The sequence below is a fragment of the Vibrio sp. 2-1-2a genome (genome assembly GCF_032648565.1).
Lineage (GTDB): Bacteria > Pseudomonadota > Gammaproteobacteria > Enterobacterales > Vibrionaceae > Vibrio > Vibrio diabolicus.
Genome location: NZ_WBOH01000002.1, coordinates 632,772 through 690,442, shown reverse-complemented (window position 1 = coordinate 690,442; position 57,671 = coordinate 632,772). Strand labels below are relative to the sequence as shown.

The window sequence follows — 57,671 nt, the reverse complement described above, 5'->3', positions numbered from 1 at the left end:
GTTTTATTCAACGAGCACACAAGGTTAGCTTTTCCGGAATGGCGGTAATGTATGGCGTTATGTTGCTCACAGTGTTCGTTGACCTTATCGTTGCCGTGGGCTTGGGCGTCTTTATTTCCAACATTATTATCATTGAGCGTCTGAGCCGAGAACAGGCGAGACAAGTGAAAGCGATCAGCGACGCGGATGAAGACGATGTGCCGCTAACTGACAGCGAGCGTGGCTTGCTTGATCGCGCCAATGGCAAAGTACTGTTCTTTTATCTTTCGGGTCCAATGATCTTCAGTGTTTCTAAGGCAATTTCACGCCAGCACTCCAGTATTTCGGATTATGATGTGATGATTCTCGATCTTACCGATGTACCTATGATTGATGTCACCGTCGGTTTAGCGTTAGAAAACGCGATTAAAGATGCGCTTGATGCTAATTGTGCCGTGTATTTGTTGTGTCCAAATGAGCGCACGCGAGAACAGCTAGAAAAGTTCCACGTCATTGATCTTGTCCCAAATGACAATATGTACCAATTCCGTTATGAAGCATTAAATGCGGCGGTAGCACATGTCGAGGCGGACCAGTATCAGCGTATAACGGCGTAATCACTCTGATCGTTAAAAACGCAACAGCGTTCTGTTGCGTTTTTTATTCCCTAACTTTTCCTTACTTGCAGATAACCTTTACGTTGATAGGGACTATATTTCCAACATTATCGAAAGGTTTAATTGTAATCATCGTTATTCAACGATAAACTGATGGACCTCCAGTACAATACCCAAGGCGATTTCGTAGTAAACCGCTGATAAACATCGAGTCGGTATTAGTAATCACAAACAAACGGCAATCAAGACCTTATGTACGCATTAGAAATTGAACAGCTGCGCAAGACGTATGCAGGTGGCTTTGAGGCGTTAAAAGGTATTAGTCTCCAAGTGAAAAAAGGTGACTTCTACGCGCTTCTGGGTCCCAATGGTGCAGGAAAATCGACCACGATCGGCATCATCTCCTCCTTAGTGAACAAAACTTCTGGAACGACGAAAGTTTTCGGTTATGACATTGATACCGACCTTGAGTTGGCCAAACAGAATTTAGGCTTGGTGCCACAAGAGTTCAACTTCAATCAGTTTGAAACCGTTGAGCAAATTGTGATGCAGCAAGCGGGCTATTACGGTGTGTCTAAAGTATTAGCCAAAGAACGAGCTGAAAAGTACCTGAAAAAACTCGATTTATGGGAAAAACGTAAAGAGCGTGCCCGTAATTTATCTGGCGGAATGAAGCGTCGTTTGATGATCGCCCGAGCTTTGATGCACGAGCCGCAGTTGCTCATTTTGGATGAACCAACGGCTGGGGTGGACATTGAACTACGCCGCTCAATGTGGGAATTTCTGAGAGAGATCAACCAAGAGCAAGGGATTACGATTATTTTGACGACGCACTACCTAGAAGAAGCGGAGATGCTGTGTCGAAATATCGGCATTATCAACCGGGGTGAGTTGATTGAAAACACCACCATGAAGGCGTTGCTAGGTAAGTTAAGCGTCGAGACATTTATCCTAGACATTGAATCTGAAGGCGAGGTGCCTGAGCTTGAAGGCGTCAATCGACAAAGTATTGTTGATGGCTCTTTAGAGATAGAGCTAGATAAAAGCCAAGGATTGAACTCAGTGTTCAGTCAGTTAACAGAGCATGGTATTAGAGTTCTTTCAATGCGTAACAAAGCCAACCGACTGGAAGAGTTGTTTGTCAGCATTGTAAGAGAAGGGAGTAAGTAAATGTACGGTTTATATTGGACGGCATTTCGTAGCTTGCTGAGCAAAGAGATCACCCGTTTTACGCGTATTTGGGTGCAAACTTTAGTACCGCCAGCTATCACAATGACACTGTATTTCATCATTTTCGGTAATCTTATTGGCTCTCGAATCGGTGAGATGAGCGGCTTTAGCTACATGGAGTACATAGTTCCAGGTTTGATCATGATGTCGGTGATCACCAATTCATACTCGAATGTGGCGTCTTCGTTCTTTAGTGCAAAACTACAGAAGAACATTGAAGAGCTGCTGGTGGCACCGGTGCCAAATTACGTGATTATTGCTGGATACGTAATGGGCGGTGTGACTCGAGGTTTGTTAGTAGGCGCTATTGTTACCTGTGTGTCTCTATTGTTTGTGGATCTGCAAGTTGAACACTGGGGCATTATTGTTGCGACCGTCTTCATGACATCCGTTGTATTTGCTCTAGGCGGACTGATCAATGCGGTCTATGCAAAAACGTTTGATGATATTTCGATCATTCCTACATTTGTGTTGACCCCGTTAACCTACTTGGGTGGTGTTTTTTATTCCATCAGCTTACTGCCTGAATTTTGGCAAGGTGTCTCTAAGATTAACCCAATCGTCTACATGGTGAATGCGTTCCGTTATGGTTTTTTAGGCGTATCGGATGTAGGTATTGTCACCTCATTCAGTGTGCTTGCGGTGTTTGTGATAGCGCTGTATGCCGTTGCTCATTACTTAGTAACGAAAGGTATTGGGCTAAGAAGCTAAGACTCTCCCACACAACAAAGAGCAGCGAATCATGCTGCTCTTTGTTGTGCATAACAATACATACCCATACAATCATTCAGTTTTTATCATGATAGGTTTCAATCATTTGTAATAAATGAGTGATCCTATGAATATTGTCCCGCCGCCGCCTTTCTCCTATCAGTTACTTAAGCCCAAATATTGGTCTGTTTGGCTGGCATTTGGATCTTTAGCGATTCTTGTTAATGTACTGCCATACATAGTATTGCGAATCTTAGGTAGAAGTATCGGCTGTGTTGCGATGCATGTAATGAAGCGCCGACACAAGATCGCTCTGCGTAATCTCCAGCTGTGTTTCCCTGATTTTACGGATTGGCAATATAAGGACGTAGTACGAAAAAACTTTCAATATACGGGAATGGCGATCATCGAAACGGGGATCGCCTGGTTTTGGCCAGATTGGCGGATACGTCGGATAACCTCTACTGTTGGGAAAGGTCGTTTACTCGCTGAGGAAAAGAATGGGCGTGGTGTGTTGGTGGTGTGCAGTCACCATTTAAACTTGGAGATAACCGCTCGTATTTTTAGCCAGTTTGCCAAAGGTTACGGTGTGTATCGCCCAAATTCGAATCCGGCTTATGAGTTTATTCAACATCGAGGTCGAACTCGTTTTGGGCATCAAATGATTGATCGAAAAGACGTGAAATCAATGCTCAAAGTTCTGAAAAATGGTCATCGACTTTGGTATTTGCCCGACCATGATTATGGCGTTAGCCATTCTGTTTTTGCGCCGTTCTTTGCTGTTGAACAAGCCGCGAGTACCGTGGGCTCTAGTGTGCTTATAGACGCAACAAAGTGTGCGGTCATATCTGGCGTCACAGTGAGCAAGAATCACCATTACACGTTGTATATTGGAAAAGATATCAGTGAGCGTTTCGAGAGGCGTAATGCGATTAAAGCGGCAAGTATCTTGAATCAAGAACTCGAGAAAATGATAAAACGTGATATTCCAGCGTGGATGTGGCTGCACAAGCGGTTTAAAACACGCCCTGAAGGGTTAGATTGCGTCTATACGTAGAACATAAAAAAAGGTCGACTAAGAGTCGACCTTTTTACGTCTTGATGGCTCAGAGCTTACTCTGAGCTCTCTGAGTTTGTATTACTAGACTCTGCTTCTTCCTTCGCTTCGACAACCATATCTACCGTTTGGTTATCGATAAGACGAGCTTTGCCTAAGAACGCAGACATCAGAATGACGGCTTGTGTCGTTTCTGGCGTGATCACTTGTAAAGTACGAGCATCACGAATGAAGATCTCATCAGGGTGCAAACCTGCAGCTCGAAGTTGGTCGCTCGCATCTTCGATGATCGATGCGTAGTCATCTCGGCCACCGCGAATGGCACTGCTGATCCAACGCATTGTACGAGCAAGCACTGGCGCACGCTGGCGCTCATCTAGCGTGAGTAAGCCATTGCGAGAGCTCATAGCTAAACCGTCCATTTCACGTACGGTTGGTACACCAATGATTTCAATGTCCATCGCAAGATCGACAACCATCTTGCGGATAACCGCAAGTTGTTGGAAATCTTTCTCACCAAAACAGGCCACATCTGGCTGAACGATGTTAAATAGCTTGTTTACGATGGTTGTGACGCCACGGAAATGACCAGGGCGTGAAGCCCCTTCTAAAATAGTCGATAGACCCGGAACATCAACAAACGTTTGTTTATCAAGCCCTTCAGGATAGATAACTTCTGGTGTCGGCGTAAATACCACATCGACCCCTTCAGAGGTTAACTTGCTTAAGTCTTCCTCTAGCGTACGCGGGTAATTATTTAAATCGTCTGCACGATCAAACTGCATCGGATTAACAAAGATGCTTACGACAACGATATCAGCGTATTCGCGTGCTTTACGCACTAAAGTTAAGTGACCTTCGTGAAGGTTGCCCATGGTTGGGACAAACGCAATTTTACGACCTTCACGTTTAAAGGTTTTAAGGTGTTCACGAACTGCTGAGATTTCCGCAAAAGTTTGCATGCATTTATCCTCTAGGCAATGGTATGAGCGTCGTCTGGGAATACACCGTTGGCTACATCTTCAATGTATTTAGCAACGGCTTTGCGCATATCACCTGTTTCAGCAAGAAAGTTTTTGGAGAATTTCGGCATGTAGTTGGCAGAGATACCGAACATATCATGCATCACGAGAATTTGACCATCTGTCACGTTACCAACTCCAATACCGATAACAGGCACGTCGAGCACTTGCGTAATACGCTCAGCAAGCTCAGCAGGCACGCACTCTAGTAAGACGATTTGAGCGCCTGCTTCTTGCAGTGCTAACGCATCTTTCACCATGCGGTCCGCTTTTTCTTGATCGCGACCTTGGACTTTGTAACCACCAAAAATATTCACGGCTTGAGGAGTTAAACCAAGGTGAGCACAAACTGGAACCGAGCGTTCAGTGAGCATTTTTACAGTGTCTACTAGCCAGTCACCACCTTCAATTTTCACCATATTGGCACCCGCACGCATCAGTGTAGCCGCATTTTCGCAAGCTTGCTCTGGCGTGGTGTAGCTCATGAATGGCATGTCAGCCATCAACAAACAATTTGGGCTACCTGCGCGTACGCAACGAGTATGGTAAGCGATATCATCGACCGTTACTGGCAGAGTATCGTTGTGACCTTGCAAAACCATACCTAGAGAATCACCAACAAGAAGTACTGGCATTTCTTGGCTTTCAAACAGTTGGGCAAAGCTCGCATCATAAGCGGTTGAAGTAGCAAATTTACGACCTTCTTGCTTCCACTTGATTAGGTCGTTGATGGTCATTTTTTTCATGGTTTTATCCTTACTAGGAGTTGGCTATGACTGCCAGATACTGAGGCCGTTTCTATCTACTTGTTCCAGTAGTTTAGAGACCTCGGTCCCATCGGGGAGTTGTAAACTTGGTGCAATTTCCGCAAGAGGGTAGAGTACGAATTCACGCTCTTTCATTCCATAATGAGGAACGATCAGCCTCTCGGAATTAATCACCTCATTGCCATAAAGAACAATGTCGAGGTCCAAGGTTCTTGGTCCCCAACGTTCGTCTTTACGGACACGCCCTTGTTCTTGCTCAATGGCTTGTGTGCAATCGAGCAACTCAAGAGGCGTCAAACTGGTGTTAATCGACACAACCGCATTGATGTAATCCGGTTGGTTTTGTGGTCCCATTGGCGTGCTGCTGTATAGCGAAGAAGCCTGAACAAATTCTGATTTAGGCAGCGTTTTTAACGCTTCAATCGCTTGCTTCGCTTGGCTGACAGGATCAGCCAAGTTACTGCCTACCGCAATGTACGCTGTGATCATGACTTAGGCTTACTCTTTTTCTTGCGATAGGTTTTACGGCGGCGCTGACCACTCTTCGGTGATTGACCGTCTAGGTCGGCAGCCATTGCTTGACGCATTTCTCGGCCTGCATTTTGGAAAGTTTCCCACCACTTGGCAAGCTTCTGAGTATCACCACCTTCAATTTCACCGCGCATTTCAAGAAAATCAAAGCCAGCTCTAAATTTATTGAGCTCCATCAGGCGGAATGCACGTTTACCGTTGCGTCGAGGAAGGCGCAGCTGCAGCTGCCAAATCTCGCGAATGGTTGCGGTGTGGCGTCTTGGAATGGCAATTGTACGAACTTGTTCATCAAGAATGATGTTACTCGCTTCCATAATAGCGTCGTAATGGCCTAGGTTGCGCTCTTCCATCAGTTCATCGGCTTTCGCACACAGTGGGTACCACAGCATTGCAGCAAACATAAATGCTGGATTGATGCGTTTCCCATCTTCGATGCGCATGTCAGTAGAATCCAACACGAGATCCAACATTTGCTCTGTGTAAGAGGAGTAATCTTCCGTGAAGTGCGCTGCAATCGTCGGGAAGAGCTGTTGGAATAAGTTGTACTCACGCAGTAGGTGGTAGGTTTCTAAGCCATGACCGGATTGCAATAACTTGAGTGACTCTTCAAAAAGACGCGCTGACGGAATGTCACCGAGCAACGGTGCCATGTGTTCGATTGGCGCCGCGGTGTCTTCTTCAATATCAAAGTCCAGTTTTACTGCGAAGCGAACCGCACGCAACATACGTACTGGGTCTTCACGGTAGCGTGTTTCTGGATCGCCAATCAGTCGAATGAGGCGATCTTCTAAATCCTCAATACCACGTGCGTAGTCGTGAATCGAGTAATCCGCGATGTTGTAGTACATCGAGTTAATCGTGAAATCACGGCGCTCAGCATCTTCATCGATGGTGCCGTAGACATTATCACGCAGCAGCATTCCTTCTTTCGATTGCTGAGAGATGCTCTTATTCTTTTGCTCTTGGTGGTGACCGCGGAATGTCGCTACTTCAATGATATCTCGGCCAAACATAATGTGAGCCAAGCGGAAGCGGCGACCAATCAAACGGCAGTTACGAAATAGCTGTTTGATCTGTTCCGGCGTTGCGTTGGTCGCAATGTCAAAATCTTTTGGTTTCTGTCCAAGCAGTAAGTCTCGAACCCCGCCACCCACAAGAAAAGCATCGAAACCAGCACCATTTAGGCGGTACAGTACCTTCAGTGCATTATCACTGATCTGCTTACGCGAAATGTTGTGCTCTTCACGAGTTATTACATTGAGAGCGAGCTCTGGAATAGTGGCAGGTTCGCTTGGTGTATAGTCGTTTGTATTCATGTGCATCTGGCAATAACTGGGTTTAGTCCAATCTTGCTTTGGTTAGTTTTTGCGCCTCTAGGGCCTAATTTGCGGCTAATGATAGCCTACACAATGCCATTTGAGAATCACGGTGTGATCTCGATCTCTGTTGGAAGCTGTTCCAAGCGCCAGTTTTCGCAGCCCCAACGAAGAATCTCTTCTATGTTGGCCGCTTTTATGGCTTCCGGTATCTCGAAGCCCAAAAATGTCATGGCGCGTAATAGAGTAGGCTTTGGTGTCTCTATATCAATAGCCGTCGCGTGATTTTGTTTCGACAGTTTATTGCCGTTGTTGTCCATCGCCAATGGTAAATGCAAGTAGCTGACTTCAGGCTGCCCAAGTATCTGGTACAGACTGATTTGACGCCCTGTTGGCTCGATTAAGTCTGCACCACGCACGACTTCGGTGACGCCTTGGTCGATGTCGTCCAATACTACCGCAAGATTATAAGCAAATAATCCATCTCGACGTTTAATAATGAAATCTTCATTAACGAGTTGCTCTGGAATCTTAATTGTTCCACGCTTCTGATCGAAGAAATGAGCGACAGGCTTGGTCATTTTTAGGCGAATCGCGCCGTCTTTCAAGTTTTTATCGCGGCAAGTGCCAGGATAAAACCCGCCATGCTCTTTAATTTGCTTTCGAGTACATTGGCAATAATAGGCCTCACCATTTTCGAGCCATGTGTTTATTTGGGCTTGGTAAAGGTCATGACGTTCACTCTGGTATACCACCTCTCCATCCCAATACAGCTGGTAGGCTTTGAGCGCATCTAGGATAAGTTGCGCCGCACCTGGCATTTCTCTTGGTGGGTCCAAGTCCTCAATACGTACTAACCAGGTTCCGTTGTGTGCTTTCGCTTGAAAATAGCTGCCAAGAGCGGCAATCAGTGAACCAAAATGTAAAGGACCAGAAGGAGATGGGGCGAATCGACCTACATAGCGTGTCATGCGTGTATCTCGAATTTAGTAAACAAATGGGATGAAAAGGTAGTCAAAACAAAAAGGGAGCCTGAGCTCCCTTCAATAATCATAATGCTTGGTTGATTAACCTTGCATTTGCTTCTCTTTGATTTCTGCAAGTGTTTTACAGTCAATACATAGGTCAGCGGTTGGACGTGCTTCAAGACGGCGAACGCCAATCTCTACGCCACAAGACTCACAGAAGCCAAAATCGTCTTCTTTGATTTTATCCAAAGTCTTTTCAATCTTCTTGATCAAACGGCGTTCGCGGTCGCGGTTACGCAGTTCTAGGCTGAACTCTTCCTCTTGAGAGGCGCGGTCAACTGGATCTGGGAAGTTTGCTGCTTCGTCCTGCATGTGGTGAACGGTACGATCCACTTCAGCTCTCAGCTGGTCGCGCCAAGCTGTTAAGATTTTCGTAAAGTGTTCAACCTGCTCTGGTGACATGTACTCTTCACCAGGTTTTTCCTGATATGGCTCCACGCCGGCAATGGCTAGGATGCCTATCGTTTTCTTCTTTGATTCTGGCATACAGCATCTCCTACTTACACCTAGTCAACTGCTACGCAGTCAATTTAAGGCGGGTATCTATAGCAAAAAGAGGCGGTGCAAGCAAATACTGAATCGCAAAGTTATCGTCAATGTGAAGACGACATCATTTTTTCTCTTAATTGATAAAATCAATAGCGGAAATCAGCTTCATTCCAGTATCGCTCAGTTCAGCTTTGTAGCAGAGAACTTCCACTCCAGCGTCTTGTGCTTGTTTGAGTAATAGTGAATATTTCGCGTCTATATGGTGCGCCGCGGATACTTTTTCAATACCTGAATGTAAAACAGTGAATAAAAGTATGGCTCTACTTCCATTTTGTGCCATTTCTGTGAGCTCTCTCAGGTGCTTTTGTCCCCGAGTCGTGACCGCATCTGGGAAGTATCCTTGTCCAATAGAGTCGGTCTCATCAAGAAGAGTGACGCTTTTCACTTCTATATAGCACTTTGGCTTGTTGTCTGCGCTGAGCAAGATATCAATTCGGCTATTTTCATTACCGTATTTCACCTCAGTTTGAAGTGTGTCATAACCACAAAGCTCTGAAATGACATTATTTTCAATAGCCTCAACGGCTAATTGGTTGGCGCGCGCGGTATTGATACAAATACGGTGTCCTTGTTCGGTTTCACTCAACTCCCAACTATTGGGGTATTTTCGTTTCGGGTTGTCGGAAGTGGAAAACCAAACTTTGTTTCCCGGTGTCGCACAACCTGTCATAGCGCCAGTGTTTGCGCAGTGGATAGTACGAACTTCACCGGTATCGAGTTCGATATCGGCAAGAAAGCGTTTATAGCGTTTGAGTAGAGTGGCGGACTCTAAAGCGGGTGTGAAATGCATTTGCTTATTTAGACAAAAATTTTTTTATGTACAATGTTGCCACCATTACACCACAAGGTATTTCCTTTGTCACAATTGCCGATTGAAGCCGTGATGCCTGAGTTGCTGACGGCGGTCAAAAATCAACATCAAGTGATCTTAAAAGCGGCGCCTGGTGCCGGTAAGTCGACTTACTTCCCTTTGCAGTTACTCTTAAATCATTCGGTTGCTGGAAAAATCATCATGCTTGAGCCAAGACGACTCGCGGCGCGTAACATTGCCCGTTATCTTGCTGAGCAATTGGGAGAGCAAGTAGGGCAACGCGTGGGTTATCGAGTTCGTGGCGAGGCAAAGGTAAGTTCTGCAACGCAGTTGGAGATCGTGACTGAAGGGATCATGACTCGGATGATTCAAACTGACCCTGAACTGGATGGTGTTGATCTGCTGATCTTTGATGAGTTTCATGAACGCAGCATTCATGCCGATACCGCTTTGGCATTCAGTTTAGAAGTTCAAGAGGCATTGCGAGACGATCTCAAGCTGGTGGTGATGTCGGCAACGCTTGATCAACAAGCCTTACAGTCGTTGTTGCCTGAAGCCAGTTACATTGAATCAGAAGGACGCAGTTTCGACGTAGAAATGCGTTACCAACCGTTAGGTGTGAATGATCATTTACCGACGAGTATGGCAAAAACAATAGAAAGTCTTATGAACAAAGAGTCCGGCTCTTTGTTGGCTTTCCTACCGGGCGTTGGGGCCATTAAACAAGTCGAAGAACGTTTATCTCATTTGGCGGATGATATTGAAGTGTGTCCGCTTTATGGGCAACTGAGCTTTACTGAGCAACAAAAAGCCATCACGCCGGCAGAACACGGCAAGCGTAAAGTCGTACTCGCGACCAACATCGCAGAAACTTCACTGACGATTGAAGGCATTCGCCTTGTGGTTGATTCTGGGTTAGAGCGTATTGCCCGGTTTGATTTGAAAAACGGTTTAACACGCTTAGAGCAAACACGTATTGCACAGTCTTCAGCGATTCAGCGTGCAGGACGAGCAGGGCGGATCGAAGAGGGCATTTGTGTTCGTCTTTATTCTGAAAGTCAGTTCAAGCAGCAACCGCTGGTTCCCCAACCTGAAATTTTGCATTCCGATTTGGCGAGTTTAGTTATGGAGCTCGCATTTTGGGGAGCGAGTGATATCCACGATCTCAAGTGGCTTGATGTTCCCGCTAATGCGTCATTGGAACAAGCTAAGCAGCTATTGGTGTCATTGGGACTACTGACGGAAAAAGAGCAATTAACGTCCGAAGGAAAACAGGCGCATGAACTAGGCGTTGAGCCTCGTGCGGCTGCGATGCTAATTAAAGCGCAATCTTACAGTGATAAGATGTTAAATGCTGCTTTGGCGGCGGTCGCACTGATTGAAGAGCCAGAGAGAAACGTTACCAATATCGCTCATAGCTTGCATCGTTGGCTTGTTGGTACTCATCCAAAAAAGTCGCTGTTGTTCAAGCGTGCTCAATCTCTAGCGTACAAATTGGATACGGTATTTGACCTGAAAGGTGTGGATGAAGAAGCATTACCGCTGGTGTTAAGTTTGGCATTTCCAGATCGCATTGCGCAGCAGCGCACAAATCAATTTGGGCGATTTACTTTGGCTAATGGTCATGGTGCAGAATGTCGTCAGGAAGACATGCTAGGTGGCTGTGACTATTTGGTTGCCGTTGACTTAATGCGTTCTCATTCTAACTCCAGTCAAATTCATTCGGCATGTGAATTGGATGTCAATATATTGCGAGCGACCTTTGAAGCGCTATTTTCGTCTGAAGAAGTTGTAGACTGGGATGAAAAAAGAGGGCGTCTAATGGCTGAGCGACAAACAAAACTCGGTCAGTTGGTGGTTGAACGCGAGCCTTTGCCAAGCCCTGGCAAAGAAAAAATGACACAAGCTTTACTCACGTATGTCCGCCGCCAGGGCTTACAGAGTCTAAACTGGACACCGGCAGCGGAGAGCTTGTTGGCTCGGGTTCGTTGTGCGGTGGAATGGTTACCCGAGCAATCATGGCCAATGTTTGATGAAGCCAGTTTGTTGGATTCATTAGAAGAGTGGTTAGAGCCGTACATGACGTCCGTCAGTTCGGTTAACGATTTGAGCAAGATAAACTTGGTCGAGGCGCTGAACGCTCGATTAGGTTGGCCACTCAATCAACAGCTGGATGAATGGTTACCAGAGCATTACCAACTGCCGACAGGTTCAAAGAAGCGTATCCGTTACCAGTATGGCCATGAGCCGAAACTATCGGTGCGTATGCAAGAGGTATTTGGTGAGAGTGGCTCTCCTACGGTAGCACTTGGTCGTAAGCGTTTGGTGCTTGAACTGCTTTCGCCGGCACAACGTCCGCTGCAAGTGACGTCTGACTTGGCGGCTTTCTGGAACGGAAGCTATAAAGACGTTCAAAAAGAGATGAAAGGGCGCTACCCAAAACACGTTTGGCCAGATGACCCTGCCAATCATGTAGCAACTACGAAAACAAAAAGACAATTGAATAATGACTAACAGCAAGAAGCCTAGCGCGAAAAAAGCGCCAGCGAAGAAAAGTACAACCAATAAAGGAACGACAAAACAGACTCGACGCACACCGAGTAAAAAGCCGGCTAACGAGAAACGTTCGTGGCTGAAAGTTTTGTGGTCATTTAGCTGGAAAGCCGGTGTTGCGCTTGCCGCTGTTTTGCTGTTTGTTGGGATTTACTTAGATAGTGTTGTGAAAGAGCGCTTTGAAGGCCAGCTGTTTGAACTGCCAACGGTGGTTTATGCTCGCATCTTGAACTTAAATCCGGGTGAAAATATCACCATTCAAGAACTTCGTAACGAGCTGGATGTACTGAATTACCGTAAGGTAAGTCAGCCTCGCTATCCTGGTGAGTACTCTTCTTCTTCCACTCGTATTGAGCTGATCCGTCGTCCATTTGAATTTGCCGATGGTCCTGAACCGGATCGTCACGTGATGCTCCATTTTTCAGATTCTGGCTTACAGCGTATTCAGTCTTTAGAGTCCCGAGGCGATCTTGGTTACTTACGCTTAGAGCCTAAGATGTTGGGTATGCTGGAGAAAGATCAAGATGAGCAGCGTCTGTTCTTGCGTCGTGATCAGTTCCCAGAAATTTTAGTTGATGCACTGCTTGCGACCGAAGACCGGGATTTTTATCAACACGATGGGGTGTCTCCACTCGCGATTGCACGAGCAATGGTTGCAAACATTAAAGCGGGTCGTACTGTTCAAGGCGGTAGTACGCTAACTCAGCAGTTGGCGAAAAACCTGTTTTTGACCCGTGATAAGACGCTGTGGCGCAAAGTTAGAGAAGCGTATATTGCGTTAATTTTGGATTACCGTTACAGCAAAGATCGTATTTTGGAAGCCTACCTTAACGAAGTGTATCTAGGGCAAAGTGGTGGTGAAGCGATCCACGGGTTTGGCTTGGCATCGCGTTATTACTTTGGACAACCGATCCAAGAGCTGCGAATCGATCAACTGGCGATGTTAGTTGGGATGGTAAAAGGACCGTCTTACTACAATCCAATTCGTTATCCTGAGCGCACTAAAGAGCGCCGCGATCTTGTATTACGTTTGTTGATGCAGCAAAACATGCTGACATCTGAGCAGTATGAGCAAGCCGTCAGTCGTTCGCTTGATACGCAGAGCAAACCACGTATCGCGAGCCGTCAGCCCGCTTATTTCCAACAATTGAGCATTGAATTGAAAGAAAAAGTGGGGGAGCGATTTAAAGCGGAAACCGGACTGCGCGTGTTTACGTCTCTGGATCCGGTATCGCAAAGCAAAATGGAGCAAGCCATCGCGAAAAAGATCCCGGAGCTAGCTAAACGAGGCGGTAAAGAATTAGAAGCTGCCGCAGTTGCGGTTGATCGTCATAGTGGTGAAATCCGAGCCATGGTTGGCGGTAAACGTGTTGGTTATGAAGGTTTTAACCGCGCGCTCAATGCCAGTCGTCCAATTGGCTCTTTAGTTAAACCAGCGATTTACTTGACGGCTCTAGAACAACCGGAAAAATATAACCTAGGCACGACGCTGCACGACACGCCGCTAAGCCTGAAAAGCAGTAAAGGTAATGTATGGACACCGCGCAACTACGACCGAAAATACCGTGGTGATGTGCCACTTTATATTGCTTTAGCGAAGTCGCTCAACGTGCCAACCGTGCGCTTAGGCATGGCGCTTGGTATCCCCGAAGTATCCGATACTTTAGAACGTTTGGGCGTGAACAAAGACGAAATCCGCCCAGTGCCTTCGATGTTTTTGGGCTCGTTTTCTTTGACGCCGTTTGAAGTCGCGCAGATGTATCAGACACTGACGAACTCAGGCAAACGTGCGAAACTGACCGCTCTGCGTTCAGTGATGGATATGGAAGGTAATGTGCTTTATCAATCCTTGCCTCGTTCATCAAGAGCCGTGGATGAGCAAGCAGCATGGCTAACGACCTACGCGATGAAACAGGGGGTTGCTCAAGGTACAGGCCGCTTCTTACAAAGCCAGTTTGGTTGGGCTGCACTGGCAGGAAAAACGGGTACCAGTAACGATAACCGCGATAGCTGGTTTGTCGGTGTTGATGGCCGTGAAGTGACGACAATTTGGCTAGGCCGCGACGATAACAAACCGGTTCATCTAACGGGATCGAGCGGTGCATTACGAGTGTACGCAGAGTATTTGAAGCAACGCATTCCTGAGCGTTTAGAGCTTCCATGGCCAAGAGAGATCACCACGTTAGGATTTAAGCCGACATCAGATGGTGGTTTAGAAATGAACTGTCGTAGTGATTATAAACTGCCAGTTTGGGATAAAACGGGTCAAATAAAGCAGCAGTGTGAGAAGAAATCAAACTGGCTTAACAGCTTATTTGATTGGTAGCATCGCCAAATCAACAACATTAGCTTGTCTCTCTGGTCAATTCTTAGTACATATTAGGGCGTGTTAGTGCGGTGCTGCTAGCACGCCCTACTTGATAAGAAATTCAACAAAGGAAGAAGTGAATGTTCAAAAAGCTGTTATCAAGCCCGTCGACTCGCCATTTCGCGCTTTGGGTTAGTGCCTTTTTGATCACCACTCCTTCAGTTTCCCTCGCCAACTCTCTAGCAAAAATGGATGACGTGGAGCCTCGTCCAAAGGTGGCAGTTGTGCTCGCCGGTGGCGGAGCAAAAGGCGCTGCGCATATCGGCGTCCTCAAAGCGTTAGAAGAGATGCAGATCCCGGTCGATATCGTAACGGGCACCAGTATGGGCGCTTATGTTGGTGGTCTCTATGCAACGGGGATGAGCGCTGATGAAATTGAAAGTTTTATCTACACCGTCGATTGGAGCAGTGGTTATCGAGATCGTGTCGACCGTAGTCAACGCCGAGTTCGTGATAAAGAGTATGAAGACCGCTATCAAATTAACACTGACCTCGGCTTAAGATTTGGTGAGGTTCGTGCCCCAACGGGGGTCGTGCAAGGCCAGAACATGTTGCGCGTATTGCGTGAGACTACTGGGAATTTGGGACGATTCGATTCTTTTGATGATCTTGCCATTCCTTACCGCTCTGTGGCGACAGATATTCTTGCGCTAGAGGAAGTGGTTCTTGGCAATGGCTACCTAGTGGACGCCATGATGGCCAGTATGTCTGTACCAGGAGCGCTTCCTCCCTATAAGCTCAATGGCCATATGCTTGTCGATGGTGGCGTTGTTAATAACATGCCTGTCGATGTGGCTCGCGCCATGGGGGCAGATGTTGTTATTGCTGTTGATATTAGCACCGACTACAAAACCGAAGATGAGTTTACCGGGCTGTTTACTGTAGCGGATCAACTTTCTAATTACCTAGTCCGTCGCAGTACGCAACAGCAAGTGGACGAGCTTGAACCACAAGATATTTATATTCGTCCCAATGTAGGCACCATGGAAACGGTCGAGTTCGACAAAATGCCTTGGGCTTTTCAAGCGGGCTACGATATTACCAAGCAGCTTGAAGATAAGCTGCAAGGTCTAAGTTTATCGAACGCAGAATACCAAAAGTACATTGATCACAAGCAAGAGGTACGTAAGACGCTGGTTTACGGTGATAAACGCATTGTTGATGACATTGTGATAGTGAATAACACCCACTACAGTGATGTATTACTTACTAACCGTATTCAATTGAAAACAGGTCGTCGTATTCCAACGGCTGAAATAGAAAAAGCCGTTGAAAATCTCTATGCGCTGGATCGTTTTGAGTTAATCACTTATCACTTTGAAGATGTTGATGGTAAGACATTGTTGGTTTTTGATGTTAACGAAAAGTCGTGGGGGCCGAATTACGTTAACTTTCGATTTTTCCTTGAAGATGACTTCGATACGGATAGCCAATACGGCATCGGTATGTCGACCAATTTTACTAATTTAAACTCGCATGGTGCAGAGTTGGCGTTCAACGTAGAAATGGGCACGGATAAGCTGATAGAAGCTGAGTTGTATTCGCCTGTTTTATCTCGTCAAACGCTTTTTGTTGCTGGCCGTGTTGGATACAGCAGTGAAGATAGAAACTTACCTTTTAGCGAATTTGAAAATCCGGACCTCAGCTCAGTTAACGACTTCTTACCCGTTTCCTATAATGACTTTGCTTCTGAACTGGCTATTGGCATTCAACCTACGTTATGGCAAGAGTTGCGCCTTGGTGCTCGTTACTCTACAGGAGATATTGAGCTGTCTACCTTGGCCTCGGCAGGGCAGCTAGACTTCGAGCGCAAAGGTATATTTGCGAGCTATCGACTCGATACGCTTGATGATTTTGCATTTCCTACTCGCGGACTGCTGGTCGATCTTGAATATTTCGTATCTCATGACAAGAGTCCGGAAGGCATCACTCTACTCGACACGGAAAAGATGATTGAAGATACCGTGTATGAAATCTCCGCGCGATTCAAAGGTGCGGTCAGTCATCAGCGTCATACTTTAGTCGGACATGCAGAATATAGCTTTGTAGAAAGTAAAAATTCATCGGTTCCGCTTGACCCGAGAGAGTTAGGCGGCTTTTTAAACCTATCTGGTATCCCAAGAAATAGCTTGATTGGACAGAACCTGTTTTTTAGTAGCTTGGTGTACCGATACAAATGGTTCGACAATGACTTTGGACTATTTGAAGCGCCAGTCTACCTAGGTGCATCAGTGGAATACGGTGGAGTGTGGTCAGATAATGATCTGAAGCTGAATGAAGCGCCGCTTTACAATGCTGGCTCTATTTTCTTTGGTGTTGACTCACCAATCGGGCCAATTATGTTGGCTTATGGTCGTACTGAGCAGGATATGGATGCTGTGTATTTGATCGTAGGAACGTCGTTTAATTAACCGGGTATAAGAAAGCAAAAACTTGGCATATTTGGTCGAAATTAGCAGAACTTTAGTCGTAAGTTGCTATGTTGGTCAAAATGATAAGATTTTAATTTAAGGTTAAATTTGCTATTATTTTGCCCACAGTTTGGCCTCTACGGCGCTGTTTCTCAATCATAATTGAATGAAAACAAGGGCAATGGAGAGCCAAGTTTCCAAGGATGTTCACTCCTTTACTTTAACAATAGTAATAATAGAGGAGGAACCGCAATGAGAGGAAAAAGTCGTGCTTGAAGCCTACCGTAAACACGTCGAAGAGCGTGCTGCTGAAGGAGTTGTTCCTAAACCGCTAGACGCAGAACAAGTTGCTGGACTTGTAGAACTTCTGAAAAATCCCCCGCAAGGTGAAGAAGAAGTCATTCTTGACCTACTTGAAAACCGCATCCCACCAGGTGTAGATGAAGCCGCTTATGTTAAAGCGGGTTTCCTAACCGCTGTAGCAACAGGTGAAGTTAAATCACCATTAGTGAGTCGTGAAAAAGCTGCTGAACTGCTAGGCACTATGCAAGGTGGTTACAACATCGCACCGCTAGTTGAGCTATTGGATGACGAAGCACTGGCAGAGATTGCTGTAGAAGCGCTGTCTCATACACTTCTGATGTTTGATGCTTTCTATGATGTAGAAGAGAAAGCAAAAGCAGGCAATGAGCATGCACAGAAAGTACTTCAGTCATGGGCTGATGCTGAGTGGTTCCTTTCTAAGCCTAAGCTTGAAGAAAAAGTCACTCTAACTGTATTTAAAGTAACAGGTGAAACGAACACGGATGACCTTTCACCTGCACCTGATGCTTGGTCTCGTCCTGATATCCCAGTGCACGCACTTGCGATGCTGAAGAACGAGCGTGAAGGCATCAATCCTGATCAACCGGGCAATATTGGTCCGATCAAGCAAATTGAAGAATTGAAAGAAAAAGGTCACCAATTGGTTTACGTTGGTGATGTTGTTGGTACTGGTTCTTCACGTAAATCTGCAACCAACTCAGTACTTTGGTTTATGGGAGATGATATCCCTTACGTTCCAAACAAACGTGCTGGTGGTTATGTGCTTGGTGGTAAAATTGCACCTATCTTCTTCAACACAATGGAAGATGCGGGCGCACTACCAATCGAAGTCGACGTGACTAAGCTCAACATGGGCGATGTTATCGATGTTTACCCATATGAAGGTAAAGTTTGTAATCACGAAACAGGTGAAGTTTTAGCTGAGTTCTCGCTGAAAACGGAAGTACTGATTGATGAAGTTCGTGCTGGCGGTCGTATCCCATTGATCATCGGTCGTGGTTTGACAGACAAAGCGCGTCAATCGCTAGGTCTTGAGCCTTCGGATGTATTCCGTAAACCTGGTGAAATTGCAGATTCTGGCAAGGGTTACACGCTTGCACAGAAAATGGTTGGTAAAGCGTGTGGCGTAGAAGGCATTCGCCCTGGTACCTACTGTGAGCCGAAGATGACGACAGTAGGCTCGCAAGATACTACCGGCCCTATGACTCGTGATGAACTTAAAGACTTGGCGTGTTTGGGCTTCTCTGCTGATCTTGTCATGCAGTCTTTCTGTCACACCTCTGCGTACCCAAAACCAGTAGACGTAAACACGCACCACACACTTCCGGACTTTATCATGAACCGCGGTGGCGTATCTCTTCGCCCGGGTGACGGTATTATCCACTCATGGCTAAACCGTATGCTACTACCGGATACAGTTGGTACTGGTGGTGACTCACATACTCGTTTCCCGCTAGGTATTTCATTCCCAGCAGGTTCGGGTTTGGTTGCCTTTGCTGCTGCGACAGGCGTTATGCCACTAGATATGCCTGAGTCAATCTTGGTTCGCTTTAAAGGTGAAATGCAACCGGGTATCACACTACGTGACCTTGTTCATGCCATCCCTTACTACGCGATTCAGCAAGGTCTACTAACGGTAGAAAAAGCGGGCAAGATCAACGAATTCTCTGGCCGTATCCTTGAGATTGAAGGCCTAGAAACGCTAACAGTTGAGCAAGCATTTGAGCTTTCTGATGCTTCTGCTGAGCGTTCTGCGGCAGGTTGTACTGTGAAACTGTCGCAAGAGTCGATCGAAGAGTACCTAAACTCTAACATTGTAATGCTGAAGTGGATGATCTCTGAAGGTTACGGTGACCGCCGTACTATCGAACGTCGTATTACAGCGATGGAAGAGTGGTTAGCAAATCCTGAGCTGATGCAAGCGGATAAAGACGCTGAATACGCACATGTTATTGAAATCGATATGGCTGAAATCAATGAGCCAGTACTATGTGCACCGAATGATCCGGATGACGCTCGCTTGTTGTCTGAAGTACAAGGCACAGCGATTGACGAAGTGTTCATCGGTTCTTGTATGACTAATATCGGTCACTTCCGCGCTGCTGGTAAGCTGCTAGATAAGTTCAACGGACAGCTTGCAACTCGTCTATGGATCGCTCCGCCAACGAAGATGGACAAGGATCAGCTAACGGAAGAGGGTTATTACGGTATCTTTGGCCGTGCTGGGGTTCGAATCGAAACACCAGGATGTTCACTGTGTATGGGTAACCAAGCGCGTGTTGCAGACAAATCAACAGTGATGTCTACCTCAACGCGTAACTTCCCGAACCGTCTAGGTACTGGTGCGAATGTTTACCTGTCGTCTGCGGAACTAGCTGCCGTAGGTGCAATCCTTGGTAAGATTCCAACTAAAGAAGAGTACTTGGAGTATGCGAAGCAAATTGATGCAACCGCTACAGATACTTACCGCTACTTGAACTTCCATAAAATGGATCAGTACACCAAGAAAGCGGATGAAGTGATCTTCCAAGAGCCTGCATAAGCTTAACTGCACAATTAAAAAGCACCTCAAACGAGGTGCTTTTTTTATGGGTGCAATTCGCTATACTCCGCACCAAATTGATACGAAAAGGCAATCTCGATGGAATTTGAATTCATCCGTAACACGTTAATGGGCGAGTACTACGTAAAATGCAGCATGGGGCATGAGATTGTTGGGCGCTGGCTGCAAGAAGAAATTGGCAAAGATCCTATGAAGATTGCTCAGGTTGAAAAGTTAATTGAGCAGTCATTTTCAGCGCCTTCTCAAGAGCATAACCTAACAGGTACAGAAATTAGCTTGATGATTCTGGGTGATGAAGTCCTAGTGCAAGAAAACGCATTGGCCCATGACCATGATGTTGAGATGGAAAGTGAATTCGATTTCTACAATGCAGAAAGTACAGCAAGCTGTGGAATAGAGGACTTCATGATTCTTATCGAGCGATGGAAAGACTTTTTGAACATTTAGTGCACAGTTTTGGGTAACTTTCCTTCTGTTGCTTTAAATTTGTGAAAAGGGCGCACCGATATGGTGCGCCCTTTTTGTTTATAGATATGTAAATTGACGTTAGTTTTTATTATTCAATGACTTAAAAACTTGGCACGTAGATTGGATTATTAGAAGTGTTTCAGGATGAAAGCTTCGGAGAGAATTGAATGAAAATAATCAATGCCATTATTAAGCCGTTTAAATTAGACGATGTGCGAGAAGCATTGGCTAACGTCGGTATCGAAGGGATGACGGTATCAGAAGTTAAAGGGTTTGGTCGTCAAAAAGGCCACACGGAACTGTATCGCGGCGCTGAGTATCAGGTCGATTTCCTACCAAAAGTGAAAATTGAAATCGCTACTCACGCGGATAATGTTGAGCGAGTGGTTGAAGCGATTACAAAAGCTGCGCAAACAGGAAAGATTGGTGACGGTAAAATTTTTGTCTACGACCTGAACCAAGCGGTGCGTATCCGAACGGGCGAAATGGACGCAGAAGCACTTTAAGAATTCAAGGGATTGGAGAAACTTATTATGGAATTAACAACAACAGTAACCGAGTTACGTTACGCACTTGACACCTTTTTCTTCCTCATTTCCGGTGCGTTGGTAATGTGGATGGCAGCTGGTTTTGCGATGCTAGAAGCGGGTCTTGTGCGATCTAAGAACACAACAGAAATTCTTACGAAGAACATCTGTTTGTACGCAATTGCATGTACGATGTTTCTGATCGTTGGTTACAACATCATGTATGTCGACAACGGGGAAGGAGGCTGGTTACCTTCATTTGGTGCGCTGATTGGTACCCAAGGAGAAGGGGCTGATCACTCTCTAGAGTCTGACTTCTTCTTCCAAGTCGTCTTCGTTGCAACCGCAATGTCCGTCGTTTCTGGTGCGGTGGCTGAACGTATGAAGCTTTGGTCTTTCTTGGTTTTCTCTGCGATTTTGACCGCATTTATCTACCCAATGGAAGGTTATTGGACATGGGGCGGTGGTTTCCTAGCAGAAGCTGGATTTAGCGACTTTGCGGGTTCAGGTATCGTACATATGGCTGGTGCTTCTGCAGCTCTCGCAGGTGTGTTATTGCTTGGTGCTCGTAAAGGTAAATATGGCAAAAACGGTGAAATCTACCCGATTCCAGGTTCAAACATGCCTTTGGCAACATTAGGTACTTTCATCCTTTGGTTTGGTTGGTTTGGGTTTAACGGTGGTTCTCAGTTGATGGTTTCAGACTTTGAGAACGCAACAGCGGTAGGTCAGATCTTCCTAAACACCAACGCAGCAGCTGCTGCAGGTGCTATTGCGGCGCTATTTGTATGTAAAACGACTTGGGGCAAAGCGGATTTAACGATGATTCTCAATGGTGCGCTAGCTGGCTTGGTTGCTATCACCGCAGATCCTCTATCACCATCGCCATTATATGCAGTTGCTATCGGTGCAGTATCTGGCGCGCTAGTCGTATTCAGCATCATTGGCCTAGATAAACTAAAAATTGATGACCCAGTCGGTGCGATTTCAGTGCACGGTGTTTGTGGCTTCTTTGGTTTGATGGTCGTACCACTAAGTAACGGCGATGCTACATTCGGTGCACAGCTTTTAGGTGCTGTCGTTATCTTTGCTTGGGTATTTGGTGCCAGTCTAGTGGTGTGGGCTATCTTGAAAGCAACCGTTGGAATTCGCGTCACGGAAGATGAAGAAATGGAAGGTATGGACATGCATGATTGTGGCGTCGGTGCGTACCCAGAATTTGTCACTGTGAAGTAATCAATAGCCTGTAATAAATAGTTACACTCTCAACATTAAAAAACCTGCTCCGATGAGCAGGTTTTTTAATATTTGTCATTGTCTTCTTATTGAACATACATATAATAACGCAACTGATAAACGTTATCATTAGCATGGTAAAGGATTAAACAATGAAAAAACTGCTAACTCTTTCAGCATTAACTTGCGCAACCTTAGCTCCAACAGCAATGGCTGCTGAAGAAGTGAACGTCTACTCTTACCGTCAACCTTTCCTAGTTGAACCTATGTTCAACGAGTTCACTAAAGAAACTGGCATCAAAGTAAACGTAAAATTTGCTAAAAAAGGCTTAGCAGAAAAGCTAGCTCAAGAAGGCGAGTACAGCCCAGCTGACGTTATCCTTACGACAGACATCAGTCGTCTAGCTGAACTGACAAACAAAGGTTTAGTTCAGAAAGTAGATAGCAAAATCATTGAAGAAAACGTACCAGCTCAATACCAAGATAAAGAGAATGAGTGGTTTGCCCTAACTCTACGCTCACGTAGTGTTTACTCTTCACGTGATCGCGTAGGTAAACTAGGCGCAGATTTCAACTATGCAGATCTAGCTAAGCCAGAGTTCAAAGGTAAAATTTGTACTCGTAGCGGTAAGCACCCGTACAACGTTTCTCTAGTTTCAGCAATGATTGCTCACAATGGCGAAGCAGAAACCAAAGAGTGGTTGGAAGGCGTGAAAGCAAACCTTGCTCGCAAACCACAAGGCAACGATCGTGCACAAGTTAAAGCGATCAAAGAAGGTCTATGTGATGTTTCTCTAGGTAACAGCTACTACCTAGGTAAAATGGTTAATGACAAAGAGCAAAAAGCTTGGGCAGATGCAGTTTACATCAACTTCCCTAACCAAGAGACTACAGGTACTCACGTAAACATCTCTGGTATGGCGATGGCGAAGTACTCTCCAAACAAAGACAATGCTGTGAAGCTAATGGAATTCCTAACGGGTGACAAAGCGCAGCAGATGTACGCAGAAGTTAACTACGAGTACCCTGTTAAAGAAGGCGTGAAGCGTTCTGAACTTGTGGAATCTTGGGGTGACTTTAAAGCAGACAAGCTTTCTCTAGACGATATTGCAGCCAACCACGAAGCGGCAATTAAGCTATTAGACGAAGTGAAATTTGACCTTTAATTCCTTGTGGGGGTATAACAGTACCCCCATTTGATTAAAGGATATGAGATGTATTTGCAACAGCATTTGTATTTCATACAGCCTTGCAGTAATTAGGCGATGAAAGATAAACACTCTTTATGGAAAACCAGTAGTGGGGTAATAACTCTGTTACTGGTTTTGCCGATCTTAGCGATCTTCTACACCGCAATTGGTGAAACGGATGATTTGTTTGCCCATTTAATGGCGACAGTCATGCCGACTTATATTTTTAACACGGTTGCGCTCACTATTGGCGTAATGGTGTTGTCCTTAATTCTTGGTATACCAAGCGCTTGGATAATGGCCATGTGTAAACTGCCGACCGAAAAATGGTTGCAGTGGGCATTGGTGCTACCTCTTGCGATGCCAGGTTATATCATTGGTTATATTTTTACTGATTGGTTTGATTTTGCAGGACCGATTCAGATCTTTTTGCGTGATGTAACCGGATGGGGACCTGGCGAGTATTGGTTCCCTGATATTCGCACCTTGCCTGGCGCGACCTTTGTGTTGGCTTTAGTGCTGTACCCTTATGTGTATTTGCTGTGTCGAGCTGCATTTATGGAGCAAAATGTCTCTTTGTTGCAAAGCGCGCGTTTGCTCAAATGCTCTCCATGGGAAAGCTTTTGGCGCATCTCGATGCCGTTAGTAAGACCTTCTATCGCAGTGGGGTTATCATTGGTCGCAATGGAGACCATCGGTGACTTTGGTACTGTAAGTTACTTCGCTGTGAATACGTTAACCACAGCGGTCTACGATACTTGGTTGGGATACTCTAATCTTAATGCAGCAGCCAAGATTTCAGCCATGATGCTCGTCATTGTAGTACTGCTCCTCAGTGCCGAACGCTACAGTCGTCGTAAACAAAAGCTTTTTCAAAGCCAATTTAACAGTCACGAAGATTTTCGTTATGAGTTGACGGGCTGGAAAAAGTGGACCGCGCTGGTTTGGTGTTGGGGCTTGGTTTCGGTCGCGTTTATTTTGCCATTACTACAGCTGATTGATTATGCGATAACTTACTTTGCGCAGAGTTGGACCCCCGAGTTTCGTGAATACGCATGGAATAGTTTGGTCGTGTCGGTTATTGCCGCCATTATTGGTGTTGCTGTCGCACTGATCGTTAACTTTACCCATCGCGTCAATGGCAAGCGCGAAAGCTTGGCATTTATGCGTCTTTCTTCGATGGGGTATGCAGTGCCAGGAACCGTATTAGCGATTGGTGTGATGGTCGCAGTACTGTTTATGGATCACCGCGTCAACGACCTTGCTAAAGCCATGGAGTGGGGCAGACCGGGACTTATTTTTTCTGGCTCCATGTTCGCCCTGGTTTTTGCCATGGTTGTGCGCTTTTCAGCGGTGGCGATTGGTAGTATCGAAAGTAACTTAAATAAAATTTCGCCTTCGTTAGATATGGCGTCTCGCACCATGGGTTGTAAGCCTAATGCCATGCTGTGGCGTGTGCACTTTCCGCTGGTTAAACGTGGTGCACTGATTGCGGCTCTGTTAGTGTTTATCGAGTCGATGAAAGAGCTCAATGCGGCCCTATTACTTCGTCCGTTTAACTTTGAAACACTAGCCACATACGTTTATAACTTCGCCTCGGATGAGCATTTGGAATTGGCCGCTTTGCCTGCGGTTTTGTTGGTTCTTGTTGGGTTGATCCCGCTTGTTGTTGTTAACCGTTCACTGGAGCAAAATCACTGATGAGCTGCGCATTATCAATTAAAAACCTAACTTGCCAATATGATGATCAAACCGTACTCGAATCATTGTCTCTTGAGGTGGAACAAGGGCAAATTGTCTGTCTACTCGGTGCAAGTGGTTGCGGAAAAACAACACTATTAAAAGCCGTTGCAGGGCTATTGCCATTAACGTCAGGCGAAATGAGCTTAAATTGCGTCACGATTGATGATGGGGAGAACTGGTTGCCACCAGAACAGCGTAATATCGGGATGATTTTCCAAGATTATGCGCTTTTTCCTCACCTGACGGTGGAGCAAAATATTGCCTTTGGCTTAAAGCATTACTCGACAAAAGAGAAAAATGGCAAAGTCCAAGAGATGCTCGAGCTCGTGCATTTGCAAGGCTATGGCGATCGTTATCCTCATCAATTGTCTGGTGGACAGCAGCAGCGCGTTGCGATTGCTCGCTCATTAGCTTACAGCCCAGACTTATTGTTGCTGGATGAGCCGTTCTCTAATATTGATACGCAAGTTCGCCATGAGTTGATAAGTGAGATCCGTAAGATTTTTAAGGCGCAAGGCGTGACTGCCATTTTTGTTACGCATAGCCGTGAAGAGGCTTTTGCCTTCGCTGATAAAATGGCAGTGATGAACAATGGTGTTATCGAGCAATATGGCACGGCATCTGAGCTTTACTACCAGCCTTCAAGTAAGTTTGTTGCGGATTTCTTGGGTGGTGGTAGCTATCTTGCCGCTAAACGAGTTTCGGATTCAGAATATGAAACCCACTTGGGTGTGGTTGAAGCCACAGCCCAACAAGAGATCCCAGTGCAGTCTGAATGCTCTTTGTTGCTAAGGCCGCAACATGTGCAAATTCAATCTGATGAAGAGAGCTCAGTAACGGTGCTGGAGCAGCACTTTATGGGCGACCATTGCCGTTACGTGATTGATGCGAATGGCGACCGTTTGTTGGCTACAGCATCGCAGGCATTAAATATTGGTGAGTCTGTTGCTGTGAAAATTGAAACACAGGGCGTGCTGGCATTCGCTTAATGTCTCTGCATACGGGATTGTGAATCCATTCTCGATTTGTTGATACAAAAAAGCCCGGCAGTGATGCCGGGCAAGTGCTCTTCTCCTGTTGATGAGCGCCTTTTCAGACAGCGTCGACTCTCATCATTGTGCTCGAAGCGGGCACAAGGTCAGTTATAAAGATAAGAAGTCTTTAAACTGTTGAAGAACACGTTCCGCAGTGTCCTTATCTTGCATTTCTGCAAAAATACGTAGTAACGGCTCAGTACCAGAGAAGCGGGCGATGATCCAACCACCATTCTTGAAATACACTTTCGCACCATCTTCATAGCTGACTTTTTCGATCTCAAATTCAAACTCAGGCAACAGCTTTTCAACATAAATTTTGTTGAACAGTACCTCTTTTTGCGCTGGTTTGAATTTGCAATCGCCTTCTGCCATGTAGGCATAGCCGTACTTACCGTAGATTTCATCTAGCAACTCAGACAGCTTCTTGCCGGTTACTGAAATCATTTCAACTAACAAGCTAGACGCGAAGACGCCATCTTTACCTTTGATGTGGCCGCGAATGGTTAGGCCGCCAGAGCTTTCCCCACCAATCAGTGAGTCATCCGCTTCCATTTGAGAACTGATGTGCTTAAAGCCTACTGGTACCTCAAAGCATTTTTCACCGTGGTCTTCAGCAATTTTATCGAGAAGATGAGTCGTCGCGATGTTACGTACCACGGAACCTGTCCAACCTTTGTACTCCAATAAGTAATAATAAAGTAGAATCAGGACTTCATTTGGATGAATGAAGTTACCTTTTTCGTCAATAATACCAAGACGGTCCGCATCGCCATCGGTACCGATGCCAATATCGTAACCTTGCTCTTTTACTAGGTGCATCAAACGGTAGAGTGTTGCAGCACTTGGCGAAGGCATTAACCCACCGAAGTCTGGGTTTTTTCCATCGTTAATCACATCAACGTCACAGCGGCCGTTGATTAATACGGTTTGCAGTGCATTTTTTGCGACACCGAACATCGGGTCAATCAAAACGCGTAGGTTGGCTTTTTTGATCGACTCGATATCAATAAAGTTAATTATCGAATCTACGAATTCGTTCATCGGGTTGATAATTTGAATCAGCTTATCTTCAACCGCTTGTTCAAAATCGACACTTTTTACATCTTGTGCAGTGAGCGTATCGATTTGTGATTCGATTTTTTGGGTGATGATTTCATCTGCATCACGACCGCCTTCAATGAAGACTTTAATGCCGTTGTAATCGGCCGGGTTGTGCGATGCCGTAATACATGCCGAGTAAGCGCAGTCCATTTCCTTCGCTTTAAACATTACGATTGGCGTTGGAACAAACTTATCGATAAAGCTAACGACGATGCCGTTTGCTGCTAAAACTTCGGCAAACCAACGGCCCGCTTTATCAGACAGAAAACGTCGGTCATAGCCAATGACAAAGCCGCGATCAGCAACAGATTCGTTATTCGTAATGTTTGCGACTGCTTGAGCCACCAAACGTACATTATCTTTGGTGAATTCTTCACCGATGAATGCGCGCCAGCCGCCTGTACCAAATTTGATCATGATTCGAACCTCAATAAGGGCAGCAAGGTGCCGCGCCTTAAAATTTTGCTAGCGAACCCAATGCACAAGCTAAAAAGCAAAAGTGCATTGGGACGTATTGAAGCGATTAACCTAGTGTTACGATCACTTCGTTGACGGAACCTTCCGCTTGCACTGGTACTGATGCGCCAGTGATAGCTTCACCATTCAGAGTGATAGATTTCACGCCTTTGCTGACTGAATCAGGGTTAACAACTTTGATGTTGTAAGTCGCGCCTAGCCACTGACGAGTCACTTCAAATCCAGGCCAGTTAGTTGGAATACATGGATCGATAGTTAGGCCATCGAAGCCTGTACGCACACCAAGGATAAAGTTGGTAACAGCGAAGTAAGCCCAGCCAGATGTACCTGTTAACCATGGGTGGTTTGCACGACCGTGGTCTTGGTGGTCACGACCCATAATGAACTGAACGTATGAGTACGGTTCTGCTATACGTTTTTCGATGATGTCGTTTTGGTTGTATGGGTTGAGTGCATCGTAGAACTTCATCGCACGGTCACCACGACCTAATTTCGCTTCAGCTACCCAAGCCCATGGGTTTGGATGCGAGAAGATTGCACCGTTCTCTTTTACGCCTTGGTAAACGCGAGTTACGAAGCCGATGTCATCATTTGGTGTTGCAAAAGATGGTGAGTTTAGGTGAAGGCCGTATTCAGAGAACAGGTTCTCGTCGACCGCGTCCATCGCTTTTTCGCCGCGCTCTTGAGATACCGCACCAGAAAGTACTGCAAGCGTGTTTGACTCTAGGTGCACTCGGCCTTCTGCTTGTTGCGCTGTACCGATCTTGTCGCCATTTTTCGTCAGACCACGGATGTACCAACCGCCTTCATCATCCCAAAGGTGTGTTTCACACGCTTCACGAACGTTTGCTGCCATTTCCGTGTATTTTTCAACGTCGGCTGCTTTACCTAGGTATTTCGCTAGGTCGATGAACTCTTGCAGTGCCCAGAAGTGTAGGAACGACACCATTGAAGATTCACCACCACCTAGGTTTAGACAGTCGTTCCAGTCTGCACGCAGACCTTTACAGATACCGGTTTGACCCACGTACTCCGCAGAGAAGTCTAGCGCTGCTTTCATGTGGTCATACACGGTTGCATCACCGCCATCCGCGTAAGGAATCACTTCGTCGAAGAAGCTGTGCTCACCGGTTTCCATCACGTATTTACAGATGGTTGGTACTAGCCATAGGTGATCATCAGAGCAAGTGTCTTCAATACCGTGGATCTTATCTTCATCGGACGGAGTAGGAACAACTGTTGGAGACTTAGATGGTTTAACATCTGCTTTTTCAGGATCGAACCAATCAGGATCGAATAGGTGTAGGCCGTAACCCGCTTTTACTTGGCCGCGTAGTAGGTCCACAATGCGCTTGCGTGTCATCGCTGGGTTTGCATGTGGTACGGAAATCGCGTCCTGCGCGGTGTCACGGTAACCAAGACCAGTACGCCCGCCGACCTCAATGAACGAAGCAAAGCGAGACCAAACTACACACGTTTCTGCTTGGTATAGCGTCCAAGCATTGATCATGGTGTCTAGGCCTTCGTTTGGCGATTTCACTTGGAACTTGCCACAACGCTCATCCCAGTGTGCTTTGATGCCAGCAAATGCATTGTCGACTTCTGCAAGGTCTTGGTACTTAGCACGCAAACGTTCACCGTTACCTTTACCGATACCCAGAATGTAAGCAAAGCGAACTTCTTCACCTGGTTGGATAGTAAACTGCTTGTGCAGAGAGCCACAGTGGTTGTAACACGTTTGCGCGGTGTTAAAACACTTACCTTGCTCTACTGCTAGTGGGTTTGCTTCGTCGCGGTATAGACCTAGGAAGCTATCACGTTGGCCGTCGTATGAATCTGGATCAAACGTTGACGCTAGGTAGTAGAAACCTTCGAAGTCGTTGGTGTTGTAGTACAGGTCGTATTCAATCACGCCTTCGTTGTATGACGTACCCGCAGAGTAGAGAGACATCTGATGGTTTTGGTTATCAGATTGAATGTGGCTGAATGAGAACTCAACAAATGAGAATGCGCTGATCGTACGCGGTTTGTCAGAGGTGTTCTTGATGACCACATCCCAAATTTCTGCATCTTCGCCTTTTGGTACAAAGAGCGTTTTGGTTGCGCTAATGCCGCTGTATTCACACTTGAATTTAGAGTACGACAAACCATGACGAACTTCGTAGTTCGCTTCGTCTAGGCTTTTGGCAACTGGTTGCCAAGAGATTGACCAGTAATCTCCCGTCTCATCATCACGTAGGTAAACGTAGTGTCCTGGGCGATCGAATGTCGCATTTGGACGGAACTTAGTAACACGGTTGTATTCTGGAGAGTTGTAGAACGAATAGCCACCTGCGTTATGCGAGATAACGGTACAGAATTTTTCTGTACCTAGGTAGTTGGTCCAAGGAGCAGGTACATCAGGGCGAGTAATGACGTATTCACGATTCTCGTTATCGAAATAGCCGTATTTCATTTGTGTCTTTCCTTTTTACAAAGCTGCGTCTGCAGCCAAAATTTAAAAACTCTTCAAGCGTGATGCTTCTACATCAGCTCTGTATTACTTCCACGGTTTACGGTAATTCACTCCCTGCAAATCAAGCAGCGGTAGGTGTCCTTTCAAACGTGATAAATAGTCGGTCCAGTCTCGGTGTTGTTTGTCTGTCCAACATGCTTCTGCCATTGCGGTTAAGCGCGGGAAGACCATGTAGTCCATACGAGACTGGTTGTTGATGATTTCGCACCACAATGCGGTTTGAATGCCCCAAATGCGTTTACGTATTGGATCGTCGGCTGGCACTTCAGCGAGTGGTTCATAGTTGTAAGCTTTTTCTAGCGGCAACGGGTTAGCCCAATCCACGCCCGGTTCTTCTGGTGCGTAATCTTGGGTCATATCTAGGTAGGTTGTTTGTGCAGGTTGTAGCACCACATCGAAACCTTGGCGCGCGCAGTTCAACGCCGCTTCTTCGCTTAACCACGAATAGATCACTGTGTCTTTGCTGACTTTGTCGCCATGCTGTGCTTCTTCCCAACCCAGCATGCGCTTGCCAAGTTTGCGCAGTTTGTCTTCGGCATGACGCAAGAAGTGCCCTTGTAACTCTTTGTAGTCGCTGTAACCCAGTTGTTCCATTAGTGCTTGGCACGCTGGGCTTTTTGACCATACGCCGTTAGGTACTTCATCCGCACCGATATGAACATAAGGGGCAGGGAACAACGCGGAGACTTCTTCCAACACTTTATCGATAAACTCGTAGCTCCCCGGCAGAGCTGGGTTAATGACGTTGTCGTTGTAATGCTGAATGCTGCGGTATTCGGTGGTGTCTTCTGCTTCTACCAATAGGTGTGGTAACGACTTTATGGCAGCTCGGCAGTGGCCTGGTACATCTATTTCAGGGATAACAGTGATGCCTCGTTTCGAAGCAAATGCAACCACGTCTTTGATGTCTTCTTGAGTGTAAAAACCGCCGTAACGCTCAGCAAGGTGCGTGTACTGTGGCTCATTGGTTTCATCCAACCCACGCCATGCGCCAATATCGGTTAGTTGAGGCAATGATTTGATCTCAATTCGCCAACCTTCATCATCGGTAAGGTGCCAATGGAACGTATTGAACTTGTAGTGAGCCAACTGGTTGATCAAACGTTTGACTTGCTCAACGGAGTGAAAATGGCGAGCACAATCTAGCATCATACCGCGGTAACGAAAACGTGGTCGGTCTTTGATTGAACAGCAAACCACTTCCATTGAGGCTGGTTGATCGCCAACTTTGATCAGTTGCAATAACGTTGCACAAGCATGGGTAAAACCAGACGAAGAGCCTGCTTCAATTTTGATCGACTCTTCTGCTACCTTCAGCTTGTAAGCGCCTTCATCCAAGGTTGGGTTGCCTTTGAAGATGATCTGACTGCCATTGTCTGATACGAACTCAAATTGATGAATGCGCTTAAGCTCTTCAAGTAACCACTCTTTAGCTGAATTGGCTAGGTTTGAATAAACCGCAACGCCAGCTTGATGATTAAAGCTAAAGCAGTGATCGCTGACTTCTATATGGTTTGGTTTTGGCAATAAAGGCTGCGCATGCGTCAAGCTGGAAGGGATCTCACTACGTTCACGGTACGGTGAAGCCAATACGATCGGCGTGACATCGACTTGAGCTCGCTGAAGGTTGCCGTTGACTTCAAAGTTGACCAAGGCTTCATTGAATCCATCAGAATAGTAACGGAATGGGTTCGAACCAATACTGAACTCGCAGTAAAAATGATGGTTAGCTGCCAGCACCAACCCTTCTGGTTTGAGGGTGCAGTAGCTGCCAATTTGCTTGAGCTGACCATTCGAAATACTATCCGGCAGAATGTAGCGATCAAAAGCAAAAATCAGGCTCCAATTATGGAGATCTTGATCGCTCAAGTTATGGAAAGTCAGTCCGAAACGGCAGTTTTGCTTTTGTTCTGATAGGACGACGAGATCAACACGATATTCCATACCTACTCCTACGCCGCATTGAGCGAGTAAAGGTTATGTTCAGGTTTACCTGCAAACATAATTGCGCCTTCAATCGCGTCAAACTGTGGTTCAACAACCCATTGCTGAACGGGTGGCGAAAGCCAACGTAAAATACGTTCAGCAATGCTGCCCATTAAACAAATACGCGTTGCGCCGCGCTTGTTTAATGCCACGAGAAACATTTCTATATCAGCTACAGTTTGCTTCAGCATCTCAATTGCCAGTGCATCACCTTGTTCTGCATGTTGGAAAATTGCAGGAGAAAACTGCCCATAATCACGAGGAAGCGCTTGTTTAGACCAAGCCACCACGTTATCAACGTCATTTTCGAAATGTGCCATGACGTGTTGTGCTAGAGGCGTTTTCTCTCTGATGCCATCTTCTGCTAACAAAACTTGTTGAACTAGACGAAGCCCCATGACTGCGCCGCCACCTTGATCCGAAATCGGGAATTCACGACCACCGACAACGTGCTGCTCCAATCCTTTAAGATAGATGCCACAAGAACCCGTTCCTGCGATCATGATTGCGCCATCTTCGCCATTGTGTGCACCAACGCACGCGCCGTAAGCATCAGTATTAAGAGTCATACTGGCAAACGGATGAGGAAGAGACATGAAGGCTTGCCAAGATGCTTTGTGCTCAGCACCTGCAAGGGCTAAGCCGACGTGCATCGATGCGAAATCTTGTTGTGTCAGACCGCCTTGTTCGGCCGCCGAAGTGATGGATTCAAGAATCGAAGCCATTGCAATTTCAGCGCCTAGCATGATGTTGGCGCTGCCGCTTTTGGCCTCGCCAAGAAAATTACCTTGTGAATCTTTAATCCTGGCTCGACATGACGTGCCGCCACCATCGATACCGACAAAATACATCCCCATGATTATTGTTCCTTAATATTTTTAGAGGTTGCCAACTGAGAAATATGCTGAGCTTGACTCATTATCGCGAGTAAGTACCAAGCGCCATGCGGGATCCATTGTTCGCCCCAGCGCCAGTTTTGTAACATGTCGTCTTTTTGTGCTGGTGGGTTAAATGCGATGTCTTCCTCGTCTTCAAAGCCGCCAGTGATTCCGTTACACACACCGCCTTTAGCGTTGAAGAAACCATGTTGAGGAAGGTAATCAGGGTTGTTACGACCATGGCCATCAAGCATGCACATGTCGTATGGGTTTAAGCCTACAATCCAGTTCAATGCATCTTGAGCAAATACGGAAAGTTGTTGCTGTATTTCTTGCGATGCTATATGCGGTTGAGCAAGATACGCCATGGTTGCGAGTGAGCCCAATCGAGCATTCTCGCCTTGCCACCAATAGCCGGATTCATTGTTGTGTGCGACAAAAAATGCATCGCGTTTTGACTCATTTACGCCTTTAACATACTGGCGAGGGTAACCGAATGGGTTGGTCACTTTATTCGATATTTTGATCTCAAACTCACACGCTCGGTTAACGATGTGTTTTACCGATTCTGTCTGTACGGAGTCGTCTTCAATTGCTAGGTATTCGCATAGGGCAATAACGGGTAGACCTGCTTCGGCAGCGTGAAAGTATGGACGACTGCCGTCTTGGTTTGCTGACCAGAAGTGTTGAATCTGTTCGTCGCTCATTTGGCGAGCAACTAAGCGTTGTGCCCACAAACGGCTCTCTTCCAAGTAGCGAGTTTCTTTGGTGGCTGTAAACAGTTCTACACTGGCTAGTAGCGCACAATATTCGTCGATAATGTTTTCTTCACCATCATTGAGGTACTGCGTATTGTGCTCTTTTAAGTGCCAGTAACCATTTTCAGCAGCGTTGCGGTATTTCTGTTGATCGTATTCGCCGTGAACACTTAAACGCGACGCCGCGGCCAGCGCTGCGATGGCGACACCGCCACCTTGTCGAAAGCCTGCTTGGTAGTCGTCAAATTTGTGACCAAGTTGCGTTTCGTAGGCACAGATTTCTCGTTGCGCAGTATCTTTGCTCCACTTATCAAAGACCGTCATGTAGAAGAAGCCTTTTTCGTTTTGCATACGAACAAGGAAGTCTGCACCGAACAGGGCTTCTTCAATAAGACGTGTACGTGTGAAGGCTGCAATGTCTTCGCTTCCTTCAAGCAATGAAAGCCCTTTTAGGATGTTCCAAACCACCATTGGGGTTTGTTGAGGGTTCAAATAATTAGCGTATGAAAGATGACTTAAATACTTACTAACGTCTCCAGATGCGTCGTACCAGCCACCGTGAACATCAACTGTTTGATTGGCGTTGAGCACTGGCACTTGTCGATCTTGTTGATCGAAAACCCCACCGCAACGTTGTGATTTGAGGTAGTGGATCACATCTGACAGGGTTTGATTTAACAGAATATGTTCGCCAACAGTGAAATAAGAAGAACGCGAATCTTCCACTTGCAGGAAATAGTCGCCTGAATCTGTGAAAGATGAAAAGTCGATGAGGTAGAAGTAGCCCTGATGCCAGTTCGCCACTTTACCTTGTTCTTCAACCGCAAAAGTTGCCACGGTTTTCTCGGTAGTGGCACAAATCAATTGAGCAGTGTAAGAAGACAAGTGTGGTTGTTCGGTCTGGACAATGGCTTTCTTTGGGCCCAGATTTTCATAACCAATGTGGTTAGTCAGTAGCAGCATTCAATGTCTCCGGGAAACGATAAAAACAGGAATGGGTCAGGCTGAACCTGACCCTCGTTATAATTAATCTTCAAATAAGTAACAGCGAACAAAGTGGTTCTCAGAAAGCTGAGTGACGCCTGGTAGTCGTTCGCGACATTTATCGGTTGCGTGTACGCAGCGTCCTGCAAATGGGCAGCCGACTGAATCCGGTGTCCAAAGTGGGATTTCCCCTTTGTTGCCTTTCAGCTTCTCGTGGATAGACTTCGATGGATCAGGCACAGCAGATACCAAGAGTTGCGTATATGGGTGCTGAGGATCGTGAATGATTTCCTCAGTATCCCCCCATTCAACCATGTGACCTACGTACATAACCGCGAGATCTTCAGCAATGTAACGCGCCGTTGCGATGTCGTGAGTGATGTAAAGCAGAGACATTTGTTTCTCGAACTTCATCTCTTCCATCAAGTTAAGAACACCAGCACGAATTGACACGTCCAGCATTGATGTTGGCTCATCTGCCAATACCACTTCTGCACCTACAGCGATGTTACGAGCTAGGTTTACACGTTGACGCTGACCGCCAGATAGCTGGTGCGGGAACTTTTGCGCGGTTTCTTTTGGCGGAATCAGACCAACTTGTTCTAGTAGGTCATACACACGCTCTTCCAGTTCCTTTTTGTTGCCTGGTGCAATCTTTTTATGGATCAGCAACGGGCGAGCAATATGGTGAAAGATATTGTGTGTAGGGTTTAGTGAGCCAAATGGGTCCTGCCATACCATTTGTACGCCTTCACGGTATGTCATCAAGTCATGTCGAGAGGTAATATCTTGGATATCACGACCTCTGTATTCGATTACACCCTCGGTAGGGGCGTACATTTTAGCTATCATTTTAGCGGTAGTAGATTTACCAGAGCCTGATTCACCTACTACTGACAAACCGCGGCTCTTGTACATCTTGAATGACACGTCGTTGATCGCGCGCATTTTTGACTGCTTGATTGAGTTACTATTTAAAGGGAAGTCCTTAACGACATGTTTACCCTCAATCAGCAGTTCGCCGAGTTGTTTGCTCATAATTCTCTCCAGTGTAATTTTGTTCTTAGCTAGCGTTATTTTTTGTTGTTAAACCTTAGCTTGAGCAATCGTGTCGCCGTATAAGTGGCAATTTGAAAAACGACCAGGTTCAATTTGACGCAGCTGAGTTGGTACTCGTGTACAAGCTTCGTGGACGCGGTCGCAGCGAGCTTGGAATCGGCAGCCTTGAGGAATCTCTAATAGGTTCAAAGGGTTGCCTGGAATACCAGTTAATTTGGTTTTAGGGCCAGTTAGTGGAGGGAAAGAGCTACCCAAACCTTTGGTGTAAGGGTGGTAAGGACTTTCCAGAATTTGCTTAGAAGGGGCAACTTCAATCAACTCACCGGAGTACATAATGCCGATTCGATCCGAGAACTCGACCATGAGTGACAGGTCGTGAGTGATGAAAAGGATCGAGAAGCCGAACTCTTCTTTCAGAGCATAGATTTTTTGTAAGATTTCACGCTGAACCACAACATCGAGTGCCGTCGTTGGCTCATCCATGATGATCATTTTTGGATTGAGAGCCAGAGCAATCGCAATGACTAAGCGCTGGCGCATACCACCAGAAAATTGGTGTGGGTAGTCATTCAAGCGGCTTGGATGAATATCAACGATTTCCAACAATCCTTCGGCGCGCTTTTTCGCTTGTTCACGTGTCATGTTGGTGTGGCGCATGATGACATCGCAAAACTGCTCTTCCATCGTAAGCACCGGATTTAATGCGTTCATAGCACTTTGGAACACCATCGACATCTCGCTCCAGCGGAATGATTGCATACGTTCATCGCTGTACTTAATGATGTCTTCACCGTTGAAGATGACCTCACCACCAGTGATGAATGCTGGCGGCTTATGAAGACGCATGAGCGAGAAAGCAACTGTGGATTTACCACAGCCAGATTCACCAGCCAGGCCAAAGACTTCTCCAGGCGCAATGTCAAAACTAACGTTGTTACAGGCGCGGACATCACCCGCATCTGTGATGTAATCTACGCATAGGTTACGGATAGAAATTAGTGGTGCAGTCATGATTATTTATCTCCGCTCCATAGTGCATTTTGTGGTGCCATTTCAGGCGCGCGCTCTTTCTTGTCTTTCTCTGCCAGTTTCTTCCAGCGTTTCATGCCTTTGTGAGAACGAAGCTGTGGGTTAGCAATTTCATCAACGGCAAAGTTAAGTAGAGCAAGACCAGTCACCAAAAGAGTTAAGGCGATACAAGGTGCTAATACTTCCCACCATGCGCCAATCAACATTGCTGATGAGGTTTGCACGTTGTAAAGCATGATGCCCCAACTGATGGTGTTGGCATCGCCCAGGCCCAAGAACGAGATTACAGCCTCAGTATTGATAGCGAGCATTACTGAGCCGATGAAGCTTGCACCGACAATCGGGATTAGGTTTGGTAAAATTTCAACGAAGATGATGCGGAATGAAGACTCGCCCAATACTTCAGCGGCTTTCACAAACTCTTTCTCGCGTAGAGCCATGGTTTGAGAACGGACAACACGCGCGCCCCACGCCCAAGAGGTACCAGCGATAATCAAGGCAATGGTGAGTGGACCTGCTTCGCCAATAAAGGCTGCCAGTACAAAGAGTAATGGGTATTGAGGGATTACCAGCATGATGTTCATCGCTGCACTTAATATGTCATCCACTTTGCCGCCGAAGTAACCTGCCGAGATACCAATGACCGTCGCTAGGAAACATACGATGATGCCAGCACCAAAGCCGACACCTAGCGATACGCGTGCACCGTAAGCCACTTGTGACCAAATATCACGACCCATACGTGAAGTTCCCAGAACGTGATCAGCCTTTTTCGACATAATCAGCGTACGACGATCATCTGCTAGATTTTTAGCTACCCAGCCATCAGGATTATTTTGTGCTTGTTTTACGACAAAGCTAGGGTATTCGTGTGGATTACCGGTTCGCTTGTCTGGCGCATGTTTCGTAAGTAAAGGAGCTGCGATCGCAACGAATACGAATACGGTAACAATACCAAGACCGATTCGAGCGAATGAGTTACCTAAAATAAGTTTGAATAGTTCTTTCATGATTATTTGCCTCCCGTACGTAGGCGAGGGTCTAGAATCATGTACAGCATGTCAGCCATTAAGTTGAAGCACAGCATGAACATCGTCATGATAATTAACTGACCTTGAAGTACTTGGTAGTCACGAGCGTGAATTGCGTTCAATAGAACAGTACCTAGGCCTGGGTAGTTGAAAATCATCTCGATGATCAATTGGCCACCAATGGCCATACCCAAAGACATAGATAGCGCGGTTACACTTGGAAGTAGCGCGTTACGTGCGGCGTAATTGAAGACGACACGGTTCTCGCTCAGCCCTTTGCCTTTCGCCATCGTGATGTAGTCTTCGGCGAGAAGGTTGATCATGTTGTTACGCATATTGACGAGGAAGCCACCGATCTGAACGATGGTTGCACAGAATAGAGGCAGTACTGCGTGGTAACCCACGTTTTTGATGAACTCCCAGCTTGACCAATCAGGGATAGTACCTGGCGTGTAAGCATAGCCAGATGGGAACCATTTTAGGCCAATCGCAAAGGTAAACAGCGCTAACATTGCGATAACCATCTGTGGGATAGCTTGAATGATCAATGTACCAGGTGTTACGAATGCATCGTATTTACTACCACGCTTCCATGCGGCAAAAATACCGAGTACAGAAGCGATTGAGAAAGAAAGTACAACCGCAGTACCAGCTAGGAAGAGAGACCAGCCAAATGCACTACCTAGTAAAGAGTTAACTGAAAGAGGGTAGAACTGGATTGATGTACCTAGCTCCCAACTTAGAATGTTTTTAATGTACGAAAAGTACTGAATGTAAATCGGCCCATCAACGAAACCGAGCAGTTCTTTCATTGCTGCGATTCGTTCTGGCGTCACCTGTACAGAAGCGTTAGCAAACATCATGGTAACTGGGTCACCAGGCATTGCTCGCGGAATAATAAAGTTTAACGTCGCTGCAACTAAGAGCGCGACAAGATAGAACGACAAACGTCTTAAAAAATAACCCATAACTCACACCTTACTCACCCAGATTTTTTCCCTGTTTCTGGTTTCAGGTCGCTCCTAGCGAAATTTAGAGCGAAAAATCCCCTGACGACGAGCGCCACATATTGGTTTCGTTAACAAGGGATTTTTATAGGCGGCACACGGGATGTATGCCGCTTGAAATGAACTTCTACTTATTTAACTGGTTTTAGGTCCAGTATGTGAAGTAGACGCTCTGGGATACCAGCCCAAATGTTTGGACGGCCCTTAGGATTTTCTTCGTTCCACCAACCAGTGAAGCGAGTTGTGTTGTATTGATACATGTACGCGCCAGATAGCACAGGAATGGTTACTTGGTCCTGAGCAATGATCTTCTGGATACCATGAGCGATTTCTAGCTGTTCTTGCTTATCAGCGGTTTTGTAGAAGCTGTTAAGAAGACCGTCTAACTTATCGTTCTTGTAGAAGTGCATTGCAAAGCGAGGCATACCGTCACCAGACTGTAGCTTCGAGTTGTAGCCGCTGTCCCAGTACAAGTGTGGATCCGCACCGTGGAAGTAGTTGGTGTAAGCAACGTCGTATGTACCTTCTAGCATTGCTTGGTTGTATACCGAGAAATCTGGAGTACGAGCACGTGCTTTAATGCCTACTTCTGCTAGTTGCTCAACAGCTAGTTGTACAGTGTTATTAAAGTCAGTCCAACCGTTTGGCGATTGAATGAGAAGCTCGAAAGACTTGCCAGATGGTGTATCTACAAAGCCATCTTTGTTTACATCTTTGAAGCCTGCTTTAGCAAGAAGCTTTTTCGCACCTTCGGCGTTGTATGTGTTGTAACCTTTGTACTTGTTGTGCGTCTCTTCGTCAGACCAAGCTTCGAATGCGTAGCCTAGACCTGAAGCGAAGTCATTTACTGTACCGCCACCGTAGAATGCAATGTCGATAATCGTTTGACGGTCTAGCGCCATAGAGAACGCACGACGGAAGTCAACGTTAGTAAGTGCTTCGTTTTTAGCCGCGTCTGGGTTTTTGAAGTTCACTACAAACGCTTGAGTACCCGCTGGTGGGTACCAGTAGTGGTGATTCGGACTTGCTGCAGCGTAAGTGCGGTCGATGTCTGGTACGAATGAAGATGTCCAGTCCATTTCGCCGTTAACGATTTTGCCCAAGAATTGGTCGTTGTTCGCGATTTGTGGCACTCGTAGACAGTCTACATCTAGGTTATCAGCATCCCAGTAATTCGGGTTCTCACACTGAATGTATAGTTGCGGTGTAAAAGTGTCGATTTCGGTAAATGGACCACTACCTACAGGATTTTCGTTTGTGAATGTTGCTGGATCTTTCACTTTGCTCCATACGTGCTTAGGTACAACTGGTACTTTCGCAATTTCGTAAGGAACGTTTGAGTTTGCTTCGCTTAGACGGAATTTAACTTTGTAGTCGTTAACTTTCTCTACGCCAGTTACCCAAGAGTTGATACCAGACTGGTCTAGCTCTGGTTTCTCTTTAACTAGGTTGAAAGAATAAACTACGTCATCAGCGGTAAACGCTTTGCCGTCAGACCATTTTACGCCCTTACGAATATCGAAGGTCACGCTCATTAGGTCATCAGCCATGGTAAAGTTTTCTGCTAGACGAAATACTGGCGTGTTACCGTGCATTTCGTTAAAAACAACGAGCGGCTCGTAAATAAAGTCGGTTGTTGTGTGCAGGTTAGTTGCACCCAAGAAAGGGTTAAAGTTACGAACGAAAGTTGTAAACTCTTTAGGGTGGATAGTCAGTTCACTGCGTTCAGCCGCAGTAGCTACCGATGCAAAACCTGTAGTAGCCGTTGCAATAATTGCTGTTGCTAGTGCTGTTTTTTTAATATTGGCAAGCATAGCTGTTCCTTACTATTTGCTTTCATTTCACTAAATGGAATTGAATGTCATCAATTGATAAACACTCTCTAAGACCTACCTCTTGTTTATGCATTACTCATTACAACATTGAGTTTCGCCAAGAGTGGCCTGTAGGCCTTAGGCAGGAGTAAGAAAACACCTTATCCATAAAATAATCAAACTCGATTCTCGTTAAAAACGTTAAAATATCGTCACTCTCCGTTATAAACGTTATTTTGGCTAATTTTGACTAGAGATAGACCAAAAAATAAACGTTGATATGCGTCGCAGTTTATATCCTTGTTAATAGTGAGTGTTAGTAATTGCTAACCTATAATCTATTTAAAATAAAAGCCTTCTGATTCTTTTCCTGGTTCGGAGATCTCGCTCACATGCAGAAAATGTGTTAATTAATTAGCTAAAAATTAATCTGCCGTTCTGTTGTGATTGAGTTCGCAATCTCTGTCAATTGTTGGTTAAAAACCGTTTGTTATCTGAAAAATAGTCTCTTTTATCGACAGTTTTCTCTCATTTATTGCTCTTTTTTTATTGTGAAAATGAAGTGTTTTATTCGCTCGACTCAACCTAGTTTGGGTAAGTTATATCGATAGAAGCGTATGTTTGGAATGCCTACCATGAACAACTTTGTCCAGAGGCTTATTCGGCATTTTAATGTGGTAACGGTAGAGAGTCGCTGTATTGTTCGTCTTTAGAGAAAGAGAAGGCTTGGATAATAAAAAGCCCAGCGTATGCGCTGGGCTAGTTTTTGATAGGTATTAGCTGGTCAACAGTCGCTGTAGTTTATCTCGTTGAGCTTCGATGTACGCACGCTCAGGACTCTGTTCTTTACAGTGTTCAAGGATGAATTCTATCGAGCTCAATACCGTTCTCCAACGTGGCGTTTTTGGCAGCGTTTCTATACGCATGTATTTATCCAAAGTGCGTGTTTGCAGAGTGCTACGGTCAAGATAAACGCGCCATAAGCCACTTTGTTCGGCAAATGCGAATTTACTTTCACCAGTGACTGACTCCCAATACTCTAAGGCATGTGTCATTGCGTCGACCAGAATTTCTCGCATTAGCTCTTGTTTGTCTTTTTTGTTACCAAGCGCTTTGTCTGCAAGGCGTGTAAACTCTCCACCGAGTTCTTTCAGCTTCTGCAGCTGGTCTTTATCGCCATCAAAAGCATAACTTGAAAGCACCTCTACTGCGGTTTCTAGGTTGTGTATGCGAGCGGCATTGGCTCCTCCGCCAACATTAAAGATATACATGACATCTAAGCCTGAGCCTTCAGGTAGTTTAAGAATGTCTGCTTCGATGTTTTGACGAATATCTTCAATATAGATATCAATCTTGCCACAGTAATGAGGTTGTTTGACGGTCAGATACTTAGGTGCAATCAACTCATCGGCAGATGAACGTTTTAATTGTTCTAAGTTACGCTTGAATAGCTTGCAAGCAGCTTCATTAGCAAACCGGATACGTTTATCTTCACGCAAACAGATAATCGCTTCAGGAGCCGATTCCAGTTGTTCCAACAATCGCCCTTGAGTTTCTAATAAGCTTGCCTCTACAGCCGCTCGTTGGCGAAGTTCAGATTCAAGTATCTTATTCTCCATGTGGCGCATTTCAGCTTGGCTTGCCGTTAAGTGCGCTTGGATGCGCGCAGCTAGCTCTTGTTTATTGAATGGCTTAGATAAATAGTCGTTGGCTCCTGCTTCAAAGCCTCGTACACGATCTTCTGTTTGACTCAGCGCGGTGAGCATAATGATAGGTAGCTCGGCATGGTCATAAGTTTCACGTAATTCACTGCAGACTTGATAGCCGCTCATGCCTGGCATCATGATATCCAATAACAGGAGTTCCGGTTTTTCCTGCTCAACGAGTGCTAATGTTTCTGGTCCATCAGAGACGGTACGTACGCGGTAGCCCTCTAAACGTAAGAAGCTCTCAAGCACACGCAGGTTTACTGGCTCATCGTCAGCGACATACAGTAACGGGCCGTCTGGATTCTCTGGCAGTGATAAGTCTTCATTGTTCTCTACATCGATTTCAGGAATCTGGAAGTGTCCGTGCGCTGCAAGGGTTTGAGTTGTTTGGATCTCTTCTTCACTGGCAAGTGGTAACGTGAAACTGAAGGTGGTGCCGACCATAGGCTGGCTGCTGACGTATAACGAGCCACCCATCAACTCAATCAATTGACGGCTAATCGAAAGCCCGAGCCCCGCACCTTGACGATAGCGACTTGCGTCTTGTCCCGCTTGGATAAGTGGTTCGAAAATATGTTCAAGATGTTCTGCGGGAATACCTTGCCCAGTATCCACAACTTGCACACGAACATGATCATCAACTACATTGGCGGAGATAACGATTTTACCTTCAGAGGTGTACTTAATCGCATTACCGATCAGGTTATATAACACTTGTTCAAGGCGTTGAGGATCGGCAGACACCGCTTTCAAATCCGCTGGTACTTGGTTGATGATACGGATGGTTTTATTTCCGAGTAAATGGCTGGAAAGCTCTAGTACCAGTCGCGTTGCACTGGCTAAACTCACCGCTGACTTCTGGATATCCATGCTTCCGTAACGCATTTTATGATAATCCAATAAGTCATCAACAAGGTTTGCGAGACGTTGCCCACTTTTAATGATGATATCAAGCTGATATTTTTGGCTAGCAGGGATAGCACCGTTAGCGCCGGACGCTAAGGTCTCAGCGATTCCGACCATGCCGTGCAATGGTGTGCGGAGTTCATGAGAAGTGGTGGCTAAGAACTCATCTTTAAGTTTATCGGCCAATTGCAGTTCATCATTTTGTTTTTGAATGATCTGGATGTTGCTCTCGAGCTCTTCATTTTGCTTCTTAATGGTTTGAATTTTCTCTCGAATAGAGCGCTGCATTCGTTCAAAACTCAGCGCAAGACGGCCAATTTCATCTTTGCGAACCGTATTAAAGGTGGTGTCATCAAGATCTCCGGCAGACACTTTTTCGGCAGCCCAAGTTAACTTCAGCAACGGAGAAGTAATAAAGTTTGATAAATAATGGGAAGCGATTACCACTAGAATGATGGCGATCAGCATGGCGATAACAAACAGTTTTTCTAGTTGATGAATACGAGCGAAAGCTTCGTTTTCTGGTAATTGCACGACGAGTGCCCAAATAACACCACGCGTTTCAATCGGTGCATAAGCAGCGATGATCTCTTCACCTAAACCGTTCGTGTAAGTGCCGACGCCAAATGCACCAGAGAGTGCTTTATCGATCACTTCTAAGCTGTTCTTAATGTCATCTTGCTTGGTGTTAATTGTGCGAGGTTGGTGATCATTTCCAACCAGTAAGGTGTTAATGGATGACTCTCGGTTGGCGTCTGCGGCTAACTTCGTGATGCCATTATTTGGTAAGCGGAACATAGCATAGCTGTGTAGGTAGCCTTGCTGAACAATTGGAGCACCTAACCAAGCGACTTGTTTACCACCTTCCAGTTCGAAATCAGACACAATCACAGGGGTGTAGTCTTCATTCACCTTACGGCGTTCAGTGACGTCATCAGCTAGACGCTTGAAGGTTTTGCCAAGTGCTGAGTCTTTGTAGGGGCCTGATAATAAGTTTGTTCCGTAGTTATCGTCTTTGTTGATCGAGTAGGTGACATTACCGTTGATATCGACCAGCAAAATATCATTAAAATCAGAGCGCTTGAGGAGCTCCAAGTAGGCCCAGTGGTAACGTTTATGTAAGAGTCGGTAACGTTCACTTCCGACATAGTTGGAAGACTCGGGTAACGTTGACGTTTTGATTTGATCTCCGCTGCCTTCAATGTAGCGCTGTTGGGCATTTTTACGAGATTCTTCAATGTCATTGCCTAAACGACTAAAAGCATTGACGAGACCGTAGAATCGACCACCACTGGCGTAAGCCAGTTCAGAGCGCACAAAGCCCATGACTTCGGTTTCCCGTGCCTCAAAGTAGTCGATAATTTGCTGTTGTTTTGTATCTCGAACAGACAACAAGTGTGAGGTGCTTTGTTCTTGCAGATCTTTACTGTGGGACTGTAGGAAAAAGATCGCAGTAATGGTAAGAGGTGTGATACTGAGCACCAGAAATGCGGTCATCAGTGTACTCTGAAGGCGCTTAAATTTCTGTTTTTTGTAGAATTTAAACATGGATAAGATTACAACTCATAAAGGGCAGTTCTAAAATGTACTTCGCTGCCGAGGTTCTCGTTAAAAACGGATAAGAAGTTCAACTAGATAGAATTAACAAAATTAACGAGTTTTTTTTCTTTGACAAGAAAGTTAGTTGTAAAGCGTGCAGGGTGACGCAGTTTTTCTTATGAGTGTTGAGTTTTTGAGAAAAAATCGCGCAGGTTTGTACCTGCGCGAGGGAAGATTATGACTTTTTCGCGTAGTAGATAGAAAACTTATTGGTCTTATTTAGCGTCTCGCAATTATTAAACGCTCGCTCAATAATTGGTGGATATTTTAAGAAGCTATTCGCGACAATGATCATTTCACCATGGTTATCGAGATACTTTGGAGCCTGACCCAAGAGTGTTTCTGCTGCGTTGTAGTTCGTATCTAAACCACTGTGGAAAGGTGGGTTACTGATGATAAAACGATAATCGTCGGCAGTGTCTGAGTAAATATCAGAGGCGAATACATGGCCGGTTAATCCATTGGCTTTTAGTGTGGCTTGACTCGATGTGATGGCATACGCGTTAATGTCACACATCTCAATCGCAATTTCTGGATTGGCTTTTGCCATGAAAGCACCTAACACCCCAGCACCACATCCAAAGTCGAGGACTTTACCTGATAGAGTAGGTAAGGTTTCGAGTAATAGGCGGCTACCTAAATCGAATTCGCCATGACTGAATACTCCAGGCAAACTCTTAACAGTCAGTGATTGCTCACCAAGTGTGACCGTATAGGTTTTAAACCAGTCTGCTTGATTGAACGGCTTTGGTTCATTGAGGCAAGTGCCCCAGTAAAATGAACAACGACGAGCGGAATCGTATTTATTGACCGGGCCATACTCTTTGAACATCTTCTCGATGCTTTTAACACCTGAGCGGTTTTCGCCAACCACTACAATTTCAGTGTTCACGCCTAGTTTCGCCATCAACATCGCCAGAAGGTATTCGGCTTCGGCTTTGGCTTTAGGCCAGTACAAAAGCACCATGTCTGCTTGTGTCTCAGTATTAAACTCAGAACCAAAATGGCTTTTAACCTTGTTATGAGTGCGAATTTGACGGTAGAAGCTGTAGTTTGAAGTGAAGACTTCCACAGATTCACAGTGTTTGGTCAGTTCAAGTGGAAAGAGATCTTCGACTTCACCTGCAACTAAAACATGTTTTCCGTTGAAGTACTCGAGCTGACGCTGAGCTATTTGGCTAGGAGCGATATAAGCAGACATAAATTGGGTTCATCAGAAATAATTGGGGCAGATTTTCGCACAATCTGCCCCAAGCTTGAAGTGATTAAGCTGTGACTAGCTGTTGTCTTGCTGGTTGAGGAAGTCTTTGAATTCTTCTTCGTAGATATTAAACAGTACCATTGTCACGGCAAAAATCAGTGGACCGTAAATCAGGCCGATCAATCCAAACAGGTGTAGACCACCCAGTAACGAGAAGAAAATCATTAGGGTGTTCATGCCTGCGCTGCCTTGCATTAGCAGCGGACGCAATAGGTTATCAATAGAACCAACGACGACCACACTCCACACCGTCAAGAAGATAGCCCAAGTCATATCGCCTGTTAAGAACAAGTACGCCGCTGCAGGAATCCAGATTAGTGCGGTTCCGACCACTGGAATGAATGATGCAAAGCCCATCATCGTTCCCCAAAATAACCCAGGGAAGCCAGCGAGCCACATACCGATACCGCCAGCCAGACCCTGAGCAATAGCCGTTAGGAATGAGCCCATCACGGCTGATTTAGAAACCTGCTCTATCTCTGTCAATATACGGTCTTCCTGGCTACGTGAGAGTGGCAGAATATGACGAATCGCAGAGATAATTTTGTCGTGATCACGAAGTAGAAAAAACAGCACAAACAGCATCAGGAAAAAATTCATTAGGAAGTTGGTGGCGTCTCCTAAAATTTTGGCACTGATAGCAACTAGGTTAGAGCCAAACGATGTGGCAAATTGACCAATTTTTTCCGCAATGGCTTTTGGCTCGATTTTATCGAAAGGTAAGTACTCATTAATTATGGCTAAGCCTTTGATAACAAAAGGATGTTGGAATATATCTTGGATTCCACCATTAGTGACCCAGTTGTACGTATTTTGTGAAAAAACAGAGCCTTGTTGAACAATGGCTGCAAACACAAATAGCAGTGGGATAACGATAATAAACGTCAAGACGACACATGACAGCAGTGCGGCCATATTGGGGTGCTTGGGGATTTTTCGCTCAAACCATTCGTGTACCGGAAACATGAGCAAAGAAATGATAAAAGCCATCACAATGGAATTGATGTATGGCTCAACCAATAAGTAGCAAGCAAAAGCAGCGGCGAGTAAAGCGACCATTAGCACTCGGTGACTCGACGTTATTTTTACATTATTTGGCATGAGATTAGTCCAACTTACAGGTGACGTTTACGGTTTGCGCCTTCAAAGATGGCGTTGAACCTTTATTACTTTGCACTCTTAACTCTTTCAAGCTTATGACAATGCCGAATTAGAGCAGAGCAATATACCTTGTTATAATGACCACAAATCAGTCGGTTATCAATCAAGAGATGAAGTATGGGTTGTTGCAACGGTGATAAAAAGTGTCAAACCGAGAAAAAAGCCAAACGAATACCGTGGTTTGGCATTGTTATTGGTGTTTTAGCAGTATTGGTTATATTGAATTGGCAATAAAAAAGGACCGTGATGGTCCTTTTTTAAATTAGTTATCGCAGCTTTTAAGCGATTATTTTGCTTCTTCTGCAAGAGTTGCAAAACAGCGGTCAGCTGCTTCTAGCGTGGCATCGATTTCTTTTGAACCATGAGCAAGGGAAGTAAAGCTCGCTTCGAACGCTGAAGGCGCTAGGTAGACACCGTGTTTGAGCATTAAGTGGAAGAAGCGCTTGAAGCGTTCCACATCGCACTTCGTTACGTCTTCGTAGCAAGTCACTTTTTCTTGGTCAGTGAAGAAGAAGCCGAACATGCCACCGACTTGGTTCACAACCAGAGGAATACCGTGTTTCTCTGCTAGAGACTTAAAGCCATCTGCTAGTTGTTTGGTTTTTGAAGCTAGACGTTTTTCGTTGCCTTCTTCTTTAAGAAGGTTCAAACATGCATAGCCTGCAGCCATTGCGACAGGGTTGCCAGAAAGCGTACCCGCTTGGTAAACCGGACCCGTTGGCGCAACATATTGCATTACTTCTTTACGACCACCGAAAGCACCCACTGGCATACCACCACCGATCACTTTACCCAGTGTCGTTAGGTCGGGTTTGATGTTGTAGTGTGCTTGCGCGCCGCCTAGAGCAACACGGAAGCCTGTCATTACTTCATCAAAAATTAGTAGCGCGCCTTCTTGATCACAGATTTCACGTAGCCCTTCGTGGAAGCCTTCCACTGGTGGAATACAGTTCATGTTGCCTGCTACTGGCTCAACGATGATACAAGCAATTTCGCCTTTGTTAGCAGCAAATAGCTCGCGTACAGAATCTAGGTCGTTGAATGTTGCTGTTAGCGTGTGCTTAGCAAAATCTGCAGGAACGCCAGGAGAGCTTGGTTGACCAAGGGTCAGTGCACCAGAGCCCGCTTTTACTAGTAAGCTGTCTGCGTGACCATGGTAACAACCTTCAAACTTCATGATCTTGTCGCGACCAGTGAAGCCACGTGCAAGGCGAATCGCGCTCATAGTCGCTTCGGTACCAGAACTTACCATGCGGATTTGCTCCATTGATGGAACAAGTTCAGACACTAACTCTGCCATCGCGATTTCAAGTTCAGTTGGTGCGCCGAAGCTAAGGCCACGTTGCGCTGCGTCAATGACGGCTTCGCGGATAACCGCGTGGTTATGGCCAAGAATCATTGGACCCCAAGAGCCAACGTAATCAATGTACGCTTTACCATCGGCATCAAAAATCAGTGGACCGTCTGCTCGTTCGATAAATAGCGGAGAGCCGCCAACGCCGTTGAATGCACGAACTGGTGAATTGACACCGCCAGGGATGGTTTGCTGAGCTTTTTGATACAGCTCTGATGATTTGGTCATGGGGTTATCCTCTTTTGATTGCTCGGACCAAGTGGAGCGCATTGTACCTAGCTATAATCAAGTTAGAAACGTTTTGCTTAATTTATGTGTTGTTTCGCAGTGTAATCTTATATATCCGCATCTGTTATAAAGAATCGGCGGTGAATACTTGAACGAGTTTGTCAGGTATTGGATAATCGTCTCAATTAGCACAAATTTGACGTCTTGCTTCAGGCTTGACGCATTACACGAGTGAGAGAGGTCTTCGTGAGCGAAGTAAACGTACCATTATCTTTTTCTGACGCAGCAGCATCTCGCGTTAAAGCATTGATTGCTGAAGAAGAAAACCCAGCATTGAAACTGCGCGTATACATTACTGGTGGCGGCTGTAGCGGCTTCCAATACGGCTTTACTTTTGATGAAAATGTAAACGAAGGCGATACGACAATCGTAAACAGTGGTGTAACACTGGTTGTAGACCCGATGAGTCTGCAATATCTCGTTGGCGGCATTGTTGACTACACAGAAGGGTTAGAAGGAGCGCGCTTCTTTGTAAACAACCCAAATGCAACGACAACATGTGGTTGTGGTGCATCGTTTAGTGTGTAATTAACACCAATCAGGCAGCCAGTGGCTGCCTGAACTTTACGTAGAAGGATGTCACGTAAAGTCGCTCTCGCAGAATATGCAGAGAAATAATAAAAAGGACTTTATATGTCTGGATCGTCTTTCGGACGTCGCATTGTCGAGCGCCCGTGGCTAGTATCTCTTATCCTCATATTGCTTCTTGTTGCATGGCTGGCAATCGGTCAACTGAAAGCACAAGATGATAATCTCAATTCTTCATCCTCTTCAACGAACACCACGCCACTTGCAAAGGTAATGTTCGACACCTTTATTGCTGAACCCACAAGTAAAACCATCGAACTGTATGGACGGACTGCCCCCAATCGTCAAGCGCGCCTTGGCGCTGAAGTCGCGGGTAAAATAGTCAGCCTCACTATAGAAAAAGGTCAAACAGTCAAGCAGGGGCAAGTGATCGCAAGCATCGACAAGCGCGATCTTGGTATTCAGCTCAAGCGGGCTCAGGCGATGCTGTTGGTTAAAGAGAAAGAGTTTAATGCAGCTAAATCGCTAAAAAGTCGCGGACTACAGGGCGAAGTTGCGTTTGCGACAGCACAAGCGGCATTGGTGGATGCTCGAGCGAATTTGAGCAACGTGCAAACGGCATTAAGAAATACCGAGGTGAAAGCACCATTCGATGGCATTGTTGATCACCACTTTGTTGAGTTAGGCGACTTTGTAGGGATTGGCGATCCTATTGCGACGGTCATTGATTTGGACACTTTGGTGATTGAAGCCGATGTCAGTGAGCGGCATATACAATACCTTAAGGAAGGCCTACAAGCCGATGTAAAAACCATTAACCAACAGCATTATCAAGGTCGGGTACGCTACATTGGGCATGTTTCTTCTGCTTCTACTAACACCTTTCCAATTGAAATCGAAATTGATAACCAAGATGCAAGAATTCCGGCCGGTATGAGCGCTGAAGTACAGCTGCCGTTGAGTGAAGTGTTGGCGGTAAAGATTACGGCTGCAATGCTAGCACTCGATGAAGAAGGTAATTTAGGTGTTAAAACACTGCGTAATGAGCATGTTGAATTTGTTCCGATTCAGCTCGTTAAGGCCGAAGATGATGGTGTTTGGCTCTCTGGGTTAGGAGAGCGAGCCGATATTATCGTGCTGGGGCAAGGGTTTGTACGCGATGGCGATCAAGTACTGGCCAACAAAGTTGATGACGCAGTTGTTGAAGCGGCTAGTGAGCAGTAAGGAGCACTTATGTACACTCTGATTGATGCTGCGTTATCCCGCGCTCGCACCATGCTGACATTACTGGTGATGATCTTAATTGCCGGTGTCATTACTTACGTCACTATCCCCAAGGAATCGAGCCCAGATATTACCATTCCTATTATCTACGTTTCTGTTGGGCATCAAGGCATTTCTCCCGTTGATGCCGAACGTTTATTAGTTCGGCCAATAGAGCAAGAGTTGCGCTCTATTGAAGGCGTAAAAGAGATGACCTCTGTGGCATCAGAAGGTCATGCTTCGGTGACGCTGGAATTTAGTGTTGGAGTGGATCTTGATAAAGCGATGGCAGATGTCCGAGACGCCGTTGATCTTGCGAAGCCAAAATTACCAGAGGACAGTGATGAGCCAACGGTAAATGAAGTCACGTTTGCATCTGAAGAGCCTGTTTTGACTGTTGTTCTATATGGCACCGTACCAGAGCGGACCATTGTACAGATTGCCAGAACGCTACGTGATCGTTTGGAGAGTTTCCGTCAGGTTCTTGAGGTTGAAATCGCTGGGGATCGTGAAGACATCGTGGAGATAGTTGTCGATCCGCTATTGATGGAAAGCTACGGTCTCGATCAAGCGGATATCTATAATTTAATCGCCTTGAATAACCGGGTTGTGGCAGCGGGGTTTGTCGATACTGGGTATGGACGCTTTTCGGTAAAAGTCCCATCGGTTTTTGATTCACTGAAAGATGTGCTTGAACTACCGATCAAGGTGAATGGCAAAGAGGTGATCACTTTTGGCGATGTGGCGACAGTACGACGTGCATTTCGCGACCCTGAAAGTTTTGCTCGTTTAGATGGTGAATCTGCCATCGTTTTGGACGTAAAAAAACGGGCAGGGGAAAACATCATTGAAACGGTTGAGCTGGTCAAAGAAGTACTGGCTCAGGGTCAGAAGCGCGCCGAGTGGCCCGACAATTTGCAAGTCAAATACACTTGGGATCAATCCGACGATGTCAAATTGATGCTCAGTGATCTACAAAACAATATCTTATCCGCAATTATCCTCGTAGTGATCGTGATTATTGCCATATTGGGGGTTAGGACCGCGCTTCTCGTAGGGATTTCTATTCCGGGATCGTTCTTGACTGGGTTGTTGGTGTTATCGGTATTTGGGCTTACGGTCAATATCGTCGTACTGTTTGCTTTAATTATGGCGGTGGGCATGTTGGTGGATGGTGCCATTGTGGTGACAGAGTTTGCGGATAGGCGCATGCAAGAGGGTACACCTCGTAAAGAAGCCTATCGAGATGCAGCAAAGCGAATGGCCTGGCCTATTACCGCATCCACAGCAACCACATTGGCTGCGTTTGCTCCGTTACTTTTCTGGCCAGACATTACTGGTGAGTTCATGAAGTACTTACCACTTACTTTAATTGCTACTTTGGCCGCTTCGCTGATGATGGCTCTACTGTTCGTTCCTGTCATCGGTGGGATCATTGGCAAGCCTCAAATAGTCAATCAGAAAGCTCAGCGAGAAATGGTTGAGCTGCATAACGGCAACTTTGAAAAAGCGACAGGCATTTCCAAGCTTTATTACCAGACTCTGTCGGTAGCGATTCGTCATCCATGGAAAGTCTTACTCAGCGCGATACTGCTAGCGGCAGGTGTCGGCTTCACTTACAACAAAGCTGGCTTGGGTGCAGAGTTTTTCCCTGAAGTGGACCCTGCCTTTTTTACCGTTAAAGTTCGTTCTTATGGTGACCTGTCTATTCACGAAAAAGATGTTGTTATGCGCGAAATCGAGAAGGTGATGCTCGGTCATGACGAGTTTGAAAGTGTCTACACGCGCACGGGGTCGAGCGATAATGGGGACGAGATTGGCCAGATTCAAATAACTCCTGTGGACTGGCAGTATCGACGCAAAGTGAAAACCATTATTGAGGAACTAAAAGAGACCACAGATCGCTTTTATGGTGTTGAACTTGAATATAAATTCCCGGACGCAGGACCGCCTGTCGAGCATGATCTCGTGATTGAAGTGTCATCACGAAACTTGAGTGTTAGTGCGTTAGATGAAGCGGCCAAACAAGTCCGACACTGGGCTGATGGTAATCCTGCACTGACCAATTTGAGTGATACCACTAATAAGGAAGGGATTGATTGGCAAATTGATATCCAGCGAGATGACGCTTCTCGCTTTGCAGCGGATGCTACCTTAGTCGGGAATACCGTCCAGTTTGTTACGAACGGTTTGAAAATAGGCGATTATTTGCCCGATGATGCGGATGAAGAAGTCGATATTTTGGTGCGCTATCCACAAGATAAGCGCGATATTGGTCGATTTGACCAACTGAGAGTGAAAACGGCAGCTGGTTTGGTGCCAATCACGAACTTTGCTCAAATTAAGCCAGATCATAAGCAAGATACCATTCGTCGTGTAGACGGCCATCGAGTTATCAATATCAAAGCAGATATGGTGGAAGGTTACAATTTGGCGCTTGAGCTACCGAAGATTGCCGTTGGAATGGAACAGCTCGACTTACCGGAAGGCATTGAATATAAGATTCGGGGTCAAAATGAAGAGCAGGAAAACTCATCAGCATTCTTACAAAATGCTTTTATTGTCGCGCTTGGTGTGATGGCTCTGATTTTAATTACGCAGTTTAATAGCTTTTATCAAGCTTTCTTAATCCTCAGTGCTGTGTTGTTTTCTACCGTTGGGGTCTTTGCTGGATTGCTTATTTTCCAAAAGCCATTTGGCATCATCATGTCGGGAATAGGGGTGATTGCGCTTGCAGGTATTGTTGTGAATAACAACATCGTATTAATCGATACTTATAATCAGATGCGTAAACGTGGCTTAGATAAATCTGAGGCTATTTTGCGCACAGGTGTGCAGCGTTTAAGACCCGTTTTACTCACGACGGTGACCACCATATTAGGCTTATTGCCAATGGTGTTAGAAATGAACATCGACTTAGTTAACCAGAAAGTGGAGTTTGGCGCACCAAGCACTCAATGGTGGTCTCAGCTTGCGACTGCTGTCGCGGGTGGTTTGGCGTTTGCGACTTTGCTAACGTTAGTTCTGACACCGTGTTTGCTTATGCTCGGGAGAGAGCATCACTCCGAAAAGTAAGCTTCATCGTGATGATATCAAAGAAACAAAAAGGGCAGCTGAGCTGCCCTTTTCAATACCTGGCTTACTTCATTGCTAGCAGTTTGCTGTAGCGCTCAAGTTTGTCCATGCTAATTTTCGCGTTTGCCATGAAAGTTTGTCTCGCTTTTCCTGTTAGGGATTTAGATTGTGGCAAATTCACCGTGCGCGGGTTTTTATGGACACCATTCACAAGGAACTCGTAGTGCAGGTGAGGGCCAGTTACACGGCCAGTTCCGCCAAGCGTACCAATGGTTTGGCCTTGTTTAACGCGTTGACCAGCTCGTACCGTACGTTTGGTTAAGTGCAGGTACTTGGTAATGTAAGTATTGCTGTGTTTAATGAAAACGTAGTTACCATTAAATTTGTTGTAAGACGATTTTTGAACGACACCATCGCCAGCCGCCCAAATCGGGGTGCCCACTGGTGCAGCATAGTCCGTGCCTCTATGAGGACGAACGCGTCCCGTTACAGGGTGTAAGCGGCGTGGGTTGAAGTTAGACGAAACTCGACGGAAATCCAACGGCGCGCGCAAGAACGCTTTTTTCATTGCTCGTCCATTTTCGTCGTAATACTTGCCACTTTTCTGATCCAGTATTGCGGTGAAGGTATCGCCTTGGTTTTTAAAGATCGCAGCAATGATTTTTCCACGACCGATTACTTCACCTTCTACCACTTCCTCTTGGTAAAGCACTCGGAAGCTGTCGTTTTTACGAATATCTAAAGCAAAGTCGATGTCCCAACCAAATATGCCAGCCAGTTCCATGATTTGGTTACCATTTAATCCTGAAGAGATTCCCGCATTCCAAAAGTTTGATTTGATGGTGGCTTCAGCGTAGTTGTACTGGAAGTCGACTTCTTTTTTATCGACTTCTGAGACGTATTTGCCGTCTTTTAACGTGATACGAAAAGTTTCGAATGCGCTTAATGTTCTTCTTAACTGTACTAAGTCGTTGTTTTCATCAAAACCGAATTGCAATCGATCGCCAGGTCGAAGTCGGGTTAATTGCTTTTCCACTTCTTTGTCTGATGAGACAAGCTCATGCAATAGACGGGCAGAAAGCCCCACGCGACTAAACAAGATGGCTGCACTCTCACCATTTTTCACTTTGTACGTTTCCCAACGCAGTACAGCGGGGGACGCTGGAGACGAACTGTTTAGTGCACTGAGTTCTAGGGAAACTGGCACAGGATAATGTTGACCAACTTTTAATCGGCTCTGCTGTGGGTCTAGGTCTTGCGGATCAGGTAAAAAGAAGAGCGCGAAGATAATCAGCGCACTAAAAAAACCGATCAATACTTTGTGCAAGAGTGGAAGTCGGACAAAAATCGAATGCATGAGGTACTTGATTGCTAAATTAAACGGAAAAATTCACAACTACCTAGTCTAACGTGTTTCAAAATGCATCGCTATTCAAGTAATATGTTCAGCTATTATATTTTTGCCAAATCTGTGGGAGTGAACAAGAATGGCGAGCATTGAAGCTGCACTAGCCGAGATTAAGCGCGGTGTTGAAGAGCTGATTCCAGAAGAAGAGCTTATCGCAAAACTAAAAGAAGACCGTCCTCTACGTATTAAATTGGGTGCGGATCCTACGGCTCCAGATATTCACCTAGGTCATACGGTTATTTTCAATAAGCTTCGCTTGTTCCAAGAGCTAGGTCATGAGGTGACGTTCCTAATTGGTGACTTCACTGCAATGGTTGGTGACCCAACAGGTAAAAACACAACACGTCCACCGCTAAGCCGCGAAGATGTATTGCGTAATGCAGAAACTTACAAAGAGCAGGTATTCAAAATTCTAGACCCTGCAAAAACTAAGATTCAGTTCAACTCTGAGTGGTTATCTGAGCTTGGTGCAGAAGGTATGATTCGTCTTGCTGCAAACCAAACCGTTGCTCGTATGCTAGAGCGTGATGACTTTAAAAAGCGTTACGCGGGTGGTCAGCCAATTGCTATTCATGAGTTCATGTACCCACTTCTACAAGGTTGGGACTCAGTAGCAATGGAAACTGACGTTGAGCTTGGTGGTACTGACCAGAAGTTCAACCTGCTAATGGGTCGTGAACTGCAAAAGTCTCACGGTCAAAAACCACAGGTTGTACTGATGATGCCTCTCCTAGTGGGCCTTGATGGCGAGAAGAAGATGTCTAAGTCAGCAAACAACTACATCGGTATCAGCGAAGCGCCAAGCGAAATGTTTGGTAAAATCATGTCTATTTCTGATGACCTAATGTGGAGCTACTATGAGCTGCTATCTTTCCGTCCTCTGGAAGAGATTGCTCAATTCAAAGCTGATGTAGAAGCGGGCAAAAACCCTCGTGACATCAAAGTATTGCTAGCAAAAGAAATTATTGCTCGTTTCCACAGTGAAGCTGATGCAGATGCGGCAGAGCAAGAATTCGTAAACCGTTTTGCGAAGAACCAAATTCCTGATGAAATGCCAGAATTTGATTTTGATGCAGGTCGCCCAGTGAGCAATCTGTTGAAAGAAGCTGGCTTATGCCCATCATCGTCAGATGCGATGCGTATGGTTAAGCAGGGCGCTGTGAAGATAGATGGTGAAAAAATTGCGGACAGCAAATTTGCTCCAGCAGCGGGTACTTACGTGTTCCAAGTAGGCAAACGTAAATTTGCACGTATTACTATTCAGTAATCAATAATCGCTGCAAATGAAAGCGCCTGATGGGCGCTTTTTTTGTATAAAAATTTAGCGAAAAAGACAAAGTAAAACTTCCAAACATGTTTAACTTTGCTACTATACTCTCGCTGCCAATAATGGCAGCGTTATCGGAGATTTACATGAACAATACCGACCATCCTCCCAGTCGTTGGGTGAGTAAGAGCAAGGGAGCGAAATAACCCGCTTCGGTATTGGCGATCTCCACCTTACCTAAGTGGTGAGGCATCTTTTCTAATTTTCTTCTCGTTATTTCCTTCATACATTCTGAATAGACAGTGCGTCCGCATTGGTTTTCTCTGTGCATCTTAATTGTTGTGTGACTTTAAGTATGCAAGAGTGACTTTGCGTGCCTTGTCGATGGTCGTTACCAATGCCAATCGGGAGATTCGCCATGACGGTAATGAACAACACTTTTATTGAAACAACACCAAACTTTTCTGAAGTAGAAATTGGTGCAGCTCGCAATGCATTTTTGCAGTATGAGCAAGAGCAACAAGTCCATTTGCTTACGATCATGCCGATCGATGAGGCGGTAGGTATTTTGCAGCATTGCTCTGTCGGTTATGTTAATAGTCTTATTGCTCAACTTGAGCAAGCAGGCCATGACAAACGCGCACGTCATTATGCTCACCAATTGGGTTTGCATATGTCTGAAGTTGATACACCTGATGGTTATTTATCGACTAGTGTTTTGGGGCACGTGAAGCAGCGTATTGGGTGGATCATTGCACTGGCCCTTTTAGGGATTGTGTCGGGTTTGATCATTGCTCAGTATGAGGACACCCTTAGCCAGCTCGTTTTGCTTGCGGTGTACATGCCTGTGATCGCTGCGGCTGGTGGTAATACAGGAACACAAGCTGCAACTTTGGTGATTCGTGCTCTTGCAACTGGGGAGCTAAAGAAACGCCAATGGCTAGAAGTTTTGTGGAAAGAGAGCCGCGTTGCTCTATTTATTGCGTTAGCTATCGCTATCGTGATGATTGGACGCATTATGTTATTTAGTGCCGGTCAATCAACTGGGGGCTTTGAACTTACCGATATCGCATTGGCAATAGCGGTTGCGTTATTCATCCAAGTAACAATTTCTACAACATTAGGTGGGCTGCTACCAATTATTGCACGAGCTTGCAAGATGGACCCAGCGGTAT

The 57,671-nt window shown here is 45.7% G+C and carries 41 protein-coding genes (2 of these 41 cut by a window edge); 19 read left to right on the top strand and 22 right to left on the bottom strand.

Annotated features, from left to right (window positions below):
- The 4 genes from F7Y48_RS07760 to F7Y48_RS07745 all read left to right on the top strand — a co-directional run.
- Window positions 1-596, top strand: partial view of a SulP family inorganic anion transporter gene (locus F7Y48_RS07760; RefSeq protein WP_124008500.1) — the final stretch only. The gene continues 1,075 nt to the left of window position 1, outside the view; 596 of the gene's 1,671 nt are visible here — the last part of the coding sequence; its start codon lies off the left edge, out of view; the stop codon is at window positions 594-596.
- A 252-nt stretch (window positions 597-848) separates the two neighbouring features.
- Complete coding sequence (locus F7Y48_RS07755; RefSeq protein WP_301948629.1) at window positions 849-1,766, top strand: ABC transporter ATP-binding protein; 918 nt, start codon at window positions 849-851, stop codon at window positions 1,764-1,766.
- Window positions 1,767-2,537 carry an ABC transporter permease gene (locus F7Y48_RS07750; protein WP_005396714.1) on the top strand — a complete coding sequence of 257 codons (771 nt, stop codon included), beginning with the start codon at window positions 1,767-1,769 and terminating at the stop codon, window positions 2,535-2,537.
- Window positions 2,538-2,664: 127 nt separating this feature from the next.
- Entirely contained in the window at window positions 2,665-3,594 is a 930-nt protein-coding gene (locus F7Y48_RS07745) for a Kdo(2)-lipid IV(A) acyltransferase (protein WP_316683009.1), read from the top strand.
- A gap of 56 nt (window positions 3,595-3,650) precedes the next feature.
- Here F7Y48_RS07745 and panC read toward each other — a convergent pair whose 3' ends face one another.
- The 7 genes from panC to sfsA all read right to left on the bottom strand — a co-directional run bounded on the left by panC (window position 3,651) and on the right by sfsA (window position 9,597).
- Window positions 3,651-4,556: a pantoate--beta-alanine ligase gene (gene panC, locus F7Y48_RS07740; RefSeq protein ID WP_316683008.1), complete on the bottom strand. Its 906-nt coding sequence runs from the start codon at window positions 4,554-4,556 to the stop codon at window positions 3,651-3,653.
- An 11-nt stretch (window positions 4,557-4,567) separates the two neighbouring features.
- Window positions 4,568-5,362, bottom strand: a complete 795-nt coding sequence (gene panB / locus F7Y48_RS07735; RefSeq protein ID WP_316683007.1) for a 3-methyl-2-oxobutanoate hydroxymethyltransferase — start codon at window positions 5,360-5,362, stop codon at window positions 4,568-4,570.
- A gap of 24 nt (window positions 5,363-5,386) precedes the next feature.
- Complete coding sequence (folK, locus tag F7Y48_RS07730) at window positions 5,387-5,872, bottom strand: 2-amino-4-hydroxy-6-hydroxymethyldihydropteridine diphosphokinase (RefSeq protein WP_005396720.1); 486 nt, start codon at window positions 5,870-5,872, stop codon at window positions 5,387-5,389.
- Window positions 5,869-7,236, bottom strand: coding sequence for a polynucleotide adenylyltransferase PcnB (pcnB, locus tag F7Y48_RS07725; protein WP_005396721.1), 1,368 nt, complete (start codon window positions 7,234-7,236; stop codon window positions 5,869-5,871). Before pcnB ends, folK begins: the two co-directional genes overlap by 4 nt.
- A gap of 101 nt (window positions 7,237-7,337) precedes the next feature.
- Window positions 7,338-8,201: a tRNA glutamyl-Q(34) synthetase GluQRS gene (gene gluQRS / locus F7Y48_RS07720; RefSeq protein WP_268845196.1), complete on the bottom strand. Its 864-nt coding sequence runs from the start codon at window positions 8,199-8,201 to the stop codon at window positions 7,338-7,340.
- 96 nt (window positions 8,202-8,297) lie between these two features.
- A complete protein-coding gene (dksA, locus tag F7Y48_RS07715) occupies window positions 8,298-8,744 on the bottom strand; it encodes an RNA polymerase-binding protein DksA (RefSeq protein WP_005386584.1) in 447 nt (148 codons plus the stop codon).
- 136 nt (window positions 8,745-8,880) lie between these two features.
- A complete protein-coding gene (sfsA, locus tag F7Y48_RS07710) occupies window positions 8,881-9,597 on the bottom strand; it encodes a DNA/RNA nuclease SfsA (protein WP_074191772.1) in 717 nt (238 codons plus the stop codon).
- A gap of 66 nt (window positions 9,598-9,663) precedes the next feature.
- On the opposite strand from sfsA, the gene hrpB reads away from it, so the two are divergent.
- The 10 genes from hrpB to F7Y48_RS07660 all read left to right on the top strand — a co-directional run bounded on the left by hrpB (window position 9,664) and on the right by F7Y48_RS07660 (window position 25,990).
- Entirely contained in the window at window positions 9,664-12,132 is a 2,469-nt protein-coding gene (gene hrpB, locus F7Y48_RS07705; RefSeq protein ID WP_316683006.1) for an ATP-dependent helicase HrpB, read from the top strand.
- A complete protein-coding gene (gene mrcB, locus F7Y48_RS07700) occupies window positions 12,125-14,497 on the top strand; it encodes a penicillin-binding protein 1B (RefSeq protein WP_176320173.1) in 2,373 nt (790 codons plus the stop codon). Before hrpB ends, mrcB begins: the two co-directional genes overlap by 8 nt.
- A 122-nt stretch (window positions 14,498-14,619) precedes the next feature.
- Entirely contained in the window at window positions 14,620-16,950 is a 2,331-nt protein-coding gene (locus tag F7Y48_RS07695) for a patatin-like phospholipase family protein (RefSeq protein ID WP_316683005.1), read from the top strand.
- 268 nt (window positions 16,951-17,218) lie between these two features.
- Entirely contained in the window at window positions 17,219-19,816 is a 2,598-nt protein-coding gene (gene acnB / locus F7Y48_RS07690; RefSeq protein ID WP_256956145.1) for a bifunctional aconitate hydratase 2/2-methylisocitrate dehydratase, read from the top strand.
- A gap of 99 nt (window positions 19,817-19,915) precedes the next feature.
- Entirely contained in the window at window positions 19,916-20,284 is a 369-nt protein-coding gene (locus F7Y48_RS07685; protein ID WP_005396728.1) for a YacL family protein, read from the top strand.
- Between the two features lie 188 nt (window positions 20,285-20,472).
- Entirely contained in the window at window positions 20,473-20,811 is a 339-nt protein-coding gene (locus F7Y48_RS07680) for a P-II family nitrogen regulator (RefSeq protein WP_005396729.1), read from the top strand.
- Window positions 20,812-20,838: 27 nt separating this feature from the next.
- Window positions 20,839-22,068 (top strand): ammonium transporter, encoded by a 1,230-nt coding sequence (locus tag F7Y48_RS07675; protein WP_046875065.1) that lies wholly within the window; start codon window positions 20,839-20,841, stop codon window positions 22,066-22,068.
- 152 nt (window positions 22,069-22,220) lie between these two features.
- Window positions 22,221-23,234 (top strand): Fe(3+) ABC transporter substrate-binding protein, encoded by a 1,014-nt coding sequence (locus tag F7Y48_RS07670; protein ID WP_005386566.1) that lies wholly within the window; start codon window positions 22,221-22,223, stop codon window positions 23,232-23,234.
- Between the two features lie 99 nt (window positions 23,235-23,333).
- Window positions 23,334-24,959, top strand: coding sequence for an ABC transporter permease (locus F7Y48_RS07665; RefSeq protein WP_005396731.1), 1,626 nt, complete (start codon window positions 23,334-23,336; stop codon window positions 24,957-24,959).
- Window positions 24,959-25,990, top strand: coding sequence for an ABC transporter ATP-binding protein (locus F7Y48_RS07660; RefSeq protein ID WP_005396732.1), 1,032 nt, complete (start codon window positions 24,959-24,961; stop codon window positions 25,988-25,990). The genes F7Y48_RS07665 and F7Y48_RS07660 overlap by 1 nt, the downstream gene beginning before the upstream one ends.
- A 153-nt stretch (window positions 25,991-26,143) precedes the next feature.
- On the opposite strand, the gene F7Y48_RS07655 is transcribed toward F7Y48_RS07660, so the two are convergent.
- The 14 genes from F7Y48_RS07655 to hemL all read right to left on the bottom strand — a co-directional run bounded on the left by F7Y48_RS07655 (window position 26,144) and on the right by hemL (window position 48,895).
- Window positions 26,144-27,556, bottom strand: a complete 1,413-nt coding sequence (locus F7Y48_RS07655) for a phosphoglucomutase/phosphomannomutase family protein (RefSeq protein WP_316683004.1) — start codon at window positions 27,554-27,556, stop codon at window positions 26,144-26,146.
- Window positions 27,557-27,662: 106 nt separating this feature from the next.
- Complete coding sequence (locus tag F7Y48_RS07650) at window positions 27,663-30,071, bottom strand: GH36-type glycosyl hydrolase domain-containing protein (RefSeq protein ID WP_316683003.1); 2,409 nt, start codon at window positions 30,069-30,071, stop codon at window positions 27,663-27,665.
- 84 nt (window positions 30,072-30,155) lie between these two features.
- On the bottom strand, window positions 30,156-32,075 hold the full coding sequence (locus F7Y48_RS07645; protein ID WP_025500271.1) for a beta-N-acetylhexosaminidase: 1,920 nt from the start codon (window positions 32,073-32,075) through the stop codon (window positions 30,156-30,158).
- An 8-nt stretch (window positions 32,076-32,083) separates the two neighbouring features.
- Window positions 32,084-32,974 (bottom strand): N-acetylglucosamine kinase, encoded by an 891-nt coding sequence (locus tag F7Y48_RS07640; protein WP_316683002.1) that lies wholly within the window; start codon window positions 32,972-32,974, stop codon window positions 32,084-32,086.
- A gap of 2 nt (window positions 32,975-32,976) precedes the next feature.
- Window positions 32,977-34,716 (bottom strand): glycoside hydrolase family 9 protein, encoded by a 1,740-nt coding sequence (locus F7Y48_RS07635; RefSeq protein WP_316683001.1) that lies wholly within the window; start codon window positions 34,714-34,716, stop codon window positions 32,977-32,979.
- Between the two features lie 63 nt (window positions 34,717-34,779).
- Window positions 34,780-35,775 (bottom strand): ABC transporter ATP-binding protein, encoded by a 996-nt coding sequence (locus F7Y48_RS07630; protein ID WP_005394711.1) that lies wholly within the window; start codon window positions 35,773-35,775, stop codon window positions 34,780-34,782.
- Window positions 35,776-35,823: 48 nt separating this feature from the next.
- The gene (locus tag F7Y48_RS07625) at window positions 35,824-36,807 is read right to left on the bottom strand and encodes an ABC transporter ATP-binding protein (protein ID WP_005394709.1); all 984 of its coding nucleotides are present in this window, start codon (window positions 36,805-36,807) and stop codon (window positions 35,824-35,826) included.
- A gap of 2 nt (window positions 36,808-36,809) precedes the next feature.
- Window positions 36,810-37,835 (bottom strand): ABC transporter permease, encoded by a 1,026-nt coding sequence (locus F7Y48_RS07620; RefSeq protein ID WP_005394707.1) that lies wholly within the window; start codon window positions 37,833-37,835, stop codon window positions 36,810-36,812.
- Between the two features lie 2 nt (window positions 37,836-37,837).
- On the bottom strand, window positions 37,838-38,824 hold the full coding sequence (locus tag F7Y48_RS07615) for an ABC transporter permease (RefSeq protein ID WP_005394705.1): 987 nt from the start codon (window positions 38,822-38,824) through the stop codon (window positions 37,838-37,840).
- A gap of 170 nt (window positions 38,825-38,994) precedes the next feature.
- The gene (locus F7Y48_RS07610; RefSeq protein WP_316683000.1) at window positions 38,995-40,677 is read right to left on the bottom strand and encodes an ABC transporter substrate-binding protein; all 1,683 of its coding nucleotides are present in this window, start codon (window positions 40,675-40,677) and stop codon (window positions 38,995-38,997) included.
- Window positions 40,678-41,453: 776 nt separating this feature from the next.
- Complete coding sequence (locus F7Y48_RS07605; protein WP_048625952.1) at window positions 41,454-44,840, bottom strand: response regulator; 3,387 nt, start codon at window positions 44,838-44,840, stop codon at window positions 41,454-41,456.
- 226 nt (window positions 44,841-45,066) lie between these two features.
- Window positions 45,067-46,092, bottom strand: coding sequence for a 16S rRNA (guanine(1207)-N(2))-methyltransferase RsmC (gene rsmC, locus F7Y48_RS07600; protein ID WP_005394693.1), 1,026 nt, complete (start codon window positions 46,090-46,092; stop codon window positions 45,067-45,069).
- A 75-nt stretch (window positions 46,093-46,167) separates the two neighbouring features.
- Window positions 46,168-47,253, bottom strand: a complete 1,086-nt coding sequence (locus F7Y48_RS07595) for an AI-2E family transporter (protein ID WP_316682999.1) — start codon at window positions 47,251-47,253, stop codon at window positions 46,168-46,170.
- 346 nt (window positions 47,254-47,599) lie between these two features.
- Entirely contained in the window at window positions 47,600-48,895 is a 1,296-nt protein-coding gene (gene hemL / locus F7Y48_RS07590; RefSeq protein ID WP_012841437.1) for a glutamate-1-semialdehyde 2,1-aminomutase, read from the bottom strand.
- Window positions 48,896-49,141: 246 nt separating this feature from the next.
- Here hemL and erpA point away from each other — a divergent pair, with 246 nt between their 5' ends.
- From erpA to vmeK, 3 genes are all read left to right on the top strand, one after another.
- On the top strand, window positions 49,142-49,483 hold the full coding sequence (gene erpA, locus F7Y48_RS07585; RefSeq protein ID WP_005380031.1) for an iron-sulfur cluster insertion protein ErpA: 342 nt from the start codon (window positions 49,142-49,144) through the stop codon (window positions 49,481-49,483).
- Between the two features lie 105 nt (window positions 49,484-49,588).
- Window positions 49,589-50,707 carry an efflux RND transporter periplasmic adaptor subunit gene (locus tag F7Y48_RS07580; protein ID WP_316682998.1) on the top strand — a complete coding sequence of 373 codons (1,119 nt, stop codon included), beginning with the start codon at window positions 49,589-49,591 and terminating at the stop codon, window positions 50,705-50,707.
- Between the two features lie 9 nt (window positions 50,708-50,716).
- Window positions 50,717-53,821, top strand: coding sequence for a multidrug efflux RND transporter permease subunit VmeK (gene vmeK, locus F7Y48_RS07575; RefSeq protein ID WP_316682997.1), 3,105 nt, complete (start codon window positions 50,717-50,719; stop codon window positions 53,819-53,821).
- 64 nt (window positions 53,822-53,885) lie between these two features.
- On the opposite strand, the gene F7Y48_RS07570 is transcribed toward vmeK, so the two are convergent.
- Window positions 53,886-55,178, bottom strand: a complete 1,293-nt coding sequence (locus F7Y48_RS07570; protein ID WP_046875053.1) for a peptidoglycan DD-metalloendopeptidase family protein — start codon at window positions 55,176-55,178, stop codon at window positions 53,886-53,888.
- Between the two features lie 130 nt (window positions 55,179-55,308).
- On the opposite strand from F7Y48_RS07570, the gene tyrS reads away from it, so the two are divergent.
- Together tyrS and F7Y48_RS07560 are read left to right on the top strand one after the other, a co-directional pair.
- Window positions 55,309-56,496, top strand: a complete 1,188-nt coding sequence (gene tyrS / locus F7Y48_RS07565) for a tyrosine--tRNA ligase (protein WP_065645535.1) — start codon at window positions 55,309-55,311, stop codon at window positions 56,494-56,496.
- 418 nt (window positions 56,497-56,914) lie between these two features.
- A protein-coding gene (locus tag F7Y48_RS07560) for a magnesium transporter (protein ID WP_012841442.1) crosses the window boundary here: on the top strand, window positions 56,915-57,671 show its 5' portion. It continues 89 nt past the right edge of the window; the window shows 757 of its 846 coding nt (coding positions 1-757); its start codon is at window positions 56,915-56,917; its stop codon lies off the right edge, out of view.

What these genes read in the sequence shown, in the direction of transcription:
- F7Y48_RS07755 (WP_301948629.1), top strand. Translation starts at nt 849, where the DNA reads ATGTACGCATTAGAAATTGAACAGCTGCGCAAGACGTATGCAGGTGGC.
- F7Y48_RS07750 (WP_005396714.1), top strand. Translation starts at nt 1,767, where the DNA reads ATGTACGGTTTATATTGGACGGCATTTCGTAGCTTGCTGAGCAAAGAG.
- F7Y48_RS07745 (WP_316683009.1), top strand. Translation starts at nt 2,665, where the DNA reads ATGAATATTGTCCCGCCGCCGCCTTTCTCCTATCAGTTACTTAAGCCC.
- panC (WP_316683008.1), bottom strand. Translation starts at nt 4,556, where the DNA reads ATGCAAACTTTTGCGGAAATCTCAGCAGTTCGTGAACACCTTAAAACC.
- panB (WP_316683007.1), bottom strand. Translation starts at nt 5,362, where the DNA reads ATGAAAAAAATGACCATCAACGACCTAATCAAGTGGAAGCAAGAAGGT.
- folK (WP_005396720.1), bottom strand. Translation starts at nt 5,872, where the DNA reads ATGATCACAGCGTACATTGCGGTAGGCAGTAACTTGGCTGATCCTGTC.
- pcnB (WP_005396721.1), bottom strand. Translation starts at nt 7,236, where the DNA reads ATGCACATGAATACAAACGACTATACACCAAGCGAACCTGCCACTATT.
- gluQRS (WP_268845196.1), bottom strand. Translation starts at nt 8,201, where the DNA reads ATGACACGCTATGTAGGTCGATTCGCCCCATCTCCTTCTGGTCCTTTA.
- dksA (WP_005386584.1), bottom strand. Translation starts at nt 8,744, where the DNA reads ATGCCAGAATCAAAGAAGAAAACGATAGGCATCCTAGCCATTGCCGGC.
- sfsA (WP_074191772.1), bottom strand. Translation starts at nt 9,597, where the DNA reads ATGCATTTCACACCCGCTTTAGAGTCCGCCACTCTACTCAAACGCTAT.
- mrcB (WP_176320173.1), top strand. Translation starts at nt 12,125, where the DNA reads ATGACTAACAGCAAGAAGCCTAGCGCGAAAAAAGCGCCAGCGAAGAAA.
- F7Y48_RS07695 (WP_316683005.1), top strand. Translation starts at nt 14,620, where the DNA reads ATGTTCAAAAAGCTGTTATCAAGCCCGTCGACTCGCCATTTCGCGCTT.
- F7Y48_RS07685 (WP_005396728.1), top strand. Translation starts at nt 19,916, where the DNA reads ATGGAATTTGAATTCATCCGTAACACGTTAATGGGCGAGTACTACGTA.
- F7Y48_RS07680 (WP_005396729.1), top strand. Translation starts at nt 20,473, where the DNA reads ATGAAAATAATCAATGCCATTATTAAGCCGTTTAAATTAGACGATGTG.
- F7Y48_RS07675 (WP_046875065.1), top strand. Translation starts at nt 20,839, where the DNA reads ATGGAATTAACAACAACAGTAACCGAGTTACGTTACGCACTTGACACC.
- F7Y48_RS07670 (WP_005386566.1), top strand. Translation starts at nt 22,221, where the DNA reads ATGAAAAAACTGCTAACTCTTTCAGCATTAACTTGCGCAACCTTAGCT.
- F7Y48_RS07665 (WP_005396731.1), top strand. Translation starts at nt 23,334, where the DNA reads ATGAAAGATAAACACTCTTTATGGAAAACCAGTAGTGGGGTAATAACT.
- F7Y48_RS07660 (WP_005396732.1), top strand. Translation starts at nt 24,959, where the DNA reads ATGAGCTGCGCATTATCAATTAAAAACCTAACTTGCCAATATGATGAT.
- F7Y48_RS07655 (WP_316683004.1), bottom strand. Translation starts at nt 27,556, where the DNA reads ATGATCAAATTTGGTACAGGCGGCTGGCGCGCATTCATCGGTGAAGAA.
- F7Y48_RS07650 (WP_316683003.1), bottom strand. Translation starts at nt 30,071, where the DNA reads ATGAAATACGGCTATTTCGATAACGAGAATCGTGAATACGTCATTACT.
- F7Y48_RS07645 (WP_025500271.1), bottom strand. Translation starts at nt 32,075, where the DNA reads ATGGAATATCGTGTTGATCTCGTCGTCCTATCAGAACAAAAGCAAAAC.
- F7Y48_RS07640 (WP_316683002.1), bottom strand. Translation starts at nt 32,974, where the DNA reads ATGGGGATGTATTTTGTCGGTATCGATGGTGGCGGCACGTCATGTCGA.
- F7Y48_RS07635 (WP_316683001.1), bottom strand. Translation starts at nt 34,716, where the DNA reads ATGCTGCTACTGACTAACCACATTGGTTATGAAAATCTGGGCCCAAAG.
- F7Y48_RS07630 (WP_005394711.1), bottom strand. Translation starts at nt 35,775, where the DNA reads ATGAGCAAACAACTCGGCGAACTGCTGATTGAGGGTAAACATGTCGTT.
- F7Y48_RS07625 (WP_005394709.1), bottom strand. Translation starts at nt 36,807, where the DNA reads ATGACTGCACCACTAATTTCTATCCGTAACCTATGCGTAGATTACATC.
- F7Y48_RS07620 (WP_005394707.1), bottom strand. Translation starts at nt 37,835, where the DNA reads ATGAAAGAACTATTCAAACTTATTTTAGGTAACTCATTCGCTCGAATC.
- F7Y48_RS07615 (WP_005394705.1), bottom strand. Translation starts at nt 38,824, where the DNA reads ATGGGTTATTTTTTAAGACGTTTGTCGTTCTATCTTGTCGCGCTCTTA.
- F7Y48_RS07610 (WP_316683000.1), bottom strand. Translation starts at nt 40,677, where the DNA reads ATGCTTGCCAATATTAAAAAAACAGCACTAGCAACAGCAATTATTGCA.
- F7Y48_RS07605 (WP_048625952.1), bottom strand. Translation starts at nt 44,840, where the DNA reads ATGTTTAAATTCTACAAAAAACAGAAATTTAAGCGCCTTCAGAGTACA.
- rsmC (WP_005394693.1), bottom strand. Translation starts at nt 46,092, where the DNA reads ATGTCTGCTTATATCGCTCCTAGCCAAATAGCTCAGCGTCAGCTCGAG.
- F7Y48_RS07595 (WP_316682999.1), bottom strand. Translation starts at nt 47,253, where the DNA reads ATGCCAAATAATGTAAAAATAACGTCGAGTCACCGAGTGCTAATGGTC.
- hemL (WP_012841437.1), bottom strand. Translation starts at nt 48,895, where the DNA reads ATGACCAAATCATCAGAGCTGTATCAAAAAGCTCAGCAAACCATCCCT.
- F7Y48_RS07580 (WP_316682998.1), top strand. Translation starts at nt 49,589, where the DNA reads ATGTCTGGATCGTCTTTCGGACGTCGCATTGTCGAGCGCCCGTGGCTA.
- vmeK (WP_316682997.1), top strand. Translation starts at nt 50,717, where the DNA reads ATGTACACTCTGATTGATGCTGCGTTATCCCGCGCTCGCACCATGCTG.
- F7Y48_RS07570 (WP_046875053.1), bottom strand. Translation starts at nt 55,178, where the DNA reads ATGCATTCGATTTTTGTCCGACTTCCACTCTTGCACAAAGTATTGATC.
- tyrS (WP_065645535.1), top strand. Translation starts at nt 55,309, where the DNA reads ATGGCGAGCATTGAAGCTGCACTAGCCGAGATTAAGCGCGGTGTTGAA.